The organism is Aeromonas sp. QDB17 (genome assembly GCF_027705305.1).
Classification (GTDB): domain Bacteria; phylum Pseudomonadota; class Gammaproteobacteria; order Enterobacterales; family Aeromonadaceae; genus Aeromonas; species Aeromonas caviae.
Genome location: NZ_JAPDBP010000001.1, coordinates 311,929 through 369,599 on the forward strand (window position 1 = coordinate 311,929; position 57,671 = coordinate 369,599).

Sequence of the window (57,671 nt, forward strand, 5' to 3'; positions counted from 1 at the left end):
GCCTTGTAGAAGACACTGCCCCGTTCATCGCCGCCCCAATACTGCAGGTTCTGCTCCATTGGCACGCCCCTCACGTAGAGAGTGGGCATGTCCCGGTAGTAGGGCACATAGACATCCTCTGGCTGCATGGCGAGCCCGACCCCGATCCCCACCGCTTCCGCCCCGAGATGGGAGGGAAAGGTGCCGAGTTTGCCGGTTCGCTGCAGTGCTATCGCTTTCTTGTCGTAACTGCGCACCATCACCATGTTGCGGTAGAAGGTGTGCAGCATCGCCTTGTCCAGCCAGGTCGGCAGTGTCGCGACCGGGCGCCCCTCCTCATCGAGGTAACGAAGGAAGGGGATGTCGACATGGGTCATAACTGGCTCCTTGCCGTTGTCAGCGTCACCACCATGAGGTGACATTTAAAATGTAAACAACATGTTAACCAAAGGGCAACGAGATTCATCCAGGTAAGACCAGTAGAAACTTCTTTTATTTTCGAAGGTAATCGGAATTTTCGGCGAGCATAAACAAAGAAGGGAGCCTGTTCAGGCTCCCTGTCATATCGAGTTCGGGATCACGTCCATCACCGCCATGCTGCTTGCCACCGCCCGTGGCGCAGGATCAGCATGACAAAAAGGCGTCAATTCACTCCCACAAACGGGTGGGTACCACCAGCAGCATGGTGCGCTGTCCGATGGCCACGTTGGCGTTGGGGAAGACCACCGCCTCCCGCGGTTTCTCTACCCTGTATTGCCGATCCCCATCTTCTGCCAGCACAAAACCCTGGGGAAATTCGGTGAAATTGTCCACATCGCTGGCAAACAGGAAGCGGAACTGCTCCGACTGCTTGTTGATCACCCGATCTATGGCAAAAAGGGTGAAGTCATCGGCTCGCCATGGCTCGAGGGCCACCTCATCCCGGGTCACCAGCTCCTGCAATGTCTGGCGCACCTCGATGAAGCGGGTCATGTCGTTTTCACCGAAGGGCCGCACCTTGCCCAGCTCCACCGTAAAGGCATGGGCACCGTGCTGGTGCGAGCTGTAATAGCTGAAGGTGGTGGTCGGGCCGCTCGAGAGCAGTATGGTGCGCACGCCGCAGGCACCGAGGAAACGTACCTGCTCCTTGCAGTGGGGGCGTTCGTGGGGGAAGGGATAGACGGCAAACTTCTCGTGGCGCGAGCCGCGAATGGCGGTATGGAGATCGTAGTGGTAACGGGGCCTGGCCGAGTCGGCAAAGAAGCGGCTCACATACTGCTCCAGACGCATGGCGCGGATGCGCTCCCGGTTGCACAGCCCCTCCCCCTTGCTGTGGGCGCCCGAGAAGAGGCGGTTCATGTTCTCTTCCACCTCCCTCACCCCCTGGTTCATGGCGGCGGGGTTGCCAAAGAGGAAGAGCACCCGGTGACGAACCTTGAGCTCCTCTGCGAGCAACCGGGTCAGCAACTGGTTGCAGATCTCGATGGGGGCTGTCTCGTTGCCGTGGATGCCGCAGGAGAGGACGATGTCCTTGTGCCCGGGTTGCCCCGCCTCGGAAGCGGGTTCCAGGCAGATCACGCCGGTATCCCACACGCTCACCCGGGTACCGTCGGTCAGATTGAAGGCGAAAGGCTCGAGCTGCCACTCATGGCGGCGCGTCAGGGCCAAAAAGTCATGCTGGGGAATCATCCGTCTCACCCTTTAGTCTGGAATGCCATGGCCGGATTATACGCAAGGCAACCGGGCTTAAAATCAGTTTTTAAACAAATTCAAACAGTAAGGATACAAAAGTGGCGAGAATGAGTGACAACTCATGCAACAGGATCAAGCGGGGGGAAACACGGGAGAGGGAAAGCGGTGAACGGGTATCGGCAGATGAAGACAGCATGCCTTCGGCAGACGGATGGGCAGCATGCCCCTGGGATCAGCAGAAAAACAAGGCATCCATGCCCGGCTGATCAACCACGCCAGAACGGCTTGGTGGTCTCTTGATAGCGGTCGGCTTCGTTCAGACCGATGTCCTTGAGCAGGTAGGCGGGCAGCTCGGAGAGCTGGCGACGGCTGCGGCTGCGTTCCAGCCAGGTCAGGACGGTCATCTTGACGCGAGCAACCAGATTCGATTCGCTGGAATGCTGGTAACCGGCTTCGGTATAAGTCATGTTGGCCATGATATGGCTCCTCTCTCTCGTTCTGCGCAAGGCTCGGATTTGATGCGCAAAGCTTAGTCAGGGCGGGGAGGTGCCTCAATTGACGAATTTTGATACATGACATTAGTAAAAGTAATGGTTGATATCGCCAGGGCAATAACCATAACCATATGATTTTAAAATGAAATAATGCTGAAACTTTCCCTCTGGCAGCCTGGCAGCATTTTCTCCTGTGCCACCCACTTCTAACTATGCACTTTCCCACGCTAGCTATGCACGGCACGACGCCGAGTCAGCAGGGTGCAAACTCTCGGCCACCAGGGTTTGTTAACAAATAGATCGCAACAAGATCGTTATTTAACAAAAAGATACGAACAGGCAACCTGAACCGGATGCCCCCATGTCACCCCCATCGTCAGGGTGGCACCGGACACTTGGCACCCTGCCATCATACTGGTATGGTTATTTATACAGTGGTTTATCATGCTGCCTCCCCACGTTGTCCCAATATCATGCTGAACAAGGGAGCGGCACACACACAGGATCTGCCGATGGACACCTTTACCCCCACCGCCGCCCTGCGTCAACAGATGGCCCTGCTGGAGGCGTCGCTGGCACGCCTTGCCCGGCAACTGGGCCAGCTCGACCTGCTGGAGGCTCATGTCTATCCCCTCCCGGCCGTGGCCCAGGGGGAAGAGCATGAGCCCATCGAGGCCATCGAGGTGGGCTATCTCTCGGGCGAGGCGGCCCTGGCCGCCACCCTCGCAGCCTTTCAGGACCACAGCGCCCGCCCCGGCTGCTCCACCAAGGCGACCCACCGTCTGCCCGGCTGGCTGCGCTTTCCTGCCGCCTGCGCCAGGGTGTTGGCCCCCGTCATCGAGGAGATCAACGCGCACAAGCTCGCCTTCAAGGCCATGGTGCAGGCGGCGGGCGGGCGGGACGAGAAGTTCGAGCTGGTGCACGGCGCCCTGCCCGGCGTCATCACCCTGCAGGTCTATCGCAAGCTGACCTGGCTTCAGGGGGATCTGCATTCGCTGGGCTTCACCTGGGCCGACAAGCAGAGCATCAGCCGCCTCAGCCGGGAGCAGGTACTGGAGATGCTGGAGCGCAGCCGCCGGTATGTACCGGCGCTCTTTGACAACGAAGAGTGGAGCAAGATGGTGGATCAGGAGGTATACGACATTCGCCGCCTGCCGGCGGATGCCGCCCTGCGGATCCGCAGGCCGGTCAAGACCCACCCCATGATCAACCTGCTCTGGCAGGACAGGGAGCCCCGCAAGCAGCAGATCAAGGCGAGCCTTCCCCTGCTGCTCTGCTCCGATACCCAGCCGGCCGTCACCCATCTGGGCCACTACCCGCCCAAACTCCGCCAGGCACGCCGGGATCGCAAGATTGGCGGTGACCCCATCATAGAGCGGCTGCACCTCTACCTCTATCAGGGGTAGCGCAGGCTCGGCACCGCCACAAATGACAAGGGGAGCATCACGGATGCTCCCCTTGTCACATCGGGCGACAGCCCATCGCCGTCAGCTCATCAGCAGTGCCCGCAGGCTCTCCACATCCAGCCCCTTCACCTCGGACTGGCCGCTCAGGAGGCCGTCGGCCAGTGCCCGCTTCTCGTCGTGCAACGCCACTATCTTCTCCTCCACCGTCTGCTCGCACACCAGGCGATAGACGGTCACCGGCTGGGTCTGGCCCATGCGGTGCGCCCGATCGCTCGCCTGATCCTCCACCGCCGGGTTCCACCAGGGATCGAGGTGCAGCACGGTGTCGGCCTGGGTCAGGTTGAGGCCCGTGCCCCCCGCCTTGAGGCTGATGAGGAAGAGCGGCACCGCTTCGTGGCGAAAACGCAGGATGGACTCCTGACGGGACTTGGCCGAGCAGCCCCCATCCAGATAGCAGTAGTCCCACTGCCGCTGTTCGATACGGCTGCGCAGCAGGCTCAGCAGATCGACAAACTGGCTGAACACCAGCACCCGGTGGCCACCATCGATGGCTTCGTCCAGCAGCGCCATCGCCTCGTCCAGCTTGCTGCTGGTCTGGGACCACTCCGGCATCACCAGCTGGGGGGAGCAGCAGAGTCGGCGCAGCCGGGTCAGGCCGCTCAGCACATGCATCAGGGCACGGCCATCGGCACTTTGCACCTGCTGCACCACCTCGCGCCGGGTAGCCTCGTAGAGCTGACGCTCCTCGGGGGAGAGGCTGATGTGATGGATGATCTCGGTCTTGTCCGGCAGCTCCGTCAGCACCTGTTGCTTGAGGCGGCGCAGGATGAAGGGGCTGATCACCGCCCGCAGCATCGCCATGTGCTGGGGATCCTTGACCGCCTTGCCAAAGCGGCGCTTGAACTCCCCGAGGCTCCCGAGCAGGCCGGGATTGATGAAGCTGAACAGGCTCCACAGCTCCCCCAAATGGTTCTCGATGGGGGTGCCGGAGAGGGCGAGGCGAAAATCCCCGTCGAGCTGGAACAGCAGCTTGGCGCGCTGGGTACCGGCATTCTTGATCTGCTGTGCCTCGTCCAGCACCATGCTCGACCAGCGGCGGGACTTGAGCGCCTGGGAGAGACTGCCGAGCATGCCGTAGTTGACCAGGACGATCTGTCCGGCCCTGGCCCCCTGGATCAGGGTCTCCCGCTCGGCGGGATGGTCGAACACCACCACCTCGAGCTCGGGGGCAAAGCGGGCCACCTCCTCCTGCCAGTTGGTGACCACTGACTTGGGCACCACCACCAGCGCCGGGCCCAGGTGCTGACGCATGCGCAGCACAATGAGGGCCTGCAAGGTCTTGCCCAGGCCCATGTCATCGGCCAGACAGGCGCCGAAGCCGTGATGGGCCAGGGTCGCCATCCAGCGTACCCCCTCCTTCTGATAGTCCCGCAGCGCCGTCAGCAGCTCGGGGGGACAGCTCACCTCCTGCTGCCACTCCTGCTGGAGATTCTGCCAGGCGGCATCCCCCTCGGTGGTGATGACGGAGAGCAGGCGGGCCAGCGGATAGGCCAGCTTGTTGTTGATGCGCTGCTCGTTGTCCAGCATGGCGCCGAGCACGGTGAGGCGATCCACCAGCTTGTCGCTCAACATCAGGCTGGTCTTCTCATCGAGCTGCACCGTGCGCTGGCCCGGGGTCAGCTGGCGCAGGATGAGGCGAAGATCGAGGATCTGGTGCTCGTCCAGCGAGAGCGCGCCCTCCACCTGGAACCAGTCCTGACGCCGCTCGATGCGCAGGCTCAGAGCCGCCTCATCAAGGCTCTTGAGGCGGGCGCTGTCCTGGTGCCAGTGCACTACCACACCGGCGTCCACCAGCTCGGGCAGGGCGTTGACCAGGGTGAGCGCCTGCTCCCCGTCCAGCTTCCACTCGTTGCCGGGCAGGCCGATGGGCAACTGGTTGCGAAGGCGTTGGGCATCGTCCTTCTCGGCAGCCAGATCCCGCTGCCAGTAGTGATACTCCCGGATACCCTGGCGCACGATGGCCTCCCCCTTGCCCAGAGGCAAGGGAGGCAGGTCCCCCTCCCGGGTCACCAGCTGAACCACGAGCTGCCCCTCCTGCCAGTCGAGCAGGACGGAGGGAACGCCGGGCCAGGGGGCCAGCTCGGCGTTGCCTCTGAGCCCCGCCACCTGGCTGTGCCAGGGGAGATCGGGGATCGCATCCAGCGTGCGTTGCAGCTCCTCGAGCCCGGCCGGCGGCAATGCCGGAATGGCCTCCAGGGCCGGTAATCTGTCCAGCAGCGCCTGCGGTGTCAGAATAAGCTGCCACAAATCCTGAGCCAGGGGGACGATGTGCGCACCGCGGGCGGCGGGAGCAGGATGTAGTCTGGCGCTCATGCCCTCCCCGCTCTGTACCAGTTGCAGCAGGGGGGCGCTGACGGCCAGTTGCAGCTTCTGCCCCTTGGCATTGAAGAGGCGAGGATGGTTTGCCAGGGGCACCCAGGCATCCCGGGGCAGCTTGCCCATGTTGCGCGGCAGGGTGCGCACCAGTGCCCAGTCAGCTTCGTCCAGCAGGCTGGCGTACTGGGTGGAAAGCAGGGCCGGATCGACCCTTCGCCCGGCGGTCCACTCCCCCTTGGTGCTCTGCTTCTGGATCTTGCACTCAAGCTCAGGCCCCTCCGCGTGGAGCAGCCAGACCAGCCGCTCCCGAGGCTTGCGCACCCCACTCGAGCGTCCCAATCCCTGCAGCCAGTTGAGCCAGCTTGCCGAGGCGGGGGCCTTGCCTTCCCCCTCGGTGGCATCCTCTTCCTCTCCTTGAGCAGGACGCAACGCGCGCAGGGGCCAATGGGCGGCCTCCCGGCCCAGCAGGAGTCGCAGCAGATCCTGGCAGAAGGCCATCAGTCGATGCCGGGGCTCGGCGTCCAGCACGTGGGAGAGGTCCCACTTGTGCAAGATGGTCACCTGGGGGCTCTGCTCGCCGTGGCGCGCCAGGGCGCAGAGATCGAGCCAGAGGTAACCCCAGTGGAGCTCCTCCAGCGGCAGTTGCAGGGTATCGAACAGGCCGACCGCCTGGCCGTGGCGATCTCCGGCCCACTGCCCCAGCAGATCGGCCAGCAGGGGGGAGTGATGGCCCAGACTGCGCTGCCACTTCTTGCGCTGCTCGCTCCCCTGCACCGGATCTGCCTGTTGCAACCAGCCGAGCCAGAGCAGGGCGCTGAACATCCGGGGCCAGGGCGACGCCTCTTGCCCCTGCCACTGGCCAAGCGCCCCCAGCAGCCGCTCGGCCAGGGGTTGCTCATCCCCCTGCTGCGCCAGTTGTTGCAGTGCAGGCCAGTGAGTGGTTACCTCGCCGCCAAAGGAACCGCAGAGCCACTCCCATTCTCGGGCGCGAGCCTGGATCTGGCCAGAGAGCGCCGGGGAGCAGGAGGCGACCAGCGTAGCCAGCGGCCAGCCCTCGTCAGGCTCTGCGTCAAGCAGGGCCTGCAAGGCGAAGTGCTCGAGCAGCAGGGCCTGCCAGGCGGGGCTGGAGCCTGCCAGCAGGCGGGGAGCATCGGGGAGATCCAGGAGGCTCAGGAGTTCGGCACTCTGGTAATAGGCCGGGATCTGCCCCGCGTCTCCCAGACAGAGCTCGCGCACCACCTCCTGTGCCCGCTCCAGGCCCGTGACCGAGGGGATGCGGGACCACTGCGGCATGGGGCACTCCCCCGCACGCACCGCCAGGATCAGGGTCAGGGTTCCCTCTGCCGTCAGACTCCACTGCTGCTCCGTTCGTTGACGGACAAGCCCCCACTGCTGCAACTGATCGAGGGTGTCGAGCAGCGCACGCCCGGGTGCGCCCGGGGCATAGAGGGTGTCTTGCAGGTAACGAGTGCTGGCGGCGCGCTGCAATTGCAGCTCGCACAGCAGGGCATGGCAATCTGAAGAGAGGGTGAAGGCTGACATCAGAACTCACGGGCAAGTGCAAAGGCGGAATTTTAACGGGAAAGCGGCGGCGGCTCGACCCTTAAGCGCGAAATAGTGCAAAAAAGCTAGCTCCTTTGATGGGTACGCGAGCGACAGGGCTGACAGGGCACTCGCCCTTGCCACCGGGCAACGGGCCGCAGGAGGGGCGCGGTCATCAAAAAAGGCGCCGCAGCGCCTTCTGGAAACAGATTGTTGGCTCAGCCTTCCAGCCGGGCCAGACGGGCTTCCAGCCCCTGCAACTGCCCCTTGAGGTGCTCGACCTCTTCTTCGAGCGCCGCCAGTCTGTCTGCCGCCGGTGACACAAGGTTGCCAGCGGGCGCCGCGTCGGCCAGCGCCTGCAGATCCACCTCGCCACTGAACAGGTGCGCGTAGCGGGATTCCCGCTTGCCCGGCTCACGGGGCAGCTTGACCACATAGGGCCCCCGCTCGATGAGGGTGGCCAGCACCGCATCCACCTCGGTCACATCGTCAAAGCTGCACAGCCGGTTGGTGCGCGAACGCAGCTCACCCGGGGTCTGCGGGCCACGCAGCAAGAGTTCGCAGATGATGCCGAGCTCCTGGGCCGAGAACTTCAGCTCGCCGAACTCGGTATTGCAGAAACGATGCTGATAGCGGGGCACCCTGGCGTTGAAACCGGCGGTATTGACCACCAGACGGCGGCGGATCAGCTCGTCGATCACGGCGCGAATATCCAGCTCGGCGAGCTCCAGCACGGGTTCCCGGTTGCTCTTCTGGTTGCAGGCATTGACCAGTGCATTGAGCGAGAGAGGGTACTGATCCGGCGTGCAGATCTCTTTCTCAATCAGGCAGCCGATCACGCGGGCCTCTAATGGGCCTAGTACTATCTCCATGTCATACTCCCTTGCCAAACAAGACGTTAAGACGGTTATCTTAGCCAAGGCGCTTGCGCCGTCCAGCAGATAACCCCATTTTTGCGAGCCGATGAAACCCTTGCTGCAACCTTGTACAACAAAACGGCTGCGGTGCGCGGCGATGTGGACGGATGGCCAGGAGCCTCTTTGGCAACAAGCCCCTCCCCCTTCAACGAGGCGGGCACAAAAACCATCACGGCCGCAAAGGCGGCCGTGATGGTTGACAGATTGAAACGCCCCTCATGAAGAGGGCTTGCGCTCCAGGGTCGCGGCCACCTTTCTTGCGGCCGACACGGTGAGCAAAGGCTCACCCGGATAAAGCACCAGGGCCTCGGCCCGCAGGCGATCGGCCTCCTCATGCCTCCCCAGGGCATTGAGGGCGATCACCATGTTGGCGTAGATATTGGCCCGCGGGGTGTGACGCACAAACTCCTGCCCCCAGTCGAGATAGGCCTCTAGCTCGGTTTGGTTGTTGGCCCGCAGCCCCACCGCCAGCCGCACCGCGTTGACGTCGAACTCCACCCGGGTCAGCCAGGCCATGGGGTTGACGACCCGCAACAGCAGGGCTGGCTCCTTGTAGCCGCCGCGCTCGTACTTGGTCACCACCCAGGCGGTGTGAATGGCCGTCAGCATGAAGGGCACCACGACCAGGGGAATGGCGATGGCAGCGAAGCGCAGCAGCAGCCAGGGGCGACAGACATACTCCCGCCAGCTGGCCTGGCCTGCGGCCTGCCTCCCCTCCTCCACCTCGGCATCCAGCACATGGATGAGCAGCAGCAGGGCCCACCAGAGGGCGATGGCGTGGTAGAAGGGGTATTCGGTCTGGGTATGCAGCAGAATGGGGGTCAGCAGCGCCAGCAGGGCCAGGCCCTGGTGCCAACCGGCCTTGCTCAGCCGCCACAGCAGGGCGCCCCCCATCAGCAACATGCCGAGCATGGGGGCTATCCCCCCCTCCACCGCCCAGTAGAGGAACTCGTTGTGGGGGTGGTCGAGGTTGTATTCGATCTGCACCATGGCCGGGTTCAGCGCCTTGTCGGCCATATAGTGCTGCAGGAAGACGGACTCGAAGCTGCCGTAGCCCCAGCCGGCCCAGGGGGCCTCGGCGATCAGCTTGGCGGCATAGGGCCAATAGATGGATCTCATGCCGCCGGATTGGTAGATCTCCAGCCCTCGCTTGGCCCCCGAGAATCCATAGAGGGAGAGCAGACCCAGGGCAATACCCAGCCCGACCAGCGCCAGGGTCCGACCCAGCAGCCGCTGGCGATAGAGCTGTGGCATCAGCAACAGCAGGGAGAGCAGACCACCCAGCTGACCCACCCGGGATTGCAGCACCACCAGCAGCACGCTAGCGGCCACTATCACCCCATAGCGCAGCCCCATCAGCCCGGCATTGGCCTGTCCCCGCCTCTCCAGCCAGACGGCCAGCGACAGCCCGGTCGCCATAAAGCTGGCCATCACGTTGGGTTGCTGGAAGATGCCGTAGGGACGGTTGGCCTGAGTGTCGTAGCCTATCCAGTTGCCCGGCGTCAGCAGGTAGAACTGCACCAGGCCGAGCAGCGCCTCGATGGCGATGGCCCCGAGCAGCAGGTAGAGCAGCCTGTCGCGGGCCGAACGATCCAGTCGCCACTGGTAGAGGCAGGAGAGGAACAGCAGGCCGGCGAAGAGGCCCAGCAGCCGGGGGATGGCGTAATCCTTGAGTTCAAAGCCGGGATAGGCCATCGGCAGCCACAACAGCATGCCCCCCAACCAGAGCCCCACCTGCAAGGGGGACGTCACCAACTGCTGGCGCAGCGTCACCTGCCACAGGCCGAGGGCGATGACCAGGCTGGCGAAGATCCAGCCCCAGGCATTGAACGGCAGATAGAGCCCGGCGCCCCCCGGGTTGTGCATGAAGAAATGCATGCCAAGCAGCCAGTAAAGCGCGCTGACTATCGCCATGCTCCTCGTCGTAGCCATCATCTTTCGCCGCCCCTTTCGCTCATACCGATCAGTCCCTCTGCCATGCCTGAAACTGTGCCTGAAAAAGAAAAGGGGGCCTATGCCCCCTTTGCTTATGAATGAATACTATACCTGTTCCGGCCTGCGAAACGCATGGCGTACCAGCACTATCCCCACCCCCAGCATGCCGCCGAGCAGGGTAGCCAACACCACGATCAGAGGGCGCTTGGGTTTGTCACGGCTAAGAGGTTCTTCCGGTGCATCCAGATAGGAAAACGGACGGAAGCTGATCCCATCCAGAGAGATGCGCTTCAAACGTGCCATCTGCGCCTGCAACTGCTGCAGTTCTGGTTGGTAGAGTGCCAAATCTAGGGATTTCAGCAAGGTCAGTTTTTCTTCCAAGCCCTTGGAACCCAGCAAGATGGAGAAACGTTCCTGGCTGCCGGTCCTTTCCAGCGGTGCACTCACACCCGCCGCCTTGGCAACGCTGCTCGCCAATGTTATCTCGAAGATCTCCTGCTGCAGCGCCCGCTTGGCCTCCTCCTGCATCACGGTATAGCGCGTGTTCATCTCTTCCAGTTGCAGATCACGTTGAGCATCTAGCCGCTGGATCAATTGCTGTTGTTGCAATTTGACGATATACCCGACATATCCTTCCAACATCGCCAGCGAAGCCTCTGCCGTGGGGGCAGCAAAGGTGATGGCTATTCCCGGCTCCTCGCCCTTCTTGTCTACAGGCTGAGCTGTCACCAGTTGACCCCAGTCGCGCAGCCAACGGCTCTTAGCCCTGTCATCCAACCCTAATTCTTTTACTTGTTCAGCGAACAGGGAGCTGGCTTTTAGATAATCACGTCGGTTTTCATAGGCGTTGAACTCCAGCACAAACTCCTGATGGAGACTTTTTCCATCCGGAAATCCTGTGAGTCCCAATGCGGAGGCTTGTGCCGATATCTTTTGCATCGGTAGCAAATCTTCTGGCTTGGGCGCGGTGATAACCGCCTTGGCGGACCATTGCTGAGGTGCAAACAGAGCATAACCAACCCCCACTGCGGCAAACAACGCGGTGACGATCAGGATCAACAATTTCTGGCGCCACAGCAGCAGCACCAGCTCGCGCAGATCGATTTCATCGGAGGCGGTCTGCCAACCTTGCGGCAAGGGGGCATCCACGCTTGTAGTGATCTCTTTAGGGGTCATAACGACTCTCGGTTCCTTATCAATTCAGGGAAGTAATAAAAGGCGCCTGACGATCTTTGTCAGACAAGATCAGGGGCATATTTTCCAAAAGAGGCCAGCTAATAGCCAGTGCGGGATCGGCCCAGTTAATGGCTCGCTCAAACTCGGGGCGGTAATAGTCGGTGCATTTATAGAGCACCGTTGCCATTTCGCTTTGCACATAAAAGCCGTGCCCAAAACCTGGGGGGATCCAGAGTGACATGGGCATATCGGCACTGAGTTGCTGCCCAACCCACTGCCCATAAGTAGCGCTCCCCTCCCGTAGATCGACCGCCACATCGAAGATGGTGCCAGAAATAACTTGCACCAATTTCCCCTGTGGCCGCTCAACCTGATAATGCAGCCCGCGCAGCGTTCCCTGACGGGCGCGGCTTAGATTGTCCTGCACAAAGACAAAATCACCGCAGTTGTTTACAAATTCGTGCTGGCGAAATAATTCCATCAATTCACCGCGCTCATCTTTATAGGTGGCATGGCGAATTAGCTTCACATCAGTAATAGCAAGAGGCTCAAATATCATCCGATTATCTGTACGTTATGGATGTCAAGTTATTGTTCTGCCGAATGGCTTATATCCCCCCATCCGAGAAAAATAACTTCCAATCAAGTAACTTTGACGGCGAGATAGATAAAGGGCTTGCCCAAATTGGCTGCAAGCCCCAGTAGGTAGGAGTAGTCACATGAATAATCAGCGAGCCCCAAAGCCAGTCAATATGGTTCGGATGGTCTTGAACACAATTAAAACATCCAACCAAAGCGAGAAGTGTTTGATGTAATAAAAATCATGCTCGATCTTGATACGGGTATCATCGGCATCGGCGGCATAACCATGTACCACTTGCGCCCAACCACTGATCCCCGGCCGCACGATATGACGATACATATAGAAGGGGATCTCTCGCTCGAATTTATCGACAAAGGCGCGCTGCTCCGGTCTTGGGCCAATCAGACTCATATCCCCTTTCAGCACATTGAAGAACTGCGGCAACTCATCGATGCGCAACTTGCGGATAACTTTACCCACCCGCGTCACCCGCATATCGCCCGCTTGGGCAAACTGTGCTCCCGCCTTTTCTGAATCCTTGCACATGCTGCGGAATTTATAGATGCAAAAATCCTTATTTCCCCTGCCTACCCGATTTTGCAAAAACATCACCGACCCCGGACTTTCCAGCTTAATCAGAATGGCGGTGACCAGCATAATGGGGGAAACCAGCGGGATAGCAATAAGTGAGGCCAATATATCGAGCACTCGTTTGACAAAAGAATAATGTGGAGACGGCAATAAAGAACCCAACTGGTTCTCATGCAAATGATCCACTTTTACACGGCCAGTCAATGATTCATAAGCCTGCTTGATATGGTAAACGGGGATATGAGAGAGCGCACAACGCGCCAGAAAGCGCTCCCAGTCACCTTCCAAGGCAGGATCTCTTAAATCGGCAACGACGGCATCATATCTGACTCCCCCCATATCGGGTTTATCCAACTGACGCCACTCAACCCCATCAATATTCATCAGCGTTTTATATTCACCAACGGGAATTACCGCATACTTTAAGCGTCGATAGCGACGGCCAATAAAATAAGCGGCCCAGCAACCTAACATGGTCAGTAAATACGACTCAAAGATCATCTGACGGCTATAGTCGAGACGAGTAAAAAGCAGTACCCCAACTAATAAACCATACATCGCCGTGACTGTCGGGAGCATATAAGCAGCCGGACTAGCACCGGGGTAGCGCAGAAAGCGATACAGCATGGTCTCTATCAATAAAAAGGTAATAAATACCCCAACTAATGTATTCACACGGGCAGGATCTAAAGAGAGCCAGAACTCCCATCCCCAACGATCCAGTGCAGGTGCCAAAACGGAGACGACTGCACCAAAAAACAATAGAAGAATAGGATTAAATAAAGCACGCTCATACCAGCGTGAGTGACGGCGTTGATACTTCAACTAATCCCCCTAGGAAAAATGATAAAAATTACCATGCTGTTGTTCAACGTTTAAGAGCATTATTGACATAACAAAACCAATAATAGGCACTTTTAAATACATTAAAACCAAGTTGTTTCCTATATATATTCCATTGCCATATGCTTGCTCTCAATTTATTTCCAGATAGCGATTTTTTTGCAACTCTATAGTAAGCCAATACCTCTTGAATGCAATAAGCCTGCTTTGATTTTTTAATCAGATCAAGCCACATTATATAATCTTCATGGCCTTTTTTTTCTTGATATATTTTACCAAGAGTAACCTGATTATAAACACCTGTCAGATTTCCAATTTTGTTACCGCACAACATATCATTATAATTAAATTCTTCAGGATGATTTCTTATTGAGAGAGTATTATAAATTTCACCAGAAAATACTTTATAGTTACTACAAACAACGTCATATCCAGACTCTAAAAACTTCAGTTGATACTCCAGTTTTTTTTCAACCCAAATATCATCACTATCTAAAAAAGCAATATATTTTCCTCTGGCAGCCATAATACCTGCATTTCTTGCCACGGCCACACCGCTATTGACTAATAATTTTATACACTCAATACGCGGTTCATTCTTGGATATTTCCTGAATAATCTCGTAAGAATTGTCCGTTGAACAATCATCTACTACATACAGACGCCAATGGGGATAAGTTTGACTAATTATGGACATAATGCTAACTGATATATATTCAGCCGCATTGTAGCATGGCATGATAATAGAGAAAGTTTCACTATGTTGCTTTGTCATAAAATAATTTCACATTTCTTGATATAATGTGGAGCCCAAAATACTGCATTAGATAAATCAACATGTCCTGCGATATATAGCATTTTCATTGTTACTTCCTATATTTTATAAGCCCATTCACAGCATACCAGAAGAAATACCATATACTACTTATAAGATCTAACCCCTCTACATCACGATATAATCGCCACTGATAATAAGCAGCATTGAACTTATTTTGTGTCATGCCGCTATCAGTTCGATAATAAGCCAAAACTTGGGGTATACCATGGGCGACATCACAAAGCTTAAGTAATTTCAGCCACAGTCCCATATCCTGACGCTTACGAATTAACAACATGGTTTGGCGGCCTAATACTTCGGCATTAAACATTGCAGTGAGGCACCCTATTACACACCCACGTAGCAATTGGTTATAATTTACCCTAGTAGGGGGCATTATTACCCCCCAAAACCAGTATCAGAGAACTTTTGATAAGCAGTGTAGCTAAAAACCACACCTGTTTGTTCCATATATCGAACTTGAGTATTGAGCTTATTTGGCAACCAAAGATCATCAGCATCTAAAAAGGCAATATATTTACCCTTTGAACGTCTAATAGATTGATTGCGAGAAAAGCCTGCACCTGAGTTAACCGAATTAGTTTCGACGGTTATTCTCGGATCATCCTTGCAAAATTGACGAACTAGCTCCACTGTATCATCTGTTGAACCATCATCGGTAATTAACAATTCCCAATGTGAGTAGTTTTGTTGCTGCACACTCTTAATACTGCTTGCAATAGTTGCAGCAGAATTATAAGAAGGCATAATAATAGAAACTAAGACAGGGGGATAAGTTTTATTTCCCTTCATTAAACAAACTCTATAACACTCAAAAAAATAATTAAAAAGAGATAGCACTCACTCTATTTAATAACTCATCAGTCTTTTCTTCCCAAAAAATATCTGGCGTGTATTTGCTAAATGTTTTTTCTTTTGAGGAAAAAAAATTATTTATTTCATTAGTAATATCGGCAACATCAAACTCATTAACTATCACAGCACTTCCATTTATTTTACGAATTTCCTGTGCCATCATTGTTTTTTTTGAAATTATGGGGGATTTAGAAAAAAGAGAGCTTTCAAAAAACTTATTTGAAATAGCGTATACAGCATTAAAATCTAATGTTGGGTATGCTGCCCAAACTAGATCTGTAATTTTATATATATACGGCAAGTCCATTTGTGAATATCTGCCAAAAAATAAAACTTTCTCTATCAGTTGTTTTTCTTTTACATATTCTCTTAAAAAAGGCAACTCTGGACCATCACCAAATATTAAAATCTTAACATCCACAGAATGCACTGTATCGATCATATTAGCAAGAACATCTCTATATCTAACAACACCAATCCATGAGATGAAATTTACACCATTAGCTTTTTCTTCTTGCAATGAACTTAACCATGCCGGGCTATTTGATAAAGAATTTATTATTTCACGAGATGGGTAATTTTCAAAAATCATCACATTTTTATGATTGTATAACTGAGTGTAATATCTTGAGGCTAAAATCAAAAGATCGACTTTTTTTAAACAACGTTTCTCGATAAAAAGCAACACTTTTAAAACTAATGGGTTGCGTGATGTTGGTAAATCTAGACAGTCATAGATAATTTTAGCTTTTGATCTAAAGAAAAAATTAGCTACAACAAAACAAAGAAGAGAATCCCAATGACTTAAAAACAAAAAATCAGGATTTTCTTTTTTTAATGTTTTGTAAATGTGCAAAATAAATGTTGGCAAACAACATAATTTCATTAGTTTATGCCCATATCCAATATCTGACCTTAATATATAAGCATCAGTATCATCATTAATTTTACCATTGGCATTCCTACTCCACGCTATAACCAAGGATTTAAAATTTTTGGATAGCGTCTTTTTAAATTTTTCCGTTCTAGTATTGATGGGATACCCAGTATCAACAAAAATAATTTTTAACATACAATCAACCTATTTCAAATATATCTCATATGGCTGCGCTGTGTATGCTAGCGCAGATATATATGCCGCATAAATACAAGATAAAAAAAGTGACATTGCCCTTTTTACTTTAACTTGCTGATAAAACATTTGATTGTAAATCTCACAGATAAAAGGTATTACTATGACCCCTGTGATTAAGTATAAAAAACTCAAACGCAAAGACATAATTGTTGAACTTGAAAATAATAGCATGAACAGAATACCGATGCAGAAAGTTTTGCATAAATTAATATGTAATGAATTATAGATTTTCCCCCTAACAAGCCAGATAAAATAACAAACCAATACACTTAATAAAATTCTAGGATCATACATTTTCATCGGATATCCATAATCAGTCGATGAAATGTAACCTATTATTTTACTGGACACGTTCCCCAGCCCAATGGTGTCAAATATATTGGATAGCAATATTAATGGATTGATAAAGATACAAGACAACAAGATAATCAGAATGGCAATAAGCAACTTTTGAAGGTTAATTCTCGTCATGAAGACAACTAGCAAGCTAATTGCAGATGTATGAAAACTAAGTGACAAAGCAAAAAAAAGCACCGCTCTAAAATAATTTCTTTTAAAAAAAGAAATTATAAAAATTAAGCCGAAGGCTGCTGCTACTGAGCTTCTGGATGCTTGCATGCTCATCGTAAGAACAAAAGGATACCAAATTAACAATGATAACACTCGATAGCAAGAATATTTATATATAACAAGAGCGATAGGGAATATTGACAAAAACGCCATTGCAAAAATTATAAATTGGCCATCAAATTCTAATTGATTCCCGACATAGGATAAATATCTAAAGCCTACTTCAGCATGCATGCTAACGTTAAATATATCATCAAATGTTTTTATTTGTTCATATAGCCTGATATATTCATAATAATCACCTGTACCAGTCCCTCCTTCACGCAGCCCCACAAATAAAATCAGAGAAAAAATAAGAAAAAGGAAAATAAATTTTTCTGCCTTTGATTTATCAAAGATAGACATCAAAAAGAATGAAAAGGGGAGTATCAAATAATAAATCATTTAATAAATGCCATTGTGAATCTCTACGTAAAATCAGTGGCCTGCTTTTAAAGCATTCAATATTAAGGTTCTAGTATCTCCATCCCCATATGGATTGTGTGCAAAGCTCATCGCTTGATATGCATCGGTATCGTTGAGTAATTCAGTCAAACTGGTGACTATTTTATCTACATTAGTGCCAACTAGTTTAACTGTACCAGCAGAAACAGCTTCAGGTCGCTCTGTGGTATCGCGCATCACTAAAACAGGTTTACCTAACGATGGCGCCTCTTCTTGAATACCACCTGAATCGGTTAAAATAATATGAGCACGCATCATTAAATAGATAAACGGTAAATATTCCTGCGGTTCAATCAAAATGATGTTATCAATGCCTCCCAAAATGCGATTAACTGGTTCACGAACATTGGGGTTTAAATGCATTGGATAAACAATTTTCACATTAGAATTTTCTCTGGCAGTAATCGCAAGTGCTTCGCAAATCCGCTCAAACCCACCCCCAAAACTTTCTCGACGATGCCCAGTGACCAGAATCAACTTTTGCTCCTCATCTAGGAATGGGAACTGCGCAGCAAGGCTTGTATTTAATTCTTGATCTTTTTCAATCTTCTCTTTTACCATCAATAATGCGTCAATTACCGTATTACCCGTTACAAATATATTTTTTTCATCATACCCCTCTCGCAATAAATTAGCCTTTGATGTTTCTGTCGGAGCAAAGTGATATGTCGCTAACACTCCTGTTAATTTACGGTTAGCCTCTTCCGGCCAAGGCGAATAAATATCGCCGGTGCGCAGTCCCGCTTCAACGTGGCCAACCGCAATTTGCTCATAATAAGCAGCTAAACTTGATGCAAAAGTAGTAGCTGTGTCACCATGTACCAATACTACATCCGGCTTAAATTCCTGCAATACAGATTTTAGCTCCAATAAAATGCGCGCAGTAATATCATTTAACGTTTGACCAGACTTCATCAAATTCAAGTCATAATCTGGGGTTATTTCGAATAATGACAATACTTGATCCAACATTTCACGATGCTGAGCTGTTACGCATACCTTTGACTCAAAGCGACTATCCGCAGCCAATGCATGAACTAAAGGCGCCATTTTAATCGCCTCTGGACGGGTACCAAACACAATCAATACTTTCATTTTCACACCCTATGATGCTTGATGATGAATAAACTTTAATTCAATATAATATAATATAATATAATATAATATGAAATTAAATGAACTCTCTATACTTAACATTAATTTTGAGAGTGAGCTACCATCTTATTAGCCTTAACTACCAAACGAAATATCATATATTTTTTTTATTGACTTTATATATGTTAGATTGTGTTTAATGACCGCCATTGATATTAACCTAGCCATTCTTATAAAGAAAAACATGACAATATTAGATTTGCTTTTTTGTGTTAATTTATAAAACTTAGCCCTCCCAATTTCCATATTTATAATTTTAAAGTCAGAATTATTCGATGTAGTAACGCTACCTATATGTACGGCGAAAGACTCTAGCAAGAGTTTTATTTTTTTTCCTCTTTCTTTAAATCGCCACATCAACTCCGTCTCTTCAAAATACAAGAAGAATGACTCATCGAAACCATTCGTTTTTTCATACATTATCCTAGACGTAGCGAAAAGTCCCCCACACACATAATCTACATCTAATAACAGTCCATTGTCAGATGGAGGGGCAATTTTTCCAATCGCATAATTATTAAAATATTTTGGTGATATTCTATGAACAAAAAACAATTCTAATAATTCCCCCTTCAAAGAAGGGAAGTTTCCATGGGTATAAGTTGGGTTGCCTAACTCATCGACAAAATTAAACCCCAATACATTCCCATCGTCTAAATAATCAAGCTGACTATCTAATGTGGATAGTATATTTTTCAAAAAAATAATATCAGGATTAACAAAAAGTAATATATCACCAAGTGCATTCTTTACACCGATATTGCAGGCTGCACCAAATCCTACATTACGTTCCGATTTAATATATTTCACTGTTGAACCATCAGCGACATCAATAAAATCAGGATGTTGCGATGAATTATCGACAATGATTACCTCATAATCTTTTCGCTCACCGAGATATTGATATAATGATGCAATCATTTTCAATATGTAAGCGGAGCATTCATAATTTACAACTATTAGAGAATATTTAATGTTCATGGCTCGCTCATTTATTTATATCGATGAGTATGTGTTTTATATTTAAAAATATGCATGTAGCCCATACTTAAGACACCCAATAGCTCCGAAAATGTAAGTGAGGCGATGGGACCAAGATAGCCAACAGCAAGTGTTAACGGTACAATCGATATTGAAAAACAAATTAAGACGATTGAATTGCTGAACGTTGTGATTTTTTCAAGATTATTTGGAATGCTTATTTGTGTATCAATAAATACTGCGGAGGCAGTAACCAGCATGCACAATCCACAGAAAATAACGTCTATAATTGAAAAGGCATATTTATCTGTTGCGATGAAATTTAATGCAGGGACACCTACCAACATCAGACCAAGAAAAATAGATGTGATAAGTATTACATAAAGCTTTACGTTGTTTTTAATATACGATAAGCCATCAATATTATTTCTCTTCGCTATTGATATAGGCATCCACAATCGGCACACCGTTGTTGGTAACATAATAGATGCATTGAGGAGTTGCTTTAAAATGCTAAGAGCAGCTAGCTCCCCCTTAGAAAGAAAAAGACCAACCAATAATTGATCTATATATTGATAGCATACTCCAATCGACGAATTTGTAATAAAACTTTTCGCTTTAAATAAAAAATCGAAAAAATCTATTTTATTTTCAAAAATAACTGATGGGCGTATATGAGTTGAGACATATAAAAAACCTATGAGATTAGTCAATAAATAAGAACCAGACATTATCGATGCATACACAATGAATTTTTTCTCATCATTTATGCACAACACTATAGCTATTAGAGTAATCAATTTTACGAACAGAGATCTGTAAAATATTTCTTTATATCTTTGGGTAGCGTAGAAATACCATTCGAAATTAATAAAAGAAAAAATAATTGGCAATAGAAATATTCCTGATAGCGCCATGCTGGTTGCATTTATATGTATCAGAAATAGCATTGTAACTATATAAAAAAACACACATGATAAAGACAGATATAACTGTAATTGCAGATTTTGTGATAAGCATACAGTTTTACTTATACCTGATTCAATTTTTCTTATAAAGTCTCGAATAAAAAAAGGTTGTACAGACAACACAAATAACACATTAAAAATCTGATAAACTACGTTTACGAAAACATACTCACCATATTGTTGGTTTGAAAAAACCCGTAATACAATAGGAATTGTTAATATAGGAAATATTACATTAAGAATGTTGTATGCTAAAGAATAGTTAAATGGCGCATTAAACTTATATTTCATTTATAATCTCTTCAATTTTAACTTTAAGGTTAAAATTGCTATTTATATAATTAAGTTTCTCTTCATGCTGCTTCTCGAAAAATGCATCATCAGATGTAATAGTGTTAATTAAACTACTTAATTCTACTACATTGTCATGAGGGATAATGACACCATATTTTCCTTCCGCCGTTATATCATCAACACCACTAACAGGTGTTGATATAATAACGTTACCAAAATATGCAGCTTCCATCATCGCTAAAGAGAATCCTTCATAGCGAGAGCTCATAAGAAAAAATCGGCTTTTTCTATATATATTGATGAGAGAATGTCGGTCTATATTACCAAGAAATTCTATTGAATTGGCATCAGGATGCTCTTTGAGGACATCAATTTTACATTTAAATTCATCATCAATTGGGCCAATAAATTTAATTTTCCAATCATTTTTTAAGCGTGATATTTGAAGCGCATCAATTATCATTTCATGATTTTTTTGATGCACTCCAATTCTACCAACAACGATTATCGTTCTATCTCGCTCTTTGTATTTTAAAGGATGCACTATATCAGGAATAGTCAACTTTGATATGGCGTTTGGAAGAATAATCAAGCGTTCATTAGGCCATATAGTTCTCAATCCTAAATAGACAGATTTAGTTTCTACAGAGGACAAATCAACCATCGACAATATTTTTTTCTTAATGGCCCATTTTTTTTTAGAATATTCAGTTTGATGTTTTAACTCACCAAACCAGTCGCTAGACATGTCAAGCTTTAGATATATCTTTTTGTTTGTGAAAAGTTTAAACAGGACAATTAAAAAAAATGTTTCCGCAGACACATGGTATAAATTAATATGGGAAACATTATTTCTTATAATGATGGAAAAGACTTTAAAATAATATGATATATTACTAATCGCTTTAACAGGAATTAAATTTATATTGTCTTTGTATGGATTATCTATTCCCTCCCCTCTATATATGAGCAGTGATTTACCAAACCCATTACATTGACTAACCTCCATTGGAATCATTCCCACATCTTTTGTCAAATGCACACAGGAAAAACGTGTAAATATTGTTGCAAAAATATTCATTTTATCCTCTGCAATTATATAAAACACTGTACATCATTAAACGATATTGATAAATGCAAGTCCTTATCAGATAGTTGTGGCTGGAATTCAAACGGCCATTCAATGGCGATATCTGCGTCGTCCCATTTTATGCTGGCCTCGCTTTGAGGGGCATAATAGTTTGTTGTCTTGTACAGGAACTCCGCCGTCTCACTCAAGGTCACAAAGCCATGGGCAAACCCTTCCGGGATCCAGAGTTGGCGTTTGTTTTCTGCTGACAGATGCACACCAACCCATTGTCCAAATGTCGGTGAGCTTTTGCGAATATCGACGGCGACATCAAATACCTCGCCAGCGACACAGCGCACCAGTTTGCCTTGGGCGTAAGGGGGCAGTTGATAATGCAGCCCGCGCAGCACGCCCTTGCTGGATTTGGAGTGATTGTCTTGCACGAACGTCACGCTGCGGCCAATGGCCGCTTCAAACTGCTGCTGATTAAAGCTTTCAAAGAAAAACCCGCGTTCATCGCCAAAGACTTTGGGCTCGATGATTTTTACGTCGGGGATATTGGTGTCGATGATGTTCATGTTCGGGGCCGTTAATCGTTAATCGTTAATCGTTAATCGTTAATCGTTAGTCGCTAGTCGTTAGTCGTTAGTCGTTAGTCGTTAGTCGTTAGTCGTTAGTCGTTAGTCGTTAGTCGTTAGTCAGGAAAAGCTAACAACCAATAACCAATAACGATTAATGACCAACCATCTTCAGTAGATATTGCCCATAGGCGTTTTTAGCCAGTGGCGTCGCCAAATCACGCACCTGTTCGGCGCTGATAAAGCCTTGGCGATAAGCGATCTCTTCCGGGCAGGCGATTTTCAGGCCCTGGCGATGTTCGATGGTCTGAATAAAGTTGCTCGCTTCAATCAGGCTTTCGTGGGTGCCGGTATCGAGCCAGGCATAGCCACGGCCCATCATGGCAACCGACAGATCACCTTGTTCAAGGTAAATACGGTTGACGTCGGTAATTTCCAGTTCGCCACGAGCGGAGGGTTTCAGGCTCTTGGAGATTTCGACCACACGGTTGTCATAGAAATAGAGGCCGGTCACCGCATAGTTGCTCTTGGGCTCCACCGGCTTCTCTTCCAATGAAATGGCCGTTCCCTGTTTATCAAATTCCACCACCCCATAGCGCTCAGGGTCATGCACATGATAGGCAAACACGGTGGCGCCACTGGATTTGGCCGCCGCACCTTCCAGCTGTTTCTGCAAATCGTGGCCATAGAAGATGTTGTCACCCAGCACCAGGGCACAAGGGTCTGAACCAATAAACTCCTCCCCCAGAATAAAGGCTTGCGCCAGGCCATCCGGGCTCGGTTGCACCTTGTACTGCAGATTCAGGCCCCACTGGCTGCCATCGCCCAGCAACTGCTCGAAGCGAGGGGTATCTTGCGGCGTACTGATGATCAAAATATCGCGGATCCCCGCCAGCATCAGGGTGCTCAGCGGGTAATAGATCATCGGCTTGTCATAGATGGGCAGCAACTGCTTGCTGACGGCCATGGTGACGGGATAGAGACGAGTGCCGGAACCACCGGCCAGAATAATGCCTTTACGTTTGGTCATCGTGCTTGATTTCTTATCTTTGAATGATGTAGCCCAGCAAACTGAGCGCGCTTACATAACACTCATTTTGCGTTTTATCCCTGCTGAAGCGTGAAACCGTATACCCACGCGATCTTTATTTTCTTATTTTCCGAGGATCTCGGTCAGCATCCGCTCGACACCGACAGTCCAGTCCGGCAGGCGCAGGTTGAAGGTGCGCTGGAACTTGGTGGTATCGAGTCGCGAGTTGTGGGGACGCTTGGCCGGCGTTGGGAACGCGCTGGTCGGGACGGCGTTGACCCGAGTCACTGCCAATTCGACACCGGCGTCTTTCGCTGTGGCAAACACCAGCTGGGCATACTCAAACCAGGTGGTGGTGCCGGAGGCGATCAGATGATAGAGACCCGCCACCTCAGGTTTGGTTTGCGCCGTACGGATCGCGTGAGCAGTGCAATCGGCCAGCAACTCCGCGCCGGTTGGCGCACCGAATTGGTCGTTGATGACCGACATCTCGCTGCGCTCCTTGCCAAAGCGCAGCATGGTCTTGGCAAAGTTGGCACCACGAGCGGCATACACCCAGCTGGTGCGGAAGATAAGGTGACGGGAGCAGAGCATGGCTGCCTGCTCCCCCGCCAACTTGGTCTCGCCGTAGACGTTGAGTGGCGCGGTGGCATCGGTTTCCACCCAGGGCCGCTCGCCACTGCCATCGAATACATAGTCCGTGGAGTAATGCACCAGCCAGGCCCCCAACGCCTCAGCTTCTTTGGCAATCGCAGCCACGCTGGTGGCATTGAGCAGTTCGGCAAACTCCCGCTCGCTCTCGGCCTTGTCGACGGCGGTGTGGGCCGCAGCATTTACAATCACATCCGGCTTGAGCAGGCGCACCGTTTCCGCCACGCCGGTCGGGTTGCTGAAATCACCACAATAGTCGGTGGAATCAAAATCAACCGCGGTAACATGGCCCAACGGGGCGAGTGAGCGCTGCAACTCCCAGCCTACCTGGCCATTCTTGCCGAACAACAGGATATGCATCAGGCACGCTCCCCGTAGTTTTGCTCGATCCAGGATTGATAGGCCCCGCTCTTGACGTTGCCGACCCACTGCTGGTTGTCCAGGTACCACAGCACGGTTTTGCGAATGCCGGATTCGAAGGTCTCTTGCGGCTGCCAATCCAGCTCGGTGCTCATCTTGCTGGCATCGATGGCATAGCGGCGGTCATGACCGGGACGGTCGGCCATGTAGGTGATCTGATCGCTGTAGGAGCCGGCCTTAGGCACCATTTCATCCAGCAGATCGCAGATGCAGTGCACCACCTCCAGGTTCTGCTTCTCGTTGTGACCGCCGATGTTGTAGGTCTCGCCGATCACACCTGTGGTGACCACGGTATAGAGCGCGCGGGCATGGTCTTCTACATAGAGCCAGTCGCGGATCTGATCGCCCTTGCCATAGACAGGCAACGGCTTGCCATCCAGTGCGTTGAGGATCACCAGCGGGATCAGCTTCTCGGGGAAATGATAGGGGCCGTAGTTGTTGGAGCAGTTGGTAACGATGGTCGGGAGACCGTAAGTACGGCGCCAGGCTCTCACCAGATGGTCGCTGGAGGCCTTGGAGGCAGAATAGGGGCTGCTGGGGGCGTAAGGCGTGGTCTCGGTGAACAGTGGCAACACTGTACTAACAGCGACTTCATCTGGATGGGGCAGATCGCCATACACCTCATCGGTGGAGATATGATGGAAGCGGAAGGCTGCCTTGGGTGCCTCGTCCAGGCTATTCCAGTAAGCACGGGCGGCTTCCAACAACATGTAGGTGCCGACGATATTGGTTTCGATGAAATCGGCAGGACCAGTGATAGAGCGATCGACGTGACTCTCGGCGGCCAGGTGCATCACGGCATCGGGTTGATGGGTAGCAAACACCCGATCCAGTTCGGCGCGGTTGCAGATGTCAACTTGTTCAAACACATAGCGGTCGCTAGCAGAGACAGCCGCCAAGGATTCCAGGTTGCCCGCATAGGTCAGCTTATCGAGGTTGACCACTGAATCTTGGGTATGCCGGATGATATGACGAACAACGGCAGAGCCGATAAAACCGGCACCACCAGTCACGAGGATCTTCATTGAAAGGTTCCCGATTGCAATCTGATTAAATGGAAAAGAGATTTCTGGCTATGGTTGGCTACCATATGCCGTCACATCTCATGGTGAACAAGCGTATGATGTAATGGCGCAGTGGCAGGAGTGGAGAGTGTCCATTTACTCCAGCAGGTTAGCGCGTTATTTCAAGAGCGTGGAAAAACAACATTGATGGGAAAGCAGATTATGCCGTTATCCATCCAGTGAGGTGAACAAGGCTGACGCTACCGCCCTTGAGTTACAGCTCCCAATATGCTGCTTTTAACCTGATTGTGCGCGCTGTTGGCCATCATATCCTCCAGCTTCTTGTTTTGATTGATGTTTAACAATGTTGTCGCATTACATTGCACACCCAGGCCATCTACCAGCCTGCATTGCTCACATCTTGAGCAATTGATGCCCCAAACCCGATTTTGGACCAGATTCTATCTTGTTTGGTGTGGGGATGAATAGTCATAACCGCAGAAAACCTCTCGTAGGGTAGGGATTCAAAATTGCCACTCATTAGACCTTCTGACCCTTCTCGCGCAACATCCATCCCTACACCACATCGGGAGTTGTTCCCAATCACCGGTGCCACACAATAAAACTGAATCCGTTCAGATAATTACAACAGCATGACGGAGCCATCCCCAACGACCAGGCCCATTGATATCAGCTGAGTTGGCGAGTCATGATGCGGCAACACGGCAAATGCCCGTCCCCATCAGTGCGATCAGAACAGTCGCGAGTGATCTCCAATGGAATCCAAAAGAATGGCTATCTGATTCGATGGCATTGATCGCAGGATGGCCTGAGATGCGTGGCCGTCGCTGCAAGGACGGGTAGAGGAGACAAAGGTTGGCATGATTCAGTCCTGATACAGGGGGGTCAAGTAGGATCCGCATTGACTCTCCTTCTTGTTGACCCTCTAATTGACAGCCTGGACCCTTATCATCATGCATCTTATGAAAATCCTACTGGTCGAAGACGACAAGCTGCTCAATCACCACCTCTCCACGCTGTTGACCGAGGCCCAGAATCAGGTTCACAGCACGGACAATGCCCAGGTGGCGCTGCACTATGCGACCGACTACCCCATCGACGTGGCCATCATCGATCTCGGCCTGCCGGACATGGACGGCCTGCAGCTCATCAGCCGCCTGCGCGAGCAGCAGATCCCCTTCCCCATCATAGTGTTGACCGCGCGGGGCAACTGGCAGGACAAGGTGGAAGGGCTGGAAGCCGGGGCGGACGACTACCTGGTCAAACCCTTCCAGAAGGACGAGCTGCTGGCCCGCCTCAATGCCCTGGTGCGCCGCAGCGCCGGTTTCATCTCCCCCAGGGTGAAGGCGGGTGACTACGAGCTGGATCTCTCCCGCAAGGAGCTGACCATCGCCGGCGAAGTCACCGTGCTCACCAGCTTCGAGTATCTGATCCTGGAGTACCTGATGCGCAACGCCCGCCAGGTGGTCTCCAAGCAGCAACTGCTGGACCAGCTCTACGGGGATGGCGAAGGGGATCCCAACACCATAGAGGTGATGGTGAGCCGACTGCGCAAGAAACTGGATCCGGAAGGGCTCATCCAGCCCATTTCCACCATCCGCCGCCAGGGTTACATCTTCAACCTCTCCTGCAGTTGATGCCCCTTGCCATGCTGCACCCCATGACACTGATCCGTCGCTCGCTGCACCTCAAGCTGATGCTGAGCGCCATGCTGGTCATCGCGCTCATCATGGCCTTCTCCGTCTATATCCTCTACCTCGGCCACGCCGAGGAGCAGGCCCAGAAAGCCAGCATCCGCATGCAGGAGAACCTCTCCAAGCTGTTCTCCTCCAAGCAGCCGGAGCCCCACGCCATCACGGATCTCGGCGGCCTGACCCCGGATGCCATCGACCCCAATCTCGACACCCTGATCTGCCGCTCCGACGGAGAGTTGAGCTGGTCCAGCCTGCATATGCCCGAGGTAATCACCATCAAGGAGACCATCTGCCGGGATCTGATGAAGTACCTTGGGGGCCTGGATCAGGACTATTTCTTCAAGCTGCACACCATCAAGAATGGCGAGAGCTACTTCATCTACAGCCTGCGCTTCCTGCGTAACCACGGCGACGGCCCCACGACCTACTACGTGGTGATGGTCGATTCCGCCAAGCGCTACCAGGCCCAGACCCGGGACTATCTCTACCGGTGCATTCGCCAGGCCTTGCTCGCCTACAGCCTGCTCGGCGCCCTGCTGCTGCTCACCAGCTTCTGGAGCCTCTCTTCCCTGCGCACCATGGCGCGGCAGATAGACGAGATCCGTGCCGGCACGCGGGAGGCGCTCTCCAAGGACTACGAGCGGGAGCTGACGCCGCTGACCGAATCGGTCAACCAGTTGCTGGAAAACGAGCGCCAGCAGACCCAGCGCTATCAGCATGCGCTCAACGATCTCGCCCACAGTTTGAAGACCCGGCTGGCCCTGATCCAGATCACCGCCCAGGAGCTCAAGCTCGGCCACGACATCCATGACAACATCAATGAACAGATCACCACCATGGATCAGATCATCCAGTACCAGTTGCGCCGCGCCGTCACCGGGCGAAAGCGCCTCGCGAGCAAGGGCACCGAACCGGTTCCCCTCATCGAGAAGCTGCTGGCCAGCCTCGCCAAGGTCTATCGCCACAAGAAGCTGCAGACCGGCTTCCAGTTTGACGACGATGTCTTCTTTCACGGCGAGCAGGGCGATCTGATGGAGCTGATGGGCAACCTGCTGGACAACGCCTGCAAGTTTGCCATCAGCGAGATCCGGGTTCATGTCCGCCACCGGGAGAGCGGCCTGCTCATCGTGGTGGAAGACGACGGCCCCGGCATCGCCCCCGGCAAATCGCAGCAGATCTTCCAGCGCGGCGTGCGGGCTGACAGCTCCCCCGGCCAGGGGATTGGCCTCGCCGTGGTGACCGAAATCGTGCACAGCTACGGCGGCGAGATCCGGGTGGATGACTCCCCACTCGGCGGCGCGAGATTCCACATCACCCTCCCCTGACAGCGCAGGAGCCAGTACCTGGCTCCTGCCGCATTCGGGCGTTGCCATCCCGGTGCTTTCCATGTCTCACACCTCACTCCTTATGCCTCGACCAGGCCAAGCACATGGCAGCGAGGCTGACGAGCTTGCGCCCCCATCAGAAGCTGGCCTGCCGCTCCCCTCAGCCCCCATGCTCGCGCAGAAACGGCAGGCATAAAAAAACCGGCCGCGAGGGCCGGTAAAACAGTTCAGGCTTGTCAGGTGACAATGCGCACCCAGCGGATGAAGACCGGTTTCAATTCCCTATGAAGCCCCGTCCTCTTGAGTACGTAGGTTCACTTTACGCCCCGGTCACTGAATCGGGACTGAACCATGTTCACCCTGGCAAGGCTCAGAGACGGATCCCGAGGGACTGGCGCAGATAAGCTCCCGCCCCGAGCAGCCCCGGCCCTTCATGGGTGATGAGGAAGACCGGAATGTCTTTGAGATAAGGCTTGAAGCGCCCCTTGTCCTCGAAGGCGACCCGAAAGCCCGATCCGATGAAGAACTCCTGGAAGCGCGGCACTATGCCACCGGCGATGTAGACACCGCCGAAGGTGCCCATGTTGAGGGCCAGGTTGCCGGCAAAGCGGCCCATGAGCACGCAGAACAGGCTCAAGGTGCGACGGCAATCGAGGCAATCCCCCGCCAGCGCGCGCTCGGTGATGTCCTTGGGGGCAAAGGGTTCGGGCTCGCGGCCATCGGATTTGACCAGGCCGCGATAGAGATTGACGAGCCCGGGGCCCGAGAGGAAACGCTCCGCCGACACATGGCCCAGCTCGCCGCGCATCACCTGCAGCACCGCATCTTCCTCTTCCGTGTTGGCGGCGAAGTCCACGTGGCCGCCCTCACCCGGCAGGCTCAGCCACGTCTCACCGGCCTGCACCAGGTGGGCAACGCCAAGGCCGGTCCCTGCGCCATAGATGGCAATGGGCTTGCCGGCTACCGGAGCCGCGCCCCCGAGCTGGATGCGATCGCTCTCGCCGAGCACGGGCACCGCCATGGAGACGGCAGTGAAATCGTTGATCACCTGCAGGCGCGCAAGGCCGAGGTTGGCCTGCATCTCGCGGATGGAGAACTCCCAGCTGTGGTTGGTCATGGCGACCCAGTCACCGTTGATGGGACAGGCGATGGCGATGCACGCCTCGCCCACGGTGGCATCGTGCTCTTCGAGATAGAGGCGCACCACGGTCTCCAGGCTGGGATGGGCCAGCCCCGAATAGGTTTTTGCCTGGGAAATGGCGCCCGTCGCCAGTTCGCAGAGGGCCAGCCGGGCATTGGTACCGCCAACGTCGCCCACCAGCGCATGGGTATGCTGCATAACAAACTCCTTCGTTACCGACTCGGGGCGGCCCTTACCGTCCCGACATTATTATTTGGCTGCAATACTACTCGAGCCCGCAGCCGGGCTGTGCGATTTATGCAGACAAGTGTGCGCCCGCTCACAGTGTTGTTGCTTTGCAACATTTGTAAGCGTTTTCAAGACACAAATGGAAGTTTGCAACTAAAAACACGAAATAATTAGACATGAGTCATACTTTGCAGGGCCGAGATTAGTTCCGATAAGCGCTTGTCTTGTATAGTCATCGCGGAGACTGGAAACCTGCTTGAGCTGTGAATTTAGTGCACAGACACTGAAGTTAAATTACAAAAATGCCTGGTGGTAATGATGAATACCCTCGATAAAATTACGAACAATCTGGAAAGTTTCAGTAAATCAGAGCGTAAGGTGGCTGAAGTGATCCTGGCCTCACCCCAGACCGCCATTCACTCCAGCATTGCTACCCTGGCCAAGCTGGCCGATGTGAGCGAACCGACCGTCAACCGTTTCTGCCGTCGCCTCGATACCAAGGGTTTTCCCGATTTCAAGCTGCACCTGGCCCAGAGCCTGGCCAACGGCACCCCTTATGTGAACCGCCACGTGGAAGCGGAAGACGGCCCGGATACCTATACCGCCAAGATCTTCGAATCCACCATGGCCTGCCTCGATGCCGCCAAGAACAGCCTGGACATCTCGGCCATCAACCGCTGCGTCGATATTCTGACCCAGTCCAAGAAGATCAGCTTCTTTGGTCTGGGCGCCTCCTCCGCCGTCGCCCGGGATGCCCAGAACAAGTTCTTCCGCTTCAACATCCCCGTGGTGAGCTTCGATGACATCGTCATGATGCGCATGAGCTGCATCAACAGCAGCGAAGGGGACGTGGTGGTCCTCATCTCCCACACCGGCCGCACCAAGGCCCTGGTGGAAATTGCCGCGCTGGCCCGGGAAAACGATGCCACCGTCATCGGCATGACCGCCAAGGACTCTCCCCTGGCCCGCGAATGCAACCTGGTGCTCTCCATGGACGTGCCGGAAGACACCGACGTCTACATGCCCATGGCCTCGCGCATCGCCCAGCTCGCCCTGGTGGACGTGCTGGCCACCGGTTTCACCCTGCGCCGTGGCATGAAATTTCGCGAAAACCTGAAGAAAGTCAAAGAAGGTTTGCGCGAATCCCGCTTTGATACCCCGCACTCCTCCTGATCATTCGGGGGTCCGCCCCCGACTGTCTATGCCAACGGGCTTGGTGTAGTATCGAAATTCAATCAAACAAGGCCACCCAGATGGCCTGCCAGTTGGCGCCATGCCACATGCTTGACGGGGCAGTATTTCAAGTCATATCAACTTCACATTGGAGTCTTTCATGCCAAGACGTACAAAGATTGTTACCACACTCGGTCCGGCGACCGATCGCGACGGCATTCTCGAGGGGATCATTCGCGCCGGTGCCGACATGGTGCGGATGAACTTCTCCCACGGCACTCCTGAAGATCATATCCAGCGCGCCAACCAGGTGCGTGACATCGCCGCCAAGCTGGGCCGCCACGTGGCCATCATGGGCGATCTGCAAGGCCCCAAGATCCGCGTCTCCACCTTCAAGGATGGCAAGATCTACCTCGCCATCGGTGACAAGTTCATTCTCGACGCCGCCCTCGGCAAGGGCGAAGGCTGCCAGGAGCAGGTTGGCATCGACTACAAGAGCCTGCCGCAGGACGTGGTATCCGGTGACATCCTGCTGCTGGACGATGGCCGCGTGCAACTGAAGGTCGAGCAGGTCGAAGGCACCCGCATCCACACCACGGTGACCGTGGCCGGCCCTCTCTCCAACAACAAGGGCATCAACAAGAAAGGTGGCGGCCTCTCCGCCCCGGCCCTGACCGAGAAGGACAAGGAAGACATCAAGACCGCCGCCCGCATGAACGTGGACTACCTGGCGGTCTCATTCCCCCGCAGCGGCGATGATCTGCGCTACGCCCGCGAACTGGCCCGCGAAGCTGGCTCCAACGCCAAGATCGTGGCCAAGGTCGAGCGCGCCGAGACCGTCGCCAGCGACGAGGCGATGGAAGACATCATCCTCGGCTCCGATGCCGTCATGGTGGCCCGTGGCGATCTCGGCGTCGAAATCGGCGACCCCGAACTGGTGGGTGTGCAGAAGAAGCTCATTCGCCACTCCCGCCGCCTGAATCGCGTGGTCATCACCGCGACCCAGATGATGGAGTCCATGATCAACGCGCCGCTCCCGACCCGTGCCGAAGTCATGGACGTGGCCAACGCCGTGCTGGATGGTACCGATGCGGTGATGCTCTCCGCCGAGACCGCCGCCGGCCAGTTCCCCATCGAGACCGTGACCTCCATGGCCAGCGTCTGTGTGGGCGCCGAGAAGCACCCGAGCCTGAACGTCTCCAACCACCGCATGAGCTACACCTTCACCTCGGTGGAAGAGGCGGTGGCCATGTCCACCATGTATGCGGCCAACCACCTGGAAGGGGTCAAGGCGATCGTGGCGCTGACCGAGTCGGGCACCACCCCGCTGCTGATGTCCCGCATCAGCTCCGGCCTGCCCATCTTCGCCATGTCTCCTCACAACAAGACCCTGGCCTGGGCCAACCTCTACCGCGGCGTCACCCCCGTGCTGTTTGATGGCGACGAGACCAAGCCGGTCTACGAGGTGTGCCGCGACGCGCTGGACGTGCTCAAGGCCAAGGGACTGCTGCAAAGCGGCGACATGGTATTGCTCACCCACGGCGACAAGATGGAAACCGTCGGCAGCACCAACACCTGCAAGGTGATGATGGTCGAGTAATCGCCCCTTCTCCCTGTAACAAAAACGGCTCCCGCGGGAGCCGTTTTTTTTATGGGATCTGCCCCAGGTTCAACCGCGAAACAGCTCCACCTTGTCCCCATCCTGCAGGCTGCCGGCGCCGCGCACCACCACCTTGTCTCCCTGCTTGAGGGCGCCACTCACCGCCACCTCCCGGCTGTCCCCAAAGAGCACGGTGACCGGCACCCGGTTCACCGTGAGCGCCTCGCCGCGCTGCTCCACCTGATAGACCACGCTTCCCTCGGTGCCGAGCACCAGGGCATCCCGAGGCAGCAGCATGGTGTGCTGCTCTCCCATCGGCAGCGCCACCCGCACTGGCGAGCCGATGATGAAGGTGCCTACTTCCGGCTTGAGGCGCAGCTCGATGAGCCGGGACTTGGGATCGGCGCTCGCCGCCCGCTGGTAATAGATGGCGTGGCTGCTGAGCTGCTCCCCTTCCACCCGCAACCGGGTCTGGGTGGCCAGTTGCCGGGCCCAGGCAATAGGCGCACGCAACCGGATATCCGGCTGGTCCGGATTGACCAGCTCAAGCGCCTGTTCGCCCGCATCCACATGCTCCCCCGGCTGGATGAAGTGTTCATTCACCACCCCGTCAAACGGGGCAAAGATGCGGCTTCTGCGCAGCTGCTCCTCAATCTGGCGCACCTGCACCCGCGCTAGCTGCTCGGCCAGCTCAGCCTGCTCCACGTCATAGCGCGCCTTGTCATACTGGCTCTGGGAGGCACTCTTTTGCTGGTGCAAACGATCCAGGCGCTGGAACTCGGCGCGAGCGTAACGCAGGTTGCTCCCCTCTCTGGCTTGTTCCGCCCTCGCCTGCTCCAGCGAGAGGCGCAGGGGCGCGCTGTCCAGGCGCAACAACTCGTCCCCCGCCTTCACCCGGCTGCCAAACTCGGCTATCCACTCCACCCGACCGCTCACTTCGGCGCTGAGCGCCGCCTGCTGGCGGCTTGCCACCGTGCCGCTGACCCATATGCTGGCCCCCGCCTCTCCCTGGGCCACCTCCGCCAGCGTCACCATCTTGCTGTGTGCAAACGCAGGCAGCCCGCCAGCCAGCAGCAGAGCCCCCACCACTATCCTTGTGAAACCTTGTGTCATCGATGAGCTCCTTGCTCAGGCACGCTGCCGAAGGGCGTGCGGTATGTCGGTCTGCTCCCCCAACCGCAGGAAGGCGGGCAACAGGATCAGGGTGAAGAGGGTGCTGCAACTCATGCCACCGACGATGACGGTGGCCAGCCCCCGGTAGATTTCGCTCCCCTCGCTCGGACTCAGCATCAGGGGCAGCATGCCGAAGATGCTGGTGAGGCTGGTCATGGCGATGGGACGCATCCGGCTTTGCAGAGCATCGGTGACTGCCGACTGTCGGCTCATCCCCTCCCGCTCGGCCATCCTGGTCTGGTGCACCAGCAGAATGGCGTTGTTGACCACCAACCCGAGCAGGATGACGAAGCCGATGATGGTGAGCAAGTCCATCGGCAGCGGCGCCACCAGACCGCTCAGGTGCAGCGCCAGCACGCCGCCTACGGTGGCGAGCGGCAAGGTGAGCAGCACCAGCACGGCATCCTTGAGGGAGGCGAAGACCCCCCACAGCAGAATGAGCAGTATCATCACGGCGAACAGGAAGATGCTGCCGAGGTTGCCCAGCGCCTGCTGCAGGCTGTCGGCATTGCCGGCGACCCGCAGCTCCCCCCCGGCCGGGAGCAACGGCCGGATGGCGGCAAAGCTCTTGTGCTGCAGGGTGTCGAGCACCTGCTCCATGCTCATCCCCGCCGGGGGCGAAATCTGCAGACTGATGCTGCGCCGCCCATCGGATCGGAAGATGCTCTCAGGCCCGAGTTGCGGCTCCACCCGCAGCAGTTCCCCAAGGGGAACGATGCGCCCGGACGGGGTAGCAAGCGGCACCGCCTTGAGCTCGTCCGGGTTGGCGGAGGCCTGCCCCATCAGCAGGATGTCGAGCCGCTCATCCCCGTCGAAATATTCGCCGACCCGCAGACCATCGCCAAAGGTCTGGATGATGGCGGGCATGGGGGAGCGATCCCAGCCCACCTCGGCCAGGCGCCTGTCCTGGGGCACCAGCCGAAGCTCGGGAGCGGTGAAATCGAGTCCGGGTTCTGGCCTGACCTGGGCGCCGGGCAAGTCCCGCTGCACTATGGTCATGCTCTCCCGGGCCGCCTGATAGAGTTCGGGCAGCCCACCTCCCTGGATCAGCAGGGAGATGCTGTTTTCACTGTCAAAACCGCCAAACAGGGACCCCTGACCGCCAAACACCCGGGTGTCGGGAATGCCCACCAGCAATTGCTTCATCAAGAGCTGCTCCAGTACCTTGATCTGGCTCTCCTCCTTTGGCCGCACCCCGATCTGGGCACCACCCGGGTAGCGCAGGATGTAGTAGTTCTTGAGGACAGGCTCCTTCTCCCCTTTCATATAGGGGTCGAGGCGGGCAATCAGGGTATCGATCACCTCCTCCCGCTGGGCCTTGAGATTGACCCCGGGGGTGAAACTCATCCAGACGTCGATGGCGTCCCGCTTCACATCCGGCAGGTAGTTCATCTTGGGCAACATCAACCAGCTCGCCAGCACAGGCCCCGTCATCATCAGGACGATGATGGCCCAGCGCCTGGGGGCGGTGGCAGTCCAGCGGATCACATGGCGAGTGGCGCGGCACCACAGGCGCTCAAAGGGATCAATCAGCCGCTCGTGCCCCATCCAGCGCGCCGCCACCGCAGGCAACACCGTGACCGCCACCACCATGGAGACGGTCACCGCGCAGGCGATGGTGAGCGCAAGATCGGCAAACAACTGCCCTTCCACATCGTTGAGCAGGAGCACCGGCAGGAAGATGGCGACCGTGGTCAGGGTGGACGCCACCAGAGCGGTCCACACCCGGCGGGTGCCCTCCAGCGCCGCCTCTCCCTTGCTGATGTCACCCCGCTCATGGCGCCGGTAGATGCTCTCAAGCACCACGATGGCGGCGTCGAGCACCATGCCGACCGCAAACGCAATGCCCGCCAGGGAGATGATATTGAGGGTCCGCCCCATCACCTTGAGCAGGCAGAAGGTGAGCATGATGCTGATGGGAATGGCGATCGCGATCATCAGGGTCGCCTTGAGCTGGCGCAGAAAGACCCAGAGGATGGCGCAGGAGAGCAGCACCCCGAGCCCCAGGTTGGCGGTCACCATGCTCACCGCCCGGTTGATGTAGAGAGAAGCGTCAAACGACTGCTCCATGTGCAGGCCGACCGGCTCCAGCACCTCCCGGTTGAGCTCCCCGACCTTGGCCTTGATCCCCTCGAGCGCCGCCAGGGCATTGGCACCGCTCTCCTTGAAGATCTGCGCCGCGATGGCGGTGTTGCCGTTCTGGATGCGCAGCACCGGGTTCTCCTCCCGGGCCACTCTGATCTCGGCAACGTCCCGCAGATAGATGGGCAGGCCGTCACGCCAGTCCACCACCTTGTCCCCCAGGGCCGCCACGTCATAGCGACCGGCAAAGCGCAGCTTATACTCCCAGCGTCCGATGTCGAGGGTGCCGGCCGACACATCCCAGCCCGTCGTTGCCCGGCTGGCAAGCACCGGGATCTCCACCCCCAGCTCGGCGGCGCGGTAAGGGTCGAAACGGATCTGGATCTGGCGCTCGTTGATCCCCTCGATGTCGACCGTGGATACCCCGGGGATCCGCTCCAGCTCAGGCTTGACCCTCGCCTCGATCAGCGCCTGGTGATCGTCTATCTCCCCCTTGGCGCCGGGCAGTTGCTGGATGAAGAAGAAGGTGAGGGTGTCGTTGCTGCTGTAGTTGTTGACGTAAGGACCGCCGATGTTGTCCGGCAGCCCCGAGACCCGGTTCAGGCGGGAGATGACGTCAAGCTGGGCCCGCTGCATGTCGGTGCCGAGGGCAAACTCCATGTCGATTTCGGTGAAGCCGGGGTAGCTGTTGCTGCTGAGGCTCTTGAGCCCCTGTACCCCCTGCATCTCCTGCTCGATGGGATCGGTTATCTCCGACTCCATCTCCTGGGGCGAGGCCGAGCGCCAGTCCACCGTGATGTTGAGGTGAGGACGGTCTATGTCGGGAAACAGCTGGACGGGCAGTCCCCGGATGCTGAGCAGGCCCAGCAAAAAAATCAGCACGACCGAGACCGCCACCCAGATGGGGCGTTCGATCGCCGTTTTGGCGAGGTTCATTCACTCTTCCTGAGTTGTTGTTATCGGCCATTCCGATGGCCTTGCTTCCTGCCCCAAGGGTGGGGGCCATTGCATTAAACTGGAATTAATCGACCTTGTAAATGCCTGGTTAAACAACAAAAAACCGGCCACTAGGGCCGGTTGTCGGTTTACGCTCGGGGTCAGGCTGCATGCTCGACCGGGTTCGGTTGAGACAATCCTTCCAGCTCGCCAGGAGCGAAGTTGTCCACCTGGATAGCCTCGTAGCGCAGGGCATCGGCGGCCAGCAGCTTGTCCGCCTCCTCCTTGCCGAGGATGGACTGGGACAGGGCCGCAGCCACCAGCTCAGGCAGCGCCAGCTTGCGGGGCAGTCTGCCCTCTTTCTGGGCCTGCATCAGCTTCTTCTCGATGGGCTGCACCGAGACCATGGCCTGGAAGGCACGCTCCATCAGCCCCACCGGATCCGCCTCATCCTTGCCCACATAACAGAGCGCGGTCAGACGATCCCGGAACTCGCCCGGCGTCATCATGGCCAGGCAGATGGCATGGCAGCGATCGTCCGCCGGCATCTTGTAACCGACGCCGAACGGGAACACCACCCGCTTGAGTACGGCACCCACAACCTTGTTCGGGAAGTTCTGGAAGAAGCCCTCGAACGCCTTGCCAATCAGGTAGAGGTTGCGCTCCACCGCGTACTGGACGAACGGCAGGTCAGAGACCATGCGGCCCTGATCCTCGTAATGCTTGAGGGTGGCGGAGGCCAGGTAGAGGTGGCTCAGCACGTCACCCAGACGGGCGGAGATCATCTCCTTGCGCTTGAGATCCCCGCCCAGCATCAGCATGGAGACGTCGGCGCACAGGGCAAGCCCCTTGCTCATGCGAGAGAGCTGCTTGTAGTAGCGGGCGGTTTCGCCAGCCACCGGGGCGCTGTTGAACTGGCCCAGGGTCAGCCCCTGGAACAGGGCACCGAAGAAGTTGCCGGTACCGAAGGCGATGTGTTTCATCAACAGGGCGTCAAACTTCTCGAGACCGCGCTCCACATCGGTGTCGGCCGCCGCTTCCAGCTCTGCAAACACATACGGATGGCAGCGGGTGGCCCCTTGCCCGAAGATCATCAGGTTGCGGGTCAGGATGTTGGCCCCTTCCACCGTGATGGCCACCGGAATGCCCATGTAGGCGTAGCCGGTGTAGTTTTTCGGGCCCAGCTGGATGGCGCGACCGGCGTGGATGTCCATGGAGTCATCCATCACCTGGCGGGCCATCTCGGTCATGTGGTACTTGGAAATCGCGGTGACGATGGCCGGTGCCTGACCCAAATCCAGGGAACCTGCGGTCATGCGACGAGCGCCTTCGAGCTGATAGGTGAGGCCGCCAATGCGGGCCAGCGCTTCCTGCACCCCTTCAAACTTGCCGATGGACATGCCGAACTGTTTGCGCACGTAGGAGTAGGCGCCCACGGTGCGGCTCGCCATGTGTCCACAGGCGGTGCCCAGAGCAGGCAGCGAGATGCCGCGACCGGCGGAGAGACACTCCACCAGCATGCGCCAGCCGCGGCCGGCGTAATCCGGGCCACCGATGATCCAGTCGAGCGGAATGAACACATCCTTGCCGAAGGTCGGGCCATTCAGGAACGCCAACCCCATGGGGTAGTGGCGATCGCCGACGCGCACGCCAGGGTGACTGGTCGGGATCAGCGCACAGGTGATGCCGATCTCTTCCTTGTCACCCAGCAGTTTTTCCGGGTCATAGAGCTTGAACGCCAGCCCCAGCACGGTGGCGCGCGGCGCCAGGGTGATGTAGCGCTTGTTCCAGTTCAGGCGAATGCCCAGCACCTCTTCCCCCTTGTGCATCCCCTTGCAGACGATCCCCTTGTCCGGGATGGCGCCCGCATCGGAGCCCGCTTCCGGCCCGGTCAGGGCGAAGCAGGGTACCTCCTTGCCGTTGGCCAGCCCCGGCAGCCAGAAATCTTTCTGGGCCTGGGTGCCGTAATGCATCAGCAGCTCGCCCGGGCCGAGGGAGTTGGGCACCATGACGGTGACCGCGACGCTCAGGCTCTTGGTGGCGATACGGGTGACGATGGTGGAGTTGGCAATCGCCGAGAACTCGCGGCCGCCGTAGGATTTCGGGATGATCAGGGAGAAGAAGCCTTCTTTCTTCAGATAGTCCCACACCGGCTCCGGCAGGTCCTTGGTCTCGTTGACGATCTTGAAGTCGTCCACCATGGCGAGCAGGGTTTCGACCTGGTTGTCGATAAAGGCCTGCTCTTCTGCGCTCAACTCGGCCTTGCCGTAGCCGTGCAGTTTCTTCCAGTCCGGGTTGCCGCGAAACAGCTCCCCGTCCCACCAGACGGAGCCGGCCTCCATGGCCTCCCGCTCGGTGGCCGACAGGGGCGGCAGTATCTTCTTGAAGATGCCGAACACGGGGCGGGTCACCACCTTTTTACGAATGGTGGGGACACAGAGCACCACGGCTATCGCCAGCACCAGCAGGACAAGCAATGTGATCATACCGAAGTTCCTTCTATTTCACTGTTTCCGTTGATTATTGTTAGGTGTTACACGGCCAGGGAGAGCCTGGTCGACTCCACGGGCGCCCCAACACCGGACGCCAGATAAGGAATAACGTTGCGCACCAGCCCTTCCACATCGAGCTGCTGGCCAAAATCGGCCTGGGCGATGTCACGCAGGGCATCGGCCGAGGCCATGGTGAAGACGACGGTGCCCAGGGTGAAGTGCAGGCGCCAGAAGAGATCCGCTGGCGACAAATCCGGATTGGCCTTGGAGATGGCCTGGGTGATCCCGTGTAGGGTCGCCCCATAATGGGTGGTAATAAAGCGGCGCAGGTGGCCCTGACTGTCGATATAGCCGCGCCCCAGCAACTGCATGAAGAGCGCCGGGCCATTCGCCCTGACGGCCGACAGTTTCATCAGGGGTTCGACAAAGCTCTCGAACACCTGTAACAGGGTCAGCTGATCCTGCGCCATCAACGTCTGCAACCGCCCGTCCAGTGCCGGCATGAAGAGGCTCAGATAACGGTCGAGCACCGCCTGGATAAGCTCCTTCTTGGAGCCGAAGTGATAATTGACCGAAGCTAGGTTCACATCGGCCTCGCTGGTGATCAGACGCAACGAGGTATCGGCGAACCCCCGCTCGGCAAACAGCACCTCGGCGGCGTCGAGAATACGGTTCTTGGTATCGATTTTACTCACTGGACACCTCACTTAAACGAATGTTTAAAAAGTACGTTTCACGCCCACCCATGTCAAGAGAATGTGAACAAGTGTTGGCTAAATGTTTTTAATCAAAAAAGAGGGAAGATGGCGGGAACTTCACGGCGAGACGGCACTCTATATCTATGCCACTGCAATTAAACATTAAGTCTCGCCCAACCTGCGCCATGCTAGTTGGGCATTTTTTTGCCCTGCCGTCACCCGATGCGCCGACAGAGAACCAAAAAAAACCGTCGCAGGGGCGACGGCGGGGAAAACGGGTCTGACCATCCAGTGTCGACCCATCGATGGGTGTTCAGGCTTGCATCGATGTCGCCATCCTCGCAGTGAAACGTCATCAGACTTTGTCAGCACAGACCCAAATTGTGACAAAGTATGGCAACCAGCCACATGGCCCGGCTTCGCCAATCTTGCTATGCTGTCGCCTCATGCCAGAGGGGAGAGAAGATGAAGTATACGGTCGATACCCACACGCACACCGTCGCCAGCACCCACGCCTACAGCACCATTCACGATTACCTGCCCATCGCCAAAGCCAAGGGAATCAAGCTGTTCGCCACCACGGACCATGGCCCGGACATGGCAGATGCCCCGCATTACTGGCATTTCGTCAATCTGCACGTGTTGCCCAGGGTCGTGGACGGGGTCGGCATCCTGCGCGGCATCGAAGCCAACATCAAGAACATTGACGGTGAAATAGACTTCCCCGAGCGCTACGAATCGAGGCTCGACATGATCATGGCGGGCTTTCACGAACCGGTGTTTCCCCCCTGCGATCAGGCGACCCACACCCAGGCCATGATCAACGCCATTCGAAGTGGTCGGGTCGACATGATAAGCCACCCCGGCAATCCCGCCTTCCCCATCGATATCCAGGCGGTGGTCAAGGCAGCGGCAGAGTATCGAGTGGCGCTGGAGGTCAACAACTCCTCGTTCAGTCACTCCCGTGCAGGCAGTGAAAGCAACTGCCGCGCCATCGTCGAGGCGGCGCGCGATCTGGGTGCCTACCTCACTTTCGGCTCCGACTCCCACGTGGCATTCAGCCTCGGCGACTTTGATCACTGCCATCGGCTGGTCACCGAAGCCAACTTCCCACATGAGCGGATCCTGGCCCGCTCCCCCCGCGCACTGCTCGATTTTCTCGAGAGCCGCGGCCGTGCTCACATCCCTGAGTTCATTGACCTCTGATATGCCTTAACATCATGAGCCAACTCATAAAATCGAGTTGGCTCAATTGACTTGTCCGGCTTTTTTCACGACTCTGAACATCAAACCGCCGGTATAGCTCAGTTGGTAGAGCAGCGCATTCGTAATGCGAAGGTCGTAGGTTCGACTCCTGTTACCGGCACCAGTTAAAACAAAGGGTTAGCATCATGGTGAGACTAACCCTTTGTGCTTTTTGGCTGTTTGGCCCAACAGGGGGCCCAACAGGTGGCAATCGGTAGGGCTTTTCATAGAGTCAGCGAGATAGCCTTGCTTTCATCACCTCAAACACGGCGCGATACTCTGGAATCAATACCTTCACCTCTGGCGACTCAATGCGCACGGTTAGGCGTCTGGTTCCGTTGTATCCAGCCATGCCGCCAAACTTTGACATCCACCTGCGCGGCCCCATGCCCTTCTCTGCGGCAACCAGAGAGCGAACCAGCATTTCCTCATCGCGTCTTATGTCGCCACGATCATCTATCAGCATTCAGCCCCCAACAAAAAAGCCCCATCAGGGGCTTAACAATCATCGTCGCGAATGATTTTGTTTCGCAGTTCAATGTAGAGCCTCAACCGCTCGGAGTCGAGGCCCTTTGCCTCGGCAAGTGCTGTGATCTCGCCGTCAGTTGCGGCAATGAAATCACCGTTCCTGGGCAAGTCGTCAGCCGCTCGCAGGTATTTGGATAGCTCTTCAATTGAGTCGCCGCCGTGTAAGCGAGAGACGGCCTTCTCGACCGCCTCCACACGCCTTAGCAGGCCCTTGGTTCGGGCGCTCATTCCTCTGCGCCCCTGCCAAGCTGGCCAAGCATCTTTTGCCACTGCGCGTGATAGTTTTCTTGAGAGTTCACAAGCTCAATCAGGCAACTGGAAAGCTGGTCCATCTCTTTTTGTGCGCCATCAGTGGCAATATCGACTGCCTTTGCTCGGGCCTCAGCAGCAATGCCAGTGTGCCCCAACTGTTCAGCAAGCAGGGCCAGACTGTTCAGCGCCTTGTAGTCGCCCAGCTCTGACAGCAACTGCTCAAGGCTGACACCGCCAATCATGCGAGCCTGCAAGAACACCACGGATGTCAGATGATCGACTTCCGAGATACTGCCACTGGCGGCGGCAATGCCGTCCTCTAAACGCTTCTGGGCTGCCTTCCTGGCCTTTTCAAGCACAGCCCGGTATGAGGCATGATCCGGCATCGGGATTTCCCCCAGCAGCCGCTCACGCAGTGCTACAAGCTCCTGATTCATCCGCTCGGCTACTTTCTCGACCAAAGCATTAGCCTTGTCTTGGTGCGTTGCCAATGTCGCGATCATGCTCGCGGGAGTGGAATAAGGGCTACCAAAATCAAACTTCACTGTTTCAACTTTCATTTATTAACCCTCAATCTTGTAGTTTGCGAAGATGTCCTCTTCTTCGGCAATTGGTTTTTGAGTTGGCTTGTTCTGTTTTGCCAGCGCATCGGTAAGAGCCTTGGTGATCTGACTTTGAATATCGCGCTTCTGCTGGTTAGCCATGATTTTGGTTTCAACCCTGGCGGCGATAATATCGACGAAACGGTCTAAGTCTGCGTTTGTCATCATTTGAATGTTGCCGTGTAATTGGCTCATGTCTTATCCCTCTGGTTTATTTTCTGCTCTAGGGCCTCGAACCGCTCGCACAGCTCGGTGCTCTCTAAAATACGGTATTCACGCTCGACCCCATCGAGTAGAAGAAGCGCAATATCAGCGGGCAATCTGCCAGTGATTGCAGCCTCATTAATCAAGGCCGCCCTCTGGCTTGCCGTCATAGCCTGCAAGGCTTCAGCATCAATCAGCGTCACCGCTTCATGGCTGGAACGCAAAGGCGGAATGGTCTTGCTCAGGAGCAGGCTTGCAGCTTGCAGATCGCCACCTTTTGCCAGCTCTGCCACTGTTTTAATTGCCCCGTCTTCACTACCGAAAACGTCTTTAATGATGCGCCTTACTATTTGCGCTTTACCCGAGCCAGCGGGGCGACCATTACTATTACCGGTCTCCCCCTTTTTCCAAGCCATATTACCCCCATTGTTTTCGCTCTGTTTTTACAGTGCCTTCATTCTACCATATCGAAAATGAAAAATGCGGGGCGCTAAAATATTACAAACCCAAAACAAAAGGCGCTCATGTAATGTTTTATCTGACTCTTGGAATAATGATCCTGATAGGCCTGTTCGCTTGCTGGTGTGCGGTTAACACTGAAATAAGTGACCATGACGCGCAATAAATTTCCCCTCCTGAATTTTCAGGAGGGGAGGGCTTTTTCGACAAATTCGTTTAAGTCAGGCAGCGGCTCAATCCGTTTTCCTCTCGATTTATCTCGATTTATCTCGATTTATCTCGATTCTTCGAGAGCGCCCCGAGATTGGCATTTCTAAGGCAACTATCTGATTTCAAAGCTAAACCCAAAATTGCGCTTCGCCAACATTGAACCGGAATAAAAATCCGGTACCACGAACCCAAAGTAAAGCGATTCATAACCTACAGAAAACCCAGTGGGTTATTTGGGTTTGCTTGGCTTTTGTTGGGTTAGGCCCTCAGCAGGTTCGATATGATCTCATGACAATCAACAAGCGCCTGCCTATCATCGCGCTCAAGCATGAATTTAAACGCCACCGCTGCCTCTTCCTTGCTTCTGGGGCGAATCTTAGCCATTAGCCGCCAGAGGTACTGCTCACGCTCGTAGGACTCTTGGCACGTATCATCATCAACGGAACTTTTTAATCGCCACAGGTCTCTCCAGAATGTGAACTCAAGAATGCAGCCTTCAATTGTGCTCGGGATTAAATGGGGGTACTGCTCAAAGCGAGAATCCACCTCTTGCGGGTCAAGAAAGCCAAATTTCCCACGTTCCAGCCCCTTTAGCGCCTCAATGCAAAAATACTCCTGCTTTGCAGGCTCGTGAATATCATCCCCGAATATGGCTACAGCCTCACAGGCGCGAACCCTTTTCTGTATCGCCCTTTCCGCTCTGCCCTTCAAGTCATCCCAGCCAAAGCCAGCAAAGACAGCGGCCATCATGTTCCCAGTCTTAGCCAGTACGGAACTTGAATAACGCTTCGCCAGCTCTTCAGGAGTTGATTCCATTCCTTCGGCGGCAGTCATCGCCTGACCAATCAATGCGGGGTCTCCGCTGTCAATAACCTCAAGCAGCCACAGAAAGGCGTCAACCTCTCGATCACCTGTCTGGACTCGTTGCTCAGGCACCTGAAACGCCGCTAGTTGCGTTCCCGCCGCTTCTTGGGGCTCTGGTAGTACAAAGAATGCTGCGTGTTCAGAATTGGGCGCAGGAGCCTTAACGCCTGCACGAAAACAGATTGTTCTGACTGTCCCCAGTGGTATCTCGGTGATTGCTGCAATCTCTTTTAGCGAATGCGTTCGCCGCATTTCAACAATCCGATCTTTCTGCTCTTGCGTCAGCCTAACCATGCTTTCCTCTAATGAATATGGGGTGTATTCATTGTATCAAATTTAGGATTCCAATTTGCTAGAAAACCATTTAGTTGTATCGCAAGGTGTACCGCCTGCTGTATCACCAGTTAACCAAACCAGCGCCAGATAAGGGCTTGATGATGGCTCTAAGCTGTACCGCCTGCTGTATCAGTCACCAGCTAACCAACGCAATAATGCGTTCGTTATGCGTTCGCATTGCCTTTGCATTGCAATCGCTTGGTGGCAGTCTGCTGATTGTTTGCTGGTTAAGTGTGGCTTGTAGAGTCGCTGTAAGCGTTTATGCGTAAGGGCTGGCGGGTGGTTGTTTGCTGGTTGTTTGCCTGTTGTTTGCCTGTTAAGCGTGGTTTTTGGAATCGCTGTAAGCCTTGTGGCGCAAGGGCTGGCAGCCTGTTGTTTGCCTGTTAATGGTCGCGGAACGCTGTTTATGTGACGCACCAGCCGTTAACCAGTCGTGCACGATTCGTGCTTATTCGTGCGCTTTTCTCTGCGTTTCGATTAGCAGGTGATGGCAAATGCTAGCAAATGCCAAAGGCGATTCCCGCTCACCATTTTGACATGCCTCTAAAGGCTCTCCAGTAGCCATAGAATCAATCCTCTTGCGTGCTGGTGGGTCTGCATGGACTGACGCATTAAAATTGAATCTAGCGGCTCCTGTGACTTGTTAGTAGGCGTAACCATCGTTATCAAATCCGTGGCAGTCTACCAGTAGGTGCAAATGGTCAAAGTTACTGTAGTTCATGAATGTGGCGCACAGGTGATTAAGGGTGACGCGCTTTTTCTTAGCCAATGGGCCAGCCAGCATGTCGAAGAAGTGCTGTTCCATGTGCTCAGCGTTCGCTCTATCGTTGAAGATGGACGCCAATGCGTATTCACACTCCTGCCATTGACGCGTGCGCATTCTGTTTGTGTAGATGTCGATATTGGTGAAGCCTTCCGATCTGCGTAACCGATTCATGATTTTAATGGCTTGCTTGCAGAGTGGGTAATCATCACCAAGCTCGTCAGGCAATGGCAAACCTTCCTTGCTGTTCTTCTCCGCCAAGCCGTCCTTGCTTTCATGGCCTTCAGCTTTGGATGAATCATCATCCTTTGAATCAGCAGTCGAGACAGATACGATTTTGCCTGCAAAATTGCCATGTAGTTCAAACTGATCTTTTAAAGAAGAATGATCTAATGAATTATCTAATAGTGGTGCATCTTGCCCCATGCTAGGTGCATCTTGCACCATGTCGCTAGGTGCATCTTGCACCATGTCAACCAGCCACTTTTCCAGTAATGGCAGATTGACGGTGATGATAAGAGACTTCTTCACCCCTCGGCATTCGACGTTAACAAACGGCAGTTTCTTTAGATTGGCCACAGATCGCTTGACGGTGTCGCGTGAGGTTCCGAGTCTATCGGCTATTGATTGCTGTGAAGCGAATAGAGCGCGGCCATTCTCGCCAAAACTAATGGCTAGGCTAATCGTGAGGCGATCCCAGATAGTGAGGCGCTTACACTGAAGGACGTCGTCGTAAACCTTGAGGAATTTCTTTGCTGATTCATTAGTCATTCGTTGTCACCTGCTTGGCGGCTTCCACACCGCGAATAAAAAAATGCCCCGTTGAGCATGTGGAAGTCTCGACGGGGCAGCAGGTAACGCGCTTATCTTACTCCGCCCAGCCAATCCAGACAACCGCACGCAACGGGAAAAAAGGGTAGAAAATCCCACCCTTTATCGCTTATTACGCTGCCTCGCTAGCCCTTGATGGCAGCTCGATGAGATACCAGCCCCACGACTCCGTGTGCTTGGTGAGCGCGCGCTTTTCGATTTGCAGACCAAGAGGTAGCAGCTTTCGATTAAGCATTCGCGAAATAGCCGCAGGATTGTTTGACGGCCTGAGCATGGCGGGAAGCTCGTGCGTTAGGATGCCTGGATTTCGTGCCACAACGCGCACCCAACTTGCGTATTTGGTACACAGCAGCTTGCATATGCGGTTGAGCTCTTCATCGTTCAGGAAGGCGATATTGTCAGGGGTCGCGATCATTGCATCACCACCCACAGCAGGTTGAGCACTGCATTCAGTCCAGCCAGAAAAAACACAGTTCTGTCTGTGTTGATTGCCGCCGCGATTCGTGTAATAGTTCTCATACTGAAACCTCGTTTGTGGTTTTGTTCGTTTGGTGCTGTAACACCTGCGGATTGTCGGGTTAGGATTGCACTCCCTTCCCGCTTGATAGCCCCTCGCATAGGGGGGTTATTGTTTCTCATTAATCCACATCTCAACGTCAGCAAGCCGATACCCAAAGGCTTTATCCCCCATTTTGATCGGTTTTGGGAATTTCCCTTCACGCCCCCAGCGCCATAAAGTTGAACGACTAACATTGAGTCGCTTTACCAGTTCAGCCGTCCGAATGATGTCGATACCAGATGCCATTTTTTAATTCCCCCTGCGTGTTTTGCTGTTTCGTTGGTTTCAATAGTATCACGCAATAATGGATTCGAGGGGATCCCTAGCGTGTAATAGTATTCTCAATGCTGGCGCGGGGTGTAATAGATAGTACTTACTAACTTCAGAGGCCATTCATGGGGCGGGTTAAAACTATTTCACTCCATCAATAAAAATAACGACCCACGCAATAAAGAGTGAGCCGTTTTAATTTCTAGGCTTATTTGCTTGCCGCAATCGGCACAACGTTATCCGGCACTGACTCGGGATCTTTGGCTACGTTGGCGGCGATCCAGTTACCCCAGCTCAACCAGAGTTGCCGCAACTTCTCGGCCTGCTCGCCTGCCTGATAGGTGCGCACCAGACGGTCTTGCACTTGGTGGTTGAGCAGCTTCTCGATCAGGCGCTCGGGCGCGTCCAGGTACTCACCGCATCCGGTTGCCACACTACGGCGCAGATCATGGACATGGAACGGCTCAAGCTCGGCGAGGCGCTTTACTCGGATGCGATCTAAGGCTTTGGTCACGGCGTCGGCGGTGACGGCCATCATGGGGTTGCTGGTGGACGCGAACACCCAAGGGCCAGCAGACAGCCCGCGCTGACGCTCCAGGATCTCCAGGGCGAGCGGGTGCAGGGTCACGACGTGGGCCCGGCCATTCTTCGTCACGGGGATAGTCCACCGGTCGCCATCTATCTGATCGAACCGCATCCCGGCAGCCTCAGAGCGGCGAACACCGGTCAGCATGATCAAACGCAGGCAGTCGGCCACGGCCAGGGATGTTGCGCTGGCCTCAGCATCCCCCAGAGTGCGCCAGAGCATCCGCAGTTCGTCCACCAGCAGATGACGATCACGGGGAGCCCCCATTGAGCCGCCGACCTTGGCCGGTTTGATGGTGCGGGCGGGGTTCAGCTCGATATGTCCCTGGTCAACGGCGCGATCTAGGATCTGATTAAGCAGCACCAGCGACTTACGGGTGGCCTCTTGGGCAATAATGCCTTCAAGAAATGAAAATATTACCGGGCGGGACAGGTCGCAGACCCGAACCTTGCCAAGCTGTTTGCCTAAGTGGCAATCGAATACCCGCTGATAGTCGTGCAGGGTGCGGGCGCTGATCGGCGTCCCCTTATTGGTCTTGGTCTTGACCTTCATTGCCATCCAATCGGCGAACAGCTCGGACAGGGACGGCATGGAGATGTTTTTTTCCTTGGCCTCCCTCATCACCGTCCGAGGGTCAATGCCCTGCTTTACCCACGCAACCGCTTGTTCGTGTTTCTCTCTCGCCTTCTTTAGGCTGGTGGCCGGATAATATCCAATCTGAAAATCGATCTGTTTCCCACCCACCCGGGCCCGATACACAAAGCGTTTACGGCTATCGGCACGGATCTCGATGTGAAGTCCGCCCCCGTGGCGAGAGTGAACCGATACCCGCTTAACTGCCTTCCCTTCATCCACCACTAGTGCAGGGATCTCTCTATCTTGCCGGATTGCCACCTTGGACGCTTTCCCGCTCATACCTCACCCCATTTATGGCCCAACACTGGGCCCAACAAAGGACATGCTATTAAATGAAACATGACAAGACAAGATGAGATGCAAAATTAGAAACTATTACAGCAATTACAGGGTCTTGCGGCGGGATTTGTGGTGTCTCTGGAATAGCTTGATACACAATGAAACGTCACCACCGCGCATTCGTAATGCGAAGGTCGTAGGTTCGACTCCTATTACCGGCACCAGACAGACGAAGGGTTGGCCTCAGTACGAGGCCAACCCTTCGTGCTTTTTGTCCCGGGTCTCGGGCCAAGACGCCGGTGTGACTGCGCCAGAACACCCTCCCCTTCCAGGACACCACCATCCGCGACGGTCCTGTTCATCTTTCAGAGCCTGACGCACCAACCTGGCCCCACCATCAGAGAGGGCAGCCAGGCAGCCACGCCCCGGCTGCACCTGGGTGAGCATCGTTATCCCGGGGCGCCTCAGCGCTGGGCATAGATCTGGTCGAACACCCCGCCCTCCTTGAAGTGAGTGCGCTGGATCACAGGCCACTCGCCGAAGGTCTTCACCACGTCGAGGAAGGTGGCGTTCGGGAAACGGTCTGCAAACTCGGCGAGGATCGCCGGGTTGCGCGGGCGTAGATAGTTGCTGGCAGCAATGCGTTGGCCTTCGTCAGACCAGAGATAGGCCAGATAGGCTTCGGCCTCCTTGCGGGTACCCTGCTTGTCGACCACCTTGTCCACCACTGACACCGGCAGCTCGGCCACGGCGGTGACGCTCGGATAGACCACCTCGAAGCTGCCACGACCAAACTCCCGGGCAATCATTTCGGCTTCGTTTTCGAACGTGACCAGCACGTCCCCTATGCGGTTCTGGATGAAGGTGGTGGTGGCGGCGCGGCCGCCGGTGTCGAGCACGGGAACCTGCTTGAACAACTTGCCGACAAATGCCCTGGCCGCATCTTCATCGCCCCCCTGCTCCAGCACATACCCCCAGGCAGACAGATAGGTGTAGCGGCCGTTCCCCGAGGTCTTGGGGTTGGGCACGATGACCTGTACCCCCTCCTTGAGCAGATCAGGCCAATCCTTCAACCCCTTGGGGTTGCCCTTTCGCACGATGAACACGGTGGCCGAGGTGAAGGGGGCGCTGTGATCCGGCAGGCGATCCGCCCACCCCTTGGGCACCAGGCCCCCATGCTCGGCGAGGGCGTTGATGTCGGTGGCCATGTTCATGGTGATGACATCGGCGGGCAGGCCGTCGATGACGGCGCGCGCCTGCTTGCTCGATCCGCCGTGGGACATGTTGATCTGCAGTGGCTCCCCGCCTTCGGCCTGCCAGTGCTTCAGGAAGGCTCCGTTGTACTCCTTGTAAAAATCGCGCATCACGTCATAGGAGGCGTTGAGCAGGGTGGCCGCCTGGGCCAGCGGGGCGAGAGCCAGTCCTGCAACAAGCAGGGTGGCGGGCGCGAGTCGTTTCATTTCACATCCTTGGAATGAGGGGCGAGTGACTGACTATAAGAGCCGACCATTTATTCTTTGAAAGAATAATTACGGCACAGCTTATGCGATAAATGGCATCTCCTGGGTCCGGCGCAACGGATGACGGCGATGAGGTGGTCACCTCCAGGCGGGCCATGATAGCTGCCGAGGACGGCGCCCATGAGCATGGGGCTCCTCCTGCCCGCGCCCTGCCACGGGCAGGGAGCGCCGTTGTCACCTGCCTCGATTTGGCTTCTCGACATGACAGATAAAAAAACGGGGCGAACCTAGTGGTTCGCCCCTGATGCTTTTTACGTCAACCCCGAGGGGTCAACCCTGTTTGTCTGATGCCGGCTCTGCGTCCTTCGGCGCCTGCCAGCCGCCACCGACGGCCTTGTAGAGGGCGACCTGGTTACTCAGCTGGGCGAGCCGGGTGCTGATGAGCCCCTGCTTGGCGCTGAACAGGGAGCGCTGGGCATCGAGGCGGGTCAGGTAGCTGTCCACCCCTTGCTCGTAACGCACCTCCGCCAGCCTGAAGTAGGTCTGGTTGGCATCCACCAGCGCCTGCTGCGCCTGCAGCTGCTGCGCGTAGTCCGCCTGGGCACCGAGGGTGTCCGCGACCTCCTTGAAGGCGCTCTGGATGCTCTTCTCGTAGCTCGCCACCGCCTGCCTGGTCCCCACCTCGGCCACGTCCAGATCCGCAACGCGCTTGCCGCCATCGAAGATGGGCAGATTGATCTGGGGCATGAAGGTCCAGGTGCCGGTGCCGCCGTCAAACAGACCGCTCAGCTGGTTGCTGGCGGTGCCCGCCGTCGCGGTGAGCGAGATGGTCGGGAAGAAGGCGGCGCGGGCCGCCCCTATGTTGGCGTTGGCCGCCTTCAGGTTGTGCTCCGCCGCCAGGATGTCCGGGCGTTGCTGCAACAGGCTGGAGGGAGCCCCCACCGGGATCGGCGCCAGTTTCACCTCGGCCAGGGTGGCCGGTTGTGCCGCCAGCACCGGGATATCGGTGCCAAGCAGCAGGGCCAGACCGTTTCTGTCCTGCTTCACCAGACGCTGGTATTGCGCCTGGCTGACCTTGGCGTTTTCCAGTGCCGTGCGCCCCTGGGCCAGCTCCATCTCGGAGGCGGCGCCCAGGCGGTATTTGTGCTCGGTCAGGGCATAGCTCTCCTGCTCGGTGGCGAGGGTCGCCTGGCTCAGGGCCAGCAACTCCTGATCCGCCAGCAGGGTGAAGTAGGCATTGGCCACCGAGGCCACCAGAGCGATCTGGGTGCTGCGCTGGGTCTCGATTTGCGCCAGATAGGTCTCAAGGGCCTGATCTTTCAGGCTCTGGATCCGGCCAAACAGATCCAGCTCATAGGCGGTGATGCCGATGTTGGCGCCATACTGGCTGCTGATGGTGCCCTGCCCAGTACTACTGAGATCATCGGATCCCTGCTGGCGGGTACCGCTGCCACTGGCGGCCAGGGTCGGCAACTGGGCCGCCCGCTGGATACGGTATTTCGCCTCGTAGGCCTCGACGTTGAGGGCTGCCAGGCGCAGATCCCGGTTGCTCTCAAGGGCGGTGCCGATCAGCGTCTGCAGGGCCGGGTCCTGGAACTGCTGGCGCCAGGGGGCAAGTTCCCCCTTGGCGGCCAGGTCAGCTTGCCAAGAGGCGCCTTGGGGCAGCTCGGGGCGCTGGTAGTCGGGGGCCATGGAGCAGCCCCCCAGCATCAGGGTCACGCCCAGGGCGATCAGGGTCTTAGTCATGGTTGATCTCCTTGGTGTGGACACTCTCTTCCCCGGAATGCTTGCGTTCGGTGAAATAGCGCATCACCAGCACGAAGAAGAGCGGCACGAAGAAGATGGCGAGCACGGTGGCACTGATCATCCCCCCCATCACGCCGGTCCCGATGGCGTTTCGGCTGCTGGCGCCCGCCCCGGTGCTGATCACCAGGGGCAGTACCCCCAGGATGAAGGCGAGCGAGGTCATCAGGATGGGGCGCAGACGCTGACGCGAGGCCTCCACCACCGCATCCCCGAGCCTCATCCCCTTGTCGTGCAGCTCCTTGGCGAACTCGACGATGAGGATGGCGTTCTTGGCCGACAGCCCGATCGTGGTGAGCAGGCCCACCTGGAAGTAGACGTCATTCTCAAGCCCGCGCAGGGTCGCGGCCAAAATGGCCCCCAGCACCCCGAGCGGCACCACCAGCATGACCGAGAACGGAATGCTCCAGCTCTCGTAGAGGGCCGCCAGACAGAGGAAGACCACCAGGAGCGAGATGGCGTACAGGGCCGGCGCCTGGGAGCCTGCCTGACGCTCCTGGAAGGAGAGGCCGGTCCACTCGATACCGATCCCTTCCGGCAACTGTTTCACCATCTCCTCGATGGCCGCCATGGCGTCACCCGTACTCTTGCCAGGGGCCGCCTCACCGACGATCTCCATGGCGGAGACACCGTTGTAGCGCTCAAGACGGGGCGAGCCGAAGCTCCACTCCGTGCTGGCAAAGGCGGAGAAGGGCACCATCTGGCCCGCGCTGTTGCGCACGTACCACAGCTTCAGATCTTCCGGGTTCATCCGGAAAGGGGCATCCGCCTGCAGATAGACCTTCTTGACCCGGCCTCTGTCGACGAAGTCGTTCACATAGGAGGAGCCCCAGGCCGCCGACAGGGTGTTGTTGATGTCGGTGATGGAGAGCCCCTGGGCCAGCGCCTTCTCGTAATCGATCTTGATGTCGAGCTGGGGCGTGTCTTCCATCCCGTTCGGGCGTACCCGTACCAGGTTGGGATCCTGCGACGCCATGCCGAGCAACTGGTTGCGCGCCTGCATCAGCTTCTCGTGACCCAGACCGCCGCGGTCCTGCAGGAAGAAGTCGAAGCCGGTGGCCGTGCCGAGTTCCGGAATGGGGGGCAGGTTGAAGGCGAAGACCTGGGCTTCCTTGATGCTGAACAGGAACCCCATGGCGCGGCCGATGATGGCATTGGCGCTGCGCTCTTCTCCCTTGCGCTCACTCCAGTCCTTGAGCTTGATGAAGGCCATGCCGCTGTTCTGACCGCTACCGGCGAAGCTGAAGCCCGCCACCGTCAGCACGGAGTCCACGTTCTCCTTCTCGTTCTCGAGGAAGTAGTCGCGCATCTCCCCGAGCACCACCTCGGTCCGCTCCTTGGTCGCCCCCACCGGGAGCTGCACCATGGACATGATGACCCCCTGATCCTCTTCCGGCAGGAAGGAGGTGGGCATGCGCATGAAGAGCACCGCCAGCACCGCCAGCATGGCCAGATAGATGATGCCGTAGCGGGTGCCCTGCTTGATCACCTTGCGCACGCCGTTCTGGTAACGGTTGGCGTTGGTGTCGAAGAAGCGGTTGAACCAGCCGAAGAAACCGCGCTGGGCGCCGAATTCACCGTGCTTCATGGGTTTGAGCAGGGTGGCGCACAGGGCCGGGGTCAGGATCAGGGCCACCAGCACCGAGAGCACCATGGCCGAGACGATGGTGAGGGAGAACTGGCGATAGATGGCACCGGTAGAGCCACCGAAGAAGGCCATGGGCACGAACACCGCCGACAGCACCAGGGCGATGCCCACCAGGGCGCCGGTGATCTGGGTCATGGACTTGCGGGTCGCCTCGAGGGGGGAGAGATCCTCCTCGCTCATCAGACGCTCCACGTTCTCCACCACCACGATGGCGTCATCCACCAAGAGGCCGATGGCGAGCACCAGACCGAACATGGTCAGGGTGTTGATGGAGAAGCCGAAGGCCGCCATCACCCCGAAGGTGCCGAGCAGGACCACTGGCACCGCGATGGTCGGAATCAGGGTTGCCCGGAAGTTCTGCAAGAACAGATACATGACGCAGAACACCAGGAAGATCGCCTCGATCAGGGTCTGCACCACCTCCTCGATGGAGATCTTCACGAACGGCGTGGTGTCGTAGGGATAAACGATCTCCATGTTGGCCGGGAAGTACTCGGAGAGTTCACCCAGCTTGGTCCGCACGTGCTCGGCGGTGTCCAGGGCGTTGGCACCGGTCGCCAGTTTGATGGCGACGGCGGCGGTGGCCTGGCCGTTGTAGAGCGCGGTCGCGTCGTAGTTTTCACCGGCAAGCTCGACCCGGGCCACGTCCTTGAGCTGGACCTTGGAGCCGTCCTGGTTCACCCGCAGCAGGATGTTGTTGAACTCCTCCACGGTGGAGAGCCGGGTCTGGCCCATGATGGTGGCGGTAAATTGCTGATCGCTCACCGCAGGGGTCCCCCCCAGCTTGCCGAAGGCAACCTGGGCGTTCTGGGCCTTGATGGCGGCCTGAATGTCGGCCGGGGTCATCTGCACCCGGTTGAGCTTGTGGGGATCGAGCCAGACGCGCATGGAGTACTGGCTGCCGAACAAGGTGATGTCACCGACCCCGTCCAGACGGCTCAGGGGCTCCTTGATGTTGGCTACCACATAGTCCGCCAGGTCATCGTTGGTCATGGCGCCATCGGTGGAGATGAAGGCGGCCACCATCAGGAAGCTGCTGGAGGTCTTCTGGACCCGCACGCCCTGTTGCTGCACCTCTTGGGGCAGGAGCGACATGGCCTGTTGCAGCTTGTTTTGCACCTGCACCTGGGCGATGTCGGGATCCGTACCCGGCTTGAAGGTGAGGGTCACGCTGACGTTCCCTGACGAGTCGGATTGCGCCGACATGTAGAGCAGGTGATCCAGCCCGGTCATGTTCTGCTCGATGATCTGGGTCACCGAGTCTTCCACCGTCTTGGCGGAGGCCCCCGGGTAGCTGGCGGAGATGCCAACCGCCGGCGGGGCGATGGTCGGGTACTGGGCCACCGGCAGGCCGATGATGGCCATGGCCCCGGCCAGCATGATCACCAGGGCGATCACCCAGGCGAAAATGGGTCTATCTATGAAAAAACGTGCCATGAGGCGACTACTCCATCCTACTGCTTGGTTGCCGGGGTCTGTTGTGCGCTGTTGCCGGCACGTTCAGTGGGCGCCACCACAACCCCGGGTTTGACTTTCTGCAGACCGGCGACGATCACCTTCTCGCCAGCCTTGAGACCGGACTCCACCACCCAGCTGTCGCCGGACATGCGGCCGACCTGCACTTCACGCAGTTCCACCTTGTTGTCCGCCGTCACCACCATGACGGTGGCACCGCCCTTGGGGGTGCGGGTCACGGCAGTCTGGGGCACCAGCAGGCCTTGCGGGCGCTCGCCCTCCTGCAAGGTGGCGCGCATGAACATGCCGGGCAGCAGCAGTTGATCCGGGTTGGGCACGATCACCCGCAGGGTCACCATGCCGGTCGCCTCGTCCACGGTCACGTCGGAGAACTGGAGGGCCCCTTTCTCGCCATACTGGCTGCCATCTTCCAGCTGGAAGCTGACACCGGCCCCGTCCTTCTCCCCCTGGGTCAGCTTGCCCTCGGCCACCAGGCGCTTGAGCCGCAGCAGGTCGGCGGTGGACTGGCGCACGTCCACGTACATGGGATCGAGCTGGGAGATGGAGGTGAGGCTGTCCGCCTGCTGGGCGGTGACCAGGGCACCCTCGGTCACCGCCGACTTGCCGATGCGGCCGCTGATGGGGGCCGTGATGCGGGTGTAGGCCAGGTTGATGTTGGCGGTCTGCAACGCAGCCTTTGCGGCCCCGATCTCGGCCAGCTGCTGTTTCCAGGCCGCGTCGGCGTCGTCATACTCCTGGCTGCTGATGGCTTTCACCTTCACCAGCTCGGCGTAGCGCTGGGCCTTGAGGCGGGCGCTGCGCTCATTGGCCTCGGCCTTGGCGAGGTTGGCCTTGGCGGAAGCCACTTCGGCCTGATAGACGGCGGGATCAATCTGATAGAGCAGTTGACCGGCCTTGACGTCGCTCCCCTCGGTGAACAGGCGCTTGAGGATGATGCCGTTCACCTGGGGACGCACCTCGGCCACCCGCAGGGGGGCGGTGCGGCCGGTGAGCTCGGACAACAGTTGCAGGGGGGCCGTATGGAGGGTGACCACGTCCACGGCGGCGGGAGGCATCTCCCCCATGGCCTGCTGGGCCCCGTCCTTGTCACCACAGCCAGCCAGCAGGCCGCTTGCCAGCAAGGCAAGGCCGACCGAACGTGCGAGAATATGTTTATGCATCAAGACTCTGAACCTCTGTTTCAATCAAAAAGAAGTGACAAAACCACAGGGTTTATAAGGCCCCTGTTGGTAAAACGGCGAAGATGAGGCAATATACATACATTCATGAATGTATGTAAGAAACTTTTTTCACTTTTAAACAGGACCGGAGTCAATGGCCAGACGCACCAAAGAAGAGGCGCAGCAAACCCGCTGCAACATCATGAGCACGGCCCTGGATCTCTTCTGCCAACAGGGGCTGGCACGCACCAGCCTGACCGATATCGCCAAGGCGACGGACCTCACCCGGGGCGCCATCTACTGGCACTTCAAGAATAAAGAAGAGCTGTTCGTCACCCTGTGGGAGGAGCTGTGTGCCCCCCTCTCCCACCAGCTCGATGCCTGCGTCGACGAGGCGGAGCCGGATCCCCTGGGCAAGCTGCGCAGCTTTCTCAAGGAGGTGATGCTCAAGATCAGCACCGAGCCCGCCCACCAGCAGATGTTCACTATCATGTTCAATCTGGAATCCATGGAGGGAGAGGCCGCCGTCATGCGCGAGCACATGCACCTGCAATCCATGAATTTCTTCCGGGATCTGGAGATCACCCTGGCCAATGCCGTGCACCGCGGCCAACTGCCCGAGGGGCTGGATCTGCGCCGCGCCGCCACCCTGCTCCACTGCACCCTGGACGGCTACATCATCAACTGGCTGCACTTCCCGGATCGCATCGATCTGATTGAGGAGTCGGACTTTCTCCTCGATACCCTGTTCACCCTCATCGCGAGCCCCACCCTTCGCCGCCACCCCTGAGTCTGCAAGACGCGCCGCCCCCGCCAATGCTCAACAGCCGAGGGCAAACCTGCTAGAGTAACGCCCCCCACCACGATGAGCCCGACACCCTTGCCACACGCCCCCGCGCCGGCGCACGACGCCGCCCCTCGCCCCGCCCTCGTGGCAGGCGCCCATGCCCTCTTCCTGGCCCTGCTGGGCAGCGGCCGTCATCTGCTGGAGGCCGGTTGCGGGGCAGGAGAGGATCTGCGCCTCTTTCGCCAGCAAGGCCTCACCGTGACCGCCTTCGATGCGAGCCGGGCACAGGCCGCCGCCGCCTCGCGCCTGTGCGGCCAGCCGGTGCGAGTCTGCCGCTTCGAGCAGATGCAAAGCGTCGTTCCCTATGACGGCATCTGGGCCAGCGGCTCCCTCCCCTGTCTGCCCGAACACGAGATAGCCCCGGCGCTCGGTCATCTGGCCACCCTCCTCAAGGCCGGGGGCCCCCTCTACGCCTCCTTCCCCCACGGGGAGGGCGAACCGCTGCCACGGTCGGGGGAATATCCCCTGCAGACCCGGCTCGACGAGGCGGGGCTGCGACGCCTGATCGCTCTCCTCCCCTTCACC

General features: G+C 55.6%; 48 protein-coding genes and 1 tRNA gene (2 of these 49 only partly in view). 9 read left to right on the forward strand and 40 right to left on the reverse strand.

Annotated elements, in window-relative coordinates; all coding sequences use genetic code 11:
• From pdhA to OKC41_RS01395, 3 genes are all read right to left on the reverse strand, one after another.
• Positions 1-356, reverse strand: the 5' end (the start) of a protein-coding gene (gene pdhA, locus OKC41_RS01385; RefSeq protein WP_041213175.1) for a pyruvate dehydrogenase (acetyl-transferring) E1 component subunit alpha. It extends 733 nt beyond the left edge of the window; the window shows 356 of its 1,089 coding nt (coding positions 1-356); its start codon is at positions 354-356; its stop codon lies beyond the left edge, outside the window.
• 271 nt (positions 357-627) lie between these two features.
• The gene (astE, locus tag OKC41_RS01390) at positions 628-1,647 is read right to left on the reverse strand and encodes a succinylglutamate desuccinylase (RefSeq protein WP_010675315.1); all 1,020 of its coding nucleotides are present in this window, start codon (positions 1,645-1,647) and stop codon (positions 628-630) included.
• Between the two features lie 269 nt (positions 1,648-1,916).
• On the reverse strand, positions 1,917-2,126 hold the full coding sequence (locus OKC41_RS01395) for a DUF1127 domain-containing protein (RefSeq protein ID WP_010675316.1): 210 nt from the start codon (positions 2,124-2,126) through the stop codon (positions 1,917-1,919).
• A 530-nt stretch (positions 2,127-2,656) separates the two neighbouring features.
• Between OKC41_RS01395 and OKC41_RS01400 the strand changes: the two genes are divergently transcribed.
• Positions 2,657-3,550, forward strand: coding sequence for a DNA replication terminus site-binding protein (locus OKC41_RS01400; RefSeq protein WP_042877736.1), 894 nt, complete (start codon positions 2,657-2,659; stop codon positions 3,548-3,550).
• A gap of 81 nt (positions 3,551-3,631) precedes the next feature.
• Here the strand turns inward: OKC41_RS01400 and OKC41_RS01405 are convergent, their stop codons facing one another.
• From OKC41_RS01405 to rfbB, 19 genes are all read right to left on the reverse strand, one after another.
• Positions 3,632-7,468: a DEAD/DEAH box helicase gene (locus OKC41_RS01405; RefSeq protein WP_270671611.1), complete on the reverse strand. Its 3,837-nt coding sequence runs from the start codon at positions 7,466-7,468 to the stop codon at positions 3,632-3,634.
• Positions 7,469-7,686: 218 nt separating this feature from the next.
• Positions 7,687-8,340 (reverse strand): YceH family protein, encoded by a 654-nt coding sequence (locus tag OKC41_RS01410; protein ID WP_039040218.1) that lies wholly within the window; start codon positions 8,338-8,340, stop codon positions 7,687-7,689.
• Positions 8,341-8,601: 261 nt separating this feature from the next.
• A complete protein-coding gene (locus OKC41_RS01415; protein ID WP_270671647.1) occupies positions 8,602-10,317 on the reverse strand; it encodes a PglL family O-oligosaccharyltransferase in 1,716 nt (571 codons plus the stop codon).
• A gap of 108 nt (positions 10,318-10,425) precedes the next feature.
• A complete protein-coding gene (locus OKC41_RS01420; protein ID WP_270671612.1) occupies positions 10,426-11,496 on the reverse strand; it encodes an LPS O-antigen chain length determinant protein WzzB in 1,071 nt (356 codons plus the stop codon).
• A 19-nt stretch (positions 11,497-11,515) separates the two neighbouring features.
• Positions 11,516-12,055 (reverse strand): dTDP-4-dehydrorhamnose 3,5-epimerase, encoded by a 540-nt coding sequence (gene rfbC / locus OKC41_RS01425; RefSeq protein WP_270671613.1) that lies wholly within the window; start codon positions 12,053-12,055, stop codon positions 11,516-11,518.
• 168 nt (positions 12,056-12,223) lie between these two features.
• Positions 12,224-13,495, reverse strand: coding sequence for a sugar transferase (locus OKC41_RS01430; protein WP_270671614.1), 1,272 nt, complete (start codon positions 13,493-13,495; stop codon positions 12,224-12,226).
• A 43-nt stretch (positions 13,496-13,538) separates the two neighbouring features.
• Complete coding sequence (locus OKC41_RS01435) at positions 13,539-14,288, reverse strand: glycosyltransferase family 2 protein (protein ID WP_270671615.1); 750 nt, start codon at positions 14,286-14,288, stop codon at positions 13,539-13,541.
• Positions 14,289-14,379: 91 nt separating this feature from the next.
• Positions 14,380-14,661, reverse strand: coding sequence for a hypothetical protein (locus tag OKC41_RS01440; protein ID WP_270671616.1), 282 nt, complete (start codon positions 14,659-14,661; stop codon positions 14,380-14,382).
• A gap of 68 nt (positions 14,662-14,729) precedes the next feature.
• Positions 14,730-15,143 (reverse strand): glycosyltransferase, encoded by a 414-nt coding sequence (locus OKC41_RS01445; RefSeq protein WP_270671617.1) that lies wholly within the window; start codon positions 15,141-15,143, stop codon positions 14,730-14,732.
• A 31-nt stretch (positions 15,144-15,174) separates the two neighbouring features.
• Entirely contained in the window at positions 15,175-16,278 is a 1,104-nt protein-coding gene (locus tag OKC41_RS01450) for a glycosyltransferase (RefSeq protein ID WP_270671618.1), read from the reverse strand.
• A gap of 9 nt (positions 16,279-16,287) precedes the next feature.
• The gene (locus OKC41_RS01455; RefSeq protein ID WP_270671619.1) at positions 16,288-17,316 is read right to left on the reverse strand and encodes an EpsG family protein; all 1,029 of its coding nucleotides are present in this window, start codon (positions 17,314-17,316) and stop codon (positions 16,288-16,290) included.
• 72 nt (positions 17,317-17,388) lie between these two features.
• Entirely contained in the window at positions 17,389-18,510 is a 1,122-nt protein-coding gene (gene wecB / locus OKC41_RS01460) for a non-hydrolyzing UDP-N-acetylglucosamine 2-epimerase (RefSeq protein WP_270671620.1), read from the reverse strand.
• A gap of 135 nt (positions 18,511-18,645) precedes the next feature.
• Positions 18,646-19,551, reverse strand: a complete 906-nt coding sequence (locus OKC41_RS01465) for a glycosyltransferase family 2 protein (RefSeq protein WP_270671621.1) — start codon at positions 19,549-19,551, stop codon at positions 18,646-18,648.
• 11 nt (positions 19,552-19,562) lie between these two features.
• Positions 19,563-20,810 (reverse strand): oligosaccharide flippase family protein, encoded by a 1,248-nt coding sequence (locus tag OKC41_RS01470; RefSeq protein WP_270671622.1) that lies wholly within the window; start codon positions 20,808-20,810, stop codon positions 19,563-19,565.
• Positions 20,800-21,894 carry a glycosyltransferase family 4 protein gene (locus OKC41_RS01475; protein ID WP_270671623.1) on the reverse strand — a complete coding sequence of 365 codons (1,095 nt, stop codon included), beginning with the start codon at positions 21,892-21,894 and terminating at the stop codon, positions 20,800-20,802. Before OKC41_RS01475 ends, OKC41_RS01470 begins: the two co-directional genes overlap by 11 nt.
• Positions 21,895-21,908: 14 nt before the next feature.
• A complete protein-coding gene (gene rfbC / locus OKC41_RS01480; RefSeq protein ID WP_270671624.1) occupies positions 21,909-22,460 on the reverse strand; it encodes a dTDP-4-dehydrorhamnose 3,5-epimerase in 552 nt (183 codons plus the stop codon).
• Between the two features lie 154 nt (positions 22,461-22,614).
• The gene (rfbA, locus tag OKC41_RS01485) at positions 22,615-23,490 is read right to left on the reverse strand and encodes a glucose-1-phosphate thymidylyltransferase RfbA (protein WP_270671625.1); all 876 of its coding nucleotides are present in this window, start codon (positions 23,488-23,490) and stop codon (positions 22,615-22,617) included.
• Between the two features lie 123 nt (positions 23,491-23,613).
• Entirely contained in the window at positions 23,614-24,501 is an 888-nt protein-coding gene (gene rfbD / locus OKC41_RS01490) for a dTDP-4-dehydrorhamnose reductase (protein WP_270671626.1), read from the reverse strand.
• Positions 24,501-25,586 (reverse strand): dTDP-glucose 4,6-dehydratase, encoded by a 1,086-nt coding sequence (rfbB, locus tag OKC41_RS01495; RefSeq protein WP_270671627.1) that lies wholly within the window; start codon positions 25,584-25,586, stop codon positions 24,501-24,503. The genes rfbD and rfbB overlap by 1 nt, the downstream gene beginning before the upstream one ends.
• 962 nt (positions 25,587-26,548) lie before the next feature.
• Here rfbB and OKC41_RS01500 point away from each other — a divergent pair.
• Positions 26,549-27,223 carry a response regulator gene (locus OKC41_RS01500; RefSeq protein ID WP_010675337.1) on the forward strand — a complete coding sequence of 225 codons (675 nt, stop codon included), beginning with the start codon at positions 26,549-26,551 and terminating at the stop codon, positions 27,221-27,223.
• Positions 27,223-28,605 carry an ATP-binding protein gene (locus OKC41_RS01505; protein ID WP_270671628.1) on the forward strand — a complete coding sequence of 461 codons (1,383 nt, stop codon included), beginning with the start codon at positions 27,223-27,225 and terminating at the stop codon, positions 28,603-28,605. Before OKC41_RS01500 ends, OKC41_RS01505 begins: the two co-directional genes overlap by 1 nt.
• A 370-nt stretch (positions 28,606-28,975) precedes the next feature.
• Here OKC41_RS01505 and glk read toward each other — a convergent pair whose 3' ends face one another.
• Positions 28,976-29,944, reverse strand: a complete 969-nt coding sequence (gene glk, locus OKC41_RS01510) for a glucokinase (RefSeq protein ID WP_180906960.1) — start codon at positions 29,942-29,944, stop codon at positions 28,976-28,978.
• A 348-nt stretch (positions 29,945-30,292) separates the two neighbouring features.
• Here glk and OKC41_RS01515 point away from each other — a divergent pair, with 348 nt between their 5' ends.
• Positions 30,293-31,147, forward strand: a complete 855-nt coding sequence (locus OKC41_RS01515) for a MurR/RpiR family transcriptional regulator (protein ID WP_029314760.1) — start codon at positions 30,293-30,295, stop codon at positions 31,145-31,147.
• 160 nt (positions 31,148-31,307) lie between these two features.
• Complete coding sequence (pyk, locus tag OKC41_RS01520; RefSeq protein WP_041214849.1) at positions 31,308-32,747, forward strand: pyruvate kinase; 1,440 nt, start codon at positions 31,308-31,310, stop codon at positions 32,745-32,747.
• Between the two features lie 69 nt (positions 32,748-32,816).
• On the opposite strand, the gene OKC41_RS01525 is transcribed toward pyk, so the two are convergent.
• The 4 genes from OKC41_RS01525 to OKC41_RS01540 form a co-directional block, all read right to left on the reverse strand.
• The gene (locus OKC41_RS01525) at positions 32,817-33,860 is read right to left on the reverse strand and encodes an efflux RND transporter periplasmic adaptor subunit (protein WP_270671629.1); all 1,044 of its coding nucleotides are present in this window, start codon (positions 33,858-33,860) and stop codon (positions 32,817-32,819) included.
• Between the two features lie 15 nt (positions 33,861-33,875).
• Entirely contained in the window at positions 33,876-36,938 is a 3,063-nt protein-coding gene (locus OKC41_RS01530) for an efflux RND transporter permease subunit (protein ID WP_202040470.1), read from the reverse strand.
• Between the two features lie 161 nt (positions 36,939-37,099).
• Positions 37,100-39,424: an acyl-CoA dehydrogenase gene (locus tag OKC41_RS01535; protein WP_270671630.1), complete on the reverse strand. Its 2,325-nt coding sequence runs from the start codon at positions 39,422-39,424 to the stop codon at positions 37,100-37,102.
• A 47-nt stretch (positions 39,425-39,471) separates the two neighbouring features.
• Entirely contained in the window at positions 39,472-40,125 is a 654-nt protein-coding gene (locus OKC41_RS01540; protein WP_005324182.1) for a TetR/AcrR family transcriptional regulator, read from the reverse strand.
• 468 nt (positions 40,126-40,593) lie between these two features.
• Between OKC41_RS01540 and OKC41_RS01545 the strand changes: the two genes are divergently transcribed.
• Positions 40,594-41,334, forward strand: coding sequence for a phosphatase (locus tag OKC41_RS01545; protein WP_039041236.1), 741 nt, complete (start codon positions 40,594-40,596; stop codon positions 41,332-41,334).
• Between the two features lie 87 nt (positions 41,335-41,421).
• A tRNA-Thr gene (locus OKC41_RS01550) sits at positions 41,422-41,497 on the forward strand.
• A gap of 374 nt (positions 41,498-41,871) precedes the next feature.
• Here the strand turns inward: OKC41_RS01550 and OKC41_RS01555 are convergent.
• From OKC41_RS01555 to OKC41_RS01615, 13 genes are all read right to left on the reverse strand, one after another.
• Complete coding sequence (locus tag OKC41_RS01555; RefSeq protein WP_270671631.1) at positions 41,872-42,129, reverse strand: hypothetical protein; 258 nt, start codon at positions 42,127-42,129, stop codon at positions 41,872-41,874.
• Positions 42,126-42,713, reverse strand: coding sequence for a hypothetical protein (locus OKC41_RS01560; protein WP_270671632.1), 588 nt, complete (start codon positions 42,711-42,713; stop codon positions 42,126-42,128). The genes OKC41_RS01555 and OKC41_RS01560 overlap by 4 nt, the downstream gene beginning before the upstream one ends.
• Before the next feature lie 3 nt (positions 42,714-42,716).
• The gene (locus OKC41_RS01565; RefSeq protein ID WP_270671633.1) at positions 42,717-42,950 is read right to left on the reverse strand and encodes a hypothetical protein; all 234 of its coding nucleotides are present in this window, start codon (positions 42,948-42,950) and stop codon (positions 42,717-42,719) included.
• Positions 42,947-43,375: a hypothetical protein gene (locus OKC41_RS01570; RefSeq protein ID WP_270671634.1), complete on the reverse strand. Its 429-nt coding sequence runs from the start codon at positions 43,373-43,375 to the stop codon at positions 42,947-42,949. Before OKC41_RS01570 ends, OKC41_RS01565 begins: the two co-directional genes overlap by 4 nt.
• Before the next feature lie 511 nt (positions 43,376-43,886).
• Complete coding sequence (locus OKC41_RS01575; RefSeq protein ID WP_270671635.1) at positions 43,887-44,786, reverse strand: hypothetical protein; 900 nt, start codon at positions 44,784-44,786, stop codon at positions 43,887-43,889.
• A gap of 685 nt (positions 44,787-45,471) precedes the next feature.
• Positions 45,472-46,362 carry a helix-turn-helix domain-containing protein gene (locus OKC41_RS01580; protein WP_270671636.1) on the reverse strand — a complete coding sequence of 297 codons (891 nt, stop codon included), beginning with the start codon at positions 46,360-46,362 and terminating at the stop codon, positions 45,472-45,474.
• 172 nt (positions 46,363-46,534) lie between these two features.
• Entirely contained in the window at positions 46,535-46,837 is a 303-nt protein-coding gene (locus OKC41_RS01585; RefSeq protein ID WP_270671637.1) for a hypothetical protein, read from the reverse strand.
• Positions 46,838-47,047: 210 nt separating this feature from the next.
• Complete coding sequence (locus OKC41_RS01590; RefSeq protein ID WP_270671638.1) at positions 47,048-47,227, reverse strand: AlpA family transcriptional regulator; 180 nt, start codon at positions 47,225-47,227, stop codon at positions 47,048-47,050.
• Between the two features lie 232 nt (positions 47,228-47,459).
• A complete protein-coding gene (locus OKC41_RS01595) occupies positions 47,460-48,752 on the reverse strand; it encodes a site-specific integrase (RefSeq protein ID WP_270671639.1) in 1,293 nt (430 codons plus the stop codon).
• Between the two features lie 464 nt (positions 48,753-49,216).
• On the reverse strand, positions 49,217-50,212 hold the full coding sequence (locus tag OKC41_RS01600) for a sulfate ABC transporter substrate-binding protein (RefSeq protein ID WP_201893548.1): 996 nt from the start codon (positions 50,210-50,212) through the stop codon (positions 49,217-49,219).
• 330 nt (positions 50,213-50,542) lie between these two features.
• On the reverse strand, positions 50,543-51,958 hold the full coding sequence (locus tag OKC41_RS01605) for an efflux transporter outer membrane subunit (protein WP_119197470.1): 1,416 nt from the start codon (positions 51,956-51,958) through the stop codon (positions 50,543-50,545).
• Positions 51,951-55,100 carry an efflux RND transporter permease subunit gene (locus OKC41_RS01610; protein ID WP_201893547.1) on the reverse strand — a complete coding sequence of 1,050 codons (3,150 nt, stop codon included), beginning with the start codon at positions 55,098-55,100 and terminating at the stop codon, positions 51,951-51,953. The genes OKC41_RS01605 and OKC41_RS01610 overlap by 8 nt, the downstream gene beginning before the upstream one ends.
• A 17-nt stretch (positions 55,101-55,117) precedes the next feature.
• Positions 55,118-56,299 (reverse strand): efflux RND transporter periplasmic adaptor subunit, encoded by a 1,182-nt coding sequence (locus OKC41_RS01615; RefSeq protein WP_010673710.1) that lies wholly within the window; start codon positions 56,297-56,299, stop codon positions 55,118-55,120.
• 154 nt (positions 56,300-56,453) lie between these two features.
• Between OKC41_RS01615 and OKC41_RS01620 the strand changes: the two genes are divergently transcribed.
• Both OKC41_RS01620 and OKC41_RS01625 read left to right on the forward strand, forming a co-directional pair.
• Complete coding sequence (locus OKC41_RS01620; RefSeq protein WP_045524073.1) at positions 56,454-57,089, forward strand: TetR family transcriptional regulator; 636 nt, start codon at positions 56,454-56,456, stop codon at positions 57,087-57,089.
• Between the two features lie 90 nt (positions 57,090-57,179).
• On the forward strand, positions 57,180-57,671 hold the 5' portion of the coding sequence (locus OKC41_RS01625; RefSeq protein ID WP_234916765.1) for a bifunctional 2-polyprenyl-6-hydroxyphenol methylase/3-demethylubiquinol 3-O-methyltransferase UbiG. Its footprint extends 72 nt past the window's final position; 492 of the gene's 564 nt are visible here — the first part of the coding sequence; it begins with the start codon at positions 57,180-57,182; the stop codon falls past the right edge of the window.

Coding starts and splice junctions, on each gene's coding strand:
- astE (WP_010675315.1), bottom strand. CDS start 1,647: ATGATTCCCCAGCATGACTTTTTGGCCCTGACGCGCCGCCATGAGTGG.
- OKC41_RS01395 (WP_010675316.1), bottom strand. CDS start 2,126: ATGGCCAACATGACTTATACCGAAGCCGGTTACCAGCATTCCAGCGAA.
- OKC41_RS01400 (WP_042877736.1), top strand. CDS start 2,657: ATGGACACCTTTACCCCCACCGCCGCCCTGCGTCAACAGATGGCCCTG.
- OKC41_RS01405 (WP_270671611.1), bottom strand. CDS start 7,468: ATGTCAGCCTTCACCCTCTCTTCAGATTGCCATGCCCTGCTGTGCGAG.
- OKC41_RS01410 (WP_039040218.1), bottom strand. CDS start 8,340: ATGGAGATAGTACTAGGCCCATTAGAGGCCCGCGTGATCGGCTGCCTG.
- OKC41_RS01415 (WP_270671647.1), bottom strand. CDS start 10,317: ATGGCTACGACGAGGAGCATGGCGATAGTCAGCGCGCTTTACTGGCTG.
- OKC41_RS01420 (WP_270671612.1), bottom strand. CDS start 11,496: ATGACCCCTAAAGAGATCACTACAAGCGTGGATGCCCCCTTGCCGCAA.
- rfbC (WP_270671613.1), bottom strand. CDS start 12,055: ATGATATTTGAGCCTCTTGCTATTACTGATGTGAAGCTAATTCGCCAT.
- OKC41_RS01435 (WP_270671615.1), bottom strand. CDS start 14,288: ATGACAAAGCAACATAGTGAAACTTTCTCTATTATCATGCCATGCTAC.
- OKC41_RS01440 (WP_270671616.1), bottom strand. CDS start 14,661: ATGTTTAATGCCGAAGTATTAGGCCGCCAAACCATGTTGTTAATTCGT.
- OKC41_RS01445 (WP_270671617.1), bottom strand. CDS start 15,143: ATGAAGGGAAATAAAACTTATCCCCCTGTCTTAGTTTCTATTATTATG.
- OKC41_RS01450 (WP_270671618.1), bottom strand. CDS start 16,278: ATGTTAAAAATTATTTTTGTTGATACTGGGTATCCCATCAATACTAGA.
- OKC41_RS01455 (WP_270671619.1), bottom strand. CDS start 17,316: ATGTCTATCTTTGATAAATCAAAGGCAGAAAAATTTATTTTCCTTTTT.
- wecB (WP_270671620.1), bottom strand. CDS start 18,510: ATGAAAGTATTGATTGTGTTTGGTACCCGTCCAGAGGCGATTAAAATG.
- OKC41_RS01465 (WP_270671621.1), bottom strand. CDS start 19,551: ATGAACATTAAATATTCTCTAATAGTTGTAAATTATGAATGCTCCGCT.
- OKC41_RS01470 (WP_270671622.1), bottom strand. CDS start 20,810: ATGAAATATAAGTTTAATGCGCCATTTAACTATTCTTTAGCATACAAC.
- OKC41_RS01475 (WP_270671623.1), bottom strand. CDS start 21,894: ATGAATATTTTTGCAACAATATTTACACGTTTTTCCTGTGTGCATTTG.
- rfbC (WP_270671624.1), bottom strand. CDS start 22,460: ATGAACATCATCGACACCAATATCCCCGACGTAAAAATCATCGAGCCC.
- rfbA (WP_270671625.1), bottom strand. CDS start 23,490: ATGACCAAACGTAAAGGCATTATTCTGGCCGGTGGTTCCGGCACTCGT.
- rfbD (WP_270671626.1), bottom strand. CDS start 24,501: ATGCATATCCTGTTGTTCGGCAAGAATGGCCAGGTAGGCTGGGAGTTG.
- rfbB (WP_270671627.1), bottom strand. CDS start 25,586: ATGAAGATCCTCGTGACTGGTGGTGCCGGTTTTATCGGCTCTGCCGTT.
- OKC41_RS01500 (WP_010675337.1), top strand. CDS start 26,549: ATGAAAATCCTACTGGTCGAAGACGACAAGCTGCTCAATCACCACCTC.
- OKC41_RS01505 (WP_270671628.1), top strand. CDS start 27,223: ATGCCCCTTGCCATGCTGCACCCCATGACACTGATCCGTCGCTCGCTG.
- glk (WP_180906960.1), bottom strand. CDS start 29,944: ATGCAGCATACCCATGCGCTGGTGGGCGACGTTGGCGGTACCAATGCC.
- OKC41_RS01515 (WP_029314760.1), top strand. CDS start 30,293: ATGAATACCCTCGATAAAATTACGAACAATCTGGAAAGTTTCAGTAAA.
- pyk (WP_041214849.1), top strand. CDS start 31,308: ATGCCAAGACGTACAAAGATTGTTACCACACTCGGTCCGGCGACCGAT.
- OKC41_RS01525 (WP_270671629.1), bottom strand. CDS start 33,860: ATGACACAAGGTTTCACAAGGATAGTGGTGGGGGCTCTGCTGCTGGCT.
- OKC41_RS01530 (WP_202040470.1), bottom strand. CDS start 36,938: ATGAACCTCGCCAAAACGGCGATCGAACGCCCCATCTGGGTGGCGGTC.
- OKC41_RS01535 (WP_270671630.1), bottom strand. CDS start 39,424: ATGATCACATTGCTTGTCCTGCTGGTGCTGGCGATAGCCGTGGTGCTC.
- OKC41_RS01545 (WP_039041236.1), top strand. CDS start 40,594: ATGAAGTATACGGTCGATACCCACACGCACACCGTCGCCAGCACCCAC.
- OKC41_RS01555 (WP_270671631.1), bottom strand. CDS start 42,129: ATGAGCGCCCGAACCAAGGGCCTGCTAAGGCGTGTGGAGGCGGTCGAG.
- OKC41_RS01560 (WP_270671632.1), bottom strand. CDS start 42,713: ATGAAAGTTGAAACAGTGAAGTTTGATTTTGGTAGCCCTTATTCCACT.
- OKC41_RS01565 (WP_270671633.1), bottom strand. CDS start 42,950: ATGAGCCAATTACACGGCAACATTCAAATGATGACAAACGCAGACTTA.
- OKC41_RS01570 (WP_270671634.1), bottom strand. CDS start 43,375: ATGGCTTGGAAAAAGGGGGAGACCGGTAATAGTAATGGTCGCCCCGCT.
- OKC41_RS01575 (WP_270671635.1), bottom strand. CDS start 44,786: ATGGTTAGGCTGACGCAAGAGCAGAAAGATCGGATTGTTGAAATGCGG.
- OKC41_RS01580 (WP_270671636.1), bottom strand. CDS start 46,362: ATGACTAATGAATCAGCAAAGAAATTCCTCAAGGTTTACGACGACGTC.
- OKC41_RS01585 (WP_270671637.1), bottom strand. CDS start 46,837: ATGATCGCGACCCCTGACAATATCGCCTTCCTGAACGATGAAGAGCTC.
- OKC41_RS01590 (WP_270671638.1), bottom strand. CDS start 47,227: ATGGCATCTGGTATCGACATCATTCGGACGGCTGAACTGGTAAAGCGA.
- OKC41_RS01595 (WP_270671639.1), bottom strand. CDS start 48,752: ATGAGCGGGAAAGCGTCCAAGGTGGCAATCCGGCAAGATAGAGAGATC.
- OKC41_RS01600 (WP_201893548.1), bottom strand. CDS start 50,212: ATGAAACGACTCGCGCCCGCCACCCTGCTTGTTGCAGGACTGGCTCTC.
- OKC41_RS01605 (WP_119197470.1), bottom strand. CDS start 51,958: ATGACTAAGACCCTGATCGCCCTGGGCGTGACCCTGATGCTGGGGGGC.
- OKC41_RS01610 (WP_201893547.1), bottom strand. CDS start 55,100: ATGGCACGTTTTTTCATAGATAGACCCATTTTCGCCTGGGTGATCGCC.
- OKC41_RS01615 (WP_010673710.1), bottom strand. CDS start 56,299: ATGCATAAACATATTCTCGCACGTTCGGTCGGCCTTGCCTTGCTGGCA.
- OKC41_RS01620 (WP_045524073.1), top strand. CDS start 56,454: ATGGCCAGACGCACCAAAGAAGAGGCGCAGCAAACCCGCTGCAACATC.